The 53,463-nt window shown below is 54.9% G+C and carries 67 protein-coding genes and 10 pseudogenes (1 of these 77 only partly in view); 36 read left to right on the top strand and 41 right to left on the bottom strand.

Features of this window, described 5'->3' with window-relative positions:
* The 10 genes and pseudogenes from JCM15764_RS12360 to JCM15764_RS12330 all read left to right on the top strand — a co-directional run.
* On the top strand, positions 1-205 hold the 3' end of the coding sequence (locus JCM15764_RS12360; RefSeq protein WP_054696099.1) for a chemotaxis protein CheW. It extends 227 nt beyond the left edge of the window; only the last 205 of its 432 coding nucleotides appear in the window; its start codon lies beyond the left edge, outside the window; its stop codon occupies positions 203-205.
* Between the two features lie 40 nt (positions 206-245).
* The gene (locus JCM15764_RS23420; RefSeq protein ID WP_243688886.1) at positions 246-746 is read left to right on the top strand and encodes an Hpt domain-containing protein; all 501 of its coding nucleotides are present in this window, start codon (positions 246-248) and stop codon (positions 744-746) included.
* Positions 713-826: pseudogene (locus tag JCM15764_RS28395) on the top strand (hypothetical protein); the annotation flags it as partial. The gene JCM15764_RS23420 and the pseudogene JCM15764_RS28395, both read left to right, overlap by 34 nt.
* 51 nt (positions 827-877) lie before the next feature.
* Positions 878-1,357, top strand: coding sequence for an ATP-binding protein (locus JCM15764_RS23410; RefSeq protein WP_243688885.1), 480 nt, complete (start codon positions 878-880; stop codon positions 1,355-1,357).
* A complete protein-coding gene (locus JCM15764_RS23405) occupies positions 1,276-1,845 on the top strand; it encodes a chemotaxis protein CheW (protein WP_369412316.1) in 570 nt (189 codons plus the stop codon). Before JCM15764_RS23410 ends, JCM15764_RS23405 begins: the two co-directional genes overlap by 82 nt.
* Positions 1,846-1,986: 141 nt before the next feature.
* Positions 1,987-2,757, top strand: coding sequence for a LolA family protein (locus JCM15764_RS12350; RefSeq protein ID WP_054696096.1), 771 nt, complete (start codon positions 1,987-1,989; stop codon positions 2,755-2,757).
* 119 nt (positions 2,758-2,876) lie between these two features.
* On the top strand, positions 2,877-3,605 hold the full coding sequence (locus JCM15764_RS12345) for a LolA family protein (RefSeq protein ID WP_054696092.1): 729 nt from the start codon (positions 2,877-2,879) through the stop codon (positions 3,603-3,605).
* 25 nt (positions 3,606-3,630) lie between these two features.
* Complete coding sequence (locus tag JCM15764_RS12340; protein ID WP_054696090.1) at positions 3,631-4,116, top strand: YajQ family cyclic di-GMP-binding protein; 486 nt, start codon at positions 3,631-3,633, stop codon at positions 4,114-4,116.
* A 98-nt stretch (positions 4,117-4,214) separates the two neighbouring features.
* Positions 4,215-5,570 (top strand): 30S ribosomal protein S12 methylthiotransferase RimO, encoded by a 1,356-nt coding sequence (gene rimO / locus JCM15764_RS12335; protein WP_054696087.1) that lies wholly within the window; start codon positions 4,215-4,217, stop codon positions 5,568-5,570.
* Positions 5,571-5,671: 101 nt separating this feature from the next.
* A complete protein-coding gene (locus tag JCM15764_RS12330) occupies positions 5,672-6,091 on the top strand; it encodes a TraR/DksA family transcriptional regulator (protein ID WP_012646010.1) in 420 nt (139 codons plus the stop codon).
* A gap of 206 nt (positions 6,092-6,297) precedes the next feature.
* On the opposite strand, the gene JCM15764_RS12325 is transcribed toward JCM15764_RS12330, so the two are convergent.
* From JCM15764_RS12325 to JCM15764_RS28380, 8 genes and pseudogenes are all read right to left on the bottom strand, one after another.
* Positions 6,298-6,945 (bottom strand): 4Fe-4S binding protein, encoded by a 648-nt coding sequence (locus JCM15764_RS12325; RefSeq protein ID WP_369412315.1) that lies wholly within the window; start codon positions 6,943-6,945, stop codon positions 6,298-6,300.
* Entirely contained in the window at positions 6,885-7,274 is a 390-nt protein-coding gene (locus JCM15764_RS28390) for a 4Fe-4S binding protein (RefSeq protein ID WP_369412314.1), read from the bottom strand. The genes JCM15764_RS12325 and JCM15764_RS28390 overlap by 61 nt, the downstream gene beginning before the upstream one ends.
* A 236-nt stretch (positions 7,275-7,510) precedes the next feature.
* On the bottom strand, positions 7,511-8,269 hold the full coding sequence (gene ttcA, locus JCM15764_RS12320; protein WP_054696211.1) for a tRNA 2-thiocytidine(32) synthetase TtcA: 759 nt from the start codon (positions 8,267-8,269) through the stop codon (positions 7,511-7,513).
* A gap of 71 nt (positions 8,270-8,340) precedes the next feature.
* Positions 8,341-9,003, bottom strand: a complete 663-nt coding sequence (locus JCM15764_RS12315; RefSeq protein ID WP_054696083.1) for a ferredoxin-like domain-containing protein — start codon at positions 9,001-9,003, stop codon at positions 8,341-8,343.
* Between the two features lie 26 nt (positions 9,004-9,029).
* Entirely contained in the window at positions 9,030-9,440 is a 411-nt protein-coding gene (locus tag JCM15764_RS12310; RefSeq protein WP_054696080.1) for a hypothetical protein, read from the bottom strand.
* 42 nt (positions 9,441-9,482) lie between these two features.
* Positions 9,483-9,683 carry a hypothetical protein gene (locus JCM15764_RS28385; protein ID WP_369412313.1) on the bottom strand — a complete coding sequence of 67 codons (201 nt, stop codon included), beginning with the start codon at positions 9,681-9,683 and terminating at the stop codon, positions 9,483-9,485.
* A pseudogene (locus tag JCM15764_RS12305) lies at positions 9,680-10,884 on the bottom strand (bifunctional homocysteine S-methyltransferase/methylenetetrahydrofolate reductase). The gene JCM15764_RS28385 and the pseudogene JCM15764_RS12305 overlap by 4 nt, the downstream one beginning before the upstream one ends.
* A 13-nt stretch (positions 10,885-10,897) precedes the next feature.
* Positions 10,898-11,263, bottom strand: a complete 366-nt coding sequence (locus JCM15764_RS28380; RefSeq protein WP_369412312.1) for a homocysteine S-methyltransferase family protein — start codon at positions 11,261-11,263, stop codon at positions 10,898-10,900.
* Between the two features lie 82 nt (positions 11,264-11,345).
* Between JCM15764_RS28380 and JCM15764_RS12300 the strand changes: the two are divergent.
* A pseudogene (locus JCM15764_RS12300) lies at positions 11,346-11,953 on the top strand (DedA family protein).
* A gap of 73 nt (positions 11,954-12,026) precedes the next feature.
* Here the strand turns inward: JCM15764_RS12300 and fsa are convergent.
* The 3 genes and pseudogenes from fsa to folK all read right to left on the bottom strand — a co-directional run bounded on the left by fsa (position 12,027) and on the right by folK (position 13,509).
* Entirely contained in the window at positions 12,027-12,671 is a 645-nt protein-coding gene (gene fsa / locus JCM15764_RS12295; RefSeq protein WP_054696075.1) for a fructose-6-phosphate aldolase, read from the bottom strand.
* Positions 12,668-12,937: a YHS domain-containing protein gene (locus JCM15764_RS12290; RefSeq protein ID WP_243688883.1), complete on the bottom strand. Its 270-nt coding sequence runs from the start codon at positions 12,935-12,937 to the stop codon at positions 12,668-12,670. Before JCM15764_RS12290 ends, fsa begins: the two co-directional genes overlap by 4 nt.
* Before the next feature lie 11 nt (positions 12,938-12,948).
* Positions 12,949-13,509: pseudogene (gene folK, locus JCM15764_RS28375) on the bottom strand (2-amino-4-hydroxy-6-hydroxymethyldihydropteridine diphosphokinase).
* 136 nt (positions 13,510-13,645) lie between these two features.
* Between folK and JCM15764_RS12280 the strand changes: the two are divergent.
* Genes JCM15764_RS12280 through JCM15764_RS12270 form a run of 3 tightly spaced genes read left to right on the top strand, consistent with a single transcriptional unit; the run spans position 13,646 to position 14,989 of the window.
* On the top strand, positions 13,646-14,122 hold the full coding sequence (locus tag JCM15764_RS12280) for a tetratricopeptide repeat protein (protein WP_054696074.1): 477 nt from the start codon (positions 13,646-13,648) through the stop codon (positions 14,120-14,122).
* 41 nt (positions 14,123-14,163) lie between these two features.
* Positions 14,164-14,556 (top strand): hypothetical protein, encoded by a 393-nt coding sequence (locus JCM15764_RS12275; protein WP_054696072.1) that lies wholly within the window; start codon positions 14,164-14,166, stop codon positions 14,554-14,556.
* A gap of 31 nt (positions 14,557-14,587) precedes the next feature.
* A complete protein-coding gene (locus tag JCM15764_RS12270; RefSeq protein WP_054696069.1) occupies positions 14,588-14,989 on the top strand; it encodes a secondary thiamine-phosphate synthase enzyme YjbQ in 402 nt (133 codons plus the stop codon).
* A gap of 9 nt (positions 14,990-14,998) precedes the next feature.
* Here the strand turns inward: JCM15764_RS12270 and JCM15764_RS28370 are convergent, their stop codons facing one another.
* The 5 genes and pseudogenes from JCM15764_RS28370 to JCM15764_RS12255 all read right to left on the bottom strand — a co-directional run bounded on the left by JCM15764_RS28370 (position 14,999) and on the right by JCM15764_RS12255 (position 18,990).
* Positions 14,999-15,349, bottom strand: coding sequence for a thiamine-phosphate kinase (locus tag JCM15764_RS28370; protein WP_369412311.1), 351 nt, complete (start codon positions 15,347-15,349; stop codon positions 14,999-15,001).
* Complete coding sequence (locus tag JCM15764_RS28365) at positions 15,346-15,618, bottom strand: thiamine-phosphate kinase (protein ID WP_369412310.1); 273 nt, start codon at positions 15,616-15,618, stop codon at positions 15,346-15,348. The genes JCM15764_RS28370 and JCM15764_RS28365 overlap by 4 nt, the downstream gene beginning before the upstream one ends.
* On the bottom strand, positions 15,615-15,980 hold the full coding sequence (locus JCM15764_RS28360; protein WP_369412309.1) for a thiamine-phosphate kinase: 366 nt from the start codon (positions 15,978-15,980) through the stop codon (positions 15,615-15,617). The genes JCM15764_RS28365 and JCM15764_RS28360 overlap by 4 nt, the downstream gene beginning before the upstream one ends.
* A pseudogene (lon, locus tag JCM15764_RS12260) lies at positions 15,977-18,428 on the bottom strand (endopeptidase La). Before lon ends, JCM15764_RS28360 begins: the two are co-directional and overlap by 4 nt.
* Positions 18,418-18,990 (bottom strand): Hsp20/alpha crystallin family protein, encoded by a 573-nt coding sequence (locus JCM15764_RS12255; protein ID WP_243688882.1) that lies wholly within the window; start codon positions 18,988-18,990, stop codon positions 18,418-18,420. The pseudogene lon and the gene JCM15764_RS12255 overlap by 11 nt, the downstream one beginning before the upstream one ends.
* A gap of 232 nt (positions 18,991-19,222) precedes the next feature.
* On the opposite strand from JCM15764_RS12255, the gene JCM15764_RS23395 reads away from it, so the two are divergent.
* Genes JCM15764_RS23395 through JCM15764_RS23385 form a run of 3 tightly spaced genes read left to right on the top strand, consistent with a single transcriptional unit; the run spans position 19,223 to position 21,104 of the window.
* Positions 19,223-19,735, top strand: coding sequence for a tetratricopeptide repeat protein (locus tag JCM15764_RS23395; protein WP_243688881.1), 513 nt, complete (start codon positions 19,223-19,225; stop codon positions 19,733-19,735).
* A complete protein-coding gene (locus JCM15764_RS23390; protein WP_243688880.1) occupies positions 19,702-20,010 on the top strand; it encodes a tetratricopeptide repeat protein in 309 nt (102 codons plus the stop codon). Before JCM15764_RS23395 ends, JCM15764_RS23390 begins: the two co-directional genes overlap by 34 nt.
* A gap of 50 nt (positions 20,011-20,060) precedes the next feature.
* Positions 20,061-21,104 carry a tetratricopeptide repeat protein gene (locus tag JCM15764_RS23385; protein ID WP_243688879.1) on the top strand — a complete coding sequence of 348 codons (1,044 nt, stop codon included), beginning with the start codon at positions 20,061-20,063 and terminating at the stop codon, positions 21,102-21,104.
* 66 nt (positions 21,105-21,170) lie between these two features.
* Here JCM15764_RS23385 and JCM15764_RS12245 read toward each other — a convergent pair whose 3' ends face one another.
* The 6 genes and pseudogenes from JCM15764_RS12245 to JCM15764_RS28350 form a co-directional block, all read right to left on the bottom strand.
* Entirely contained in the window at positions 21,171-21,644 is a 474-nt protein-coding gene (locus JCM15764_RS12245) for a septal ring lytic transglycosylase RlpA family protein (protein WP_054696066.1), read from the bottom strand.
* A 130-nt stretch (positions 21,645-21,774) separates the two neighbouring features.
* The gene (locus tag JCM15764_RS12240) at positions 21,775-22,803 is read right to left on the bottom strand and encodes a PAS domain S-box protein (RefSeq protein ID WP_054696063.1); all 1,029 of its coding nucleotides are present in this window, start codon (positions 22,801-22,803) and stop codon (positions 21,775-21,777) included.
* 150 nt (positions 22,804-22,953) lie between these two features.
* Positions 22,954-24,492 carry a PAS domain S-box protein gene (locus JCM15764_RS12235; protein WP_243688920.1) on the bottom strand — a complete coding sequence of 513 codons (1,539 nt, stop codon included), beginning with the start codon at positions 24,490-24,492 and terminating at the stop codon, positions 22,954-22,956.
* Positions 24,493-24,627: 135 nt separating this feature from the next.
* Positions 24,628-25,341, bottom strand: a pseudogene (locus tag JCM15764_RS12230) (1,4-dihydroxy-6-naphtoate synthase).
* 149 nt (positions 25,342-25,490) lie between these two features.
* On the bottom strand, positions 25,491-25,850 hold the full coding sequence (mqnB, locus tag JCM15764_RS28355) for a futalosine hydrolase (protein ID WP_369412308.1): 360 nt from the start codon (positions 25,848-25,850) through the stop codon (positions 25,491-25,493).
* A gap of 19 nt (positions 25,851-25,869) precedes the next feature.
* Entirely contained in the window at positions 25,870-26,208 is a 339-nt protein-coding gene (locus JCM15764_RS28350) for a phosphorylase family protein (RefSeq protein ID WP_369412307.1), read from the bottom strand.
* A 240-nt stretch (positions 26,209-26,448) separates the two neighbouring features.
* Between JCM15764_RS28350 and gspC the strand changes: the two genes are divergently transcribed.
* From gspC to gspN, 14 genes and pseudogenes are all read left to right on the top strand, one after another.
* Positions 26,449-27,327, top strand: a complete 879-nt coding sequence (gene gspC, locus JCM15764_RS12220) for a type II secretion system protein GspC (protein ID WP_054696056.1) — start codon at positions 26,449-26,451, stop codon at positions 27,325-27,327.
* Positions 27,328-27,350: 23 nt separating this feature from the next.
* Positions 27,351-29,317 (top strand): annotated as a pseudogene (gspD, locus tag JCM15764_RS12215) (type II secretion system secretin GspD).
* Positions 29,314-30,874 (top strand): annotated as a pseudogene (gene gspE, locus JCM15764_RS28345) (type II secretion system ATPase GspE). The pseudogenes gspD and gspE overlap by 4 nt, the downstream one beginning before the upstream one ends.
* Positions 30,855-32,063 (top strand): annotated as a pseudogene (gene gspF / locus JCM15764_RS30625) (type II secretion system inner membrane protein GspF). The pseudogenes gspE and gspF overlap by 20 nt, the downstream one beginning before the upstream one ends.
* Before the next feature lie 153 nt (positions 32,064-32,216).
* Positions 32,217-32,657 carry a type II secretion system major pseudopilin GspG gene (gene gspG, locus JCM15764_RS12200; RefSeq protein WP_054696053.1) on the top strand — a complete coding sequence of 147 codons (441 nt, stop codon included), beginning with the start codon at positions 32,217-32,219 and terminating at the stop codon, positions 32,655-32,657.
* Between the two features lie 110 nt (positions 32,658-32,767).
* Positions 32,768-33,307 carry a pilus assembly FimT family protein gene (locus JCM15764_RS12195; protein WP_279384424.1) on the top strand — a complete coding sequence of 180 codons (540 nt, stop codon included), beginning with the start codon at positions 32,768-32,770 and terminating at the stop codon, positions 33,305-33,307.
* Positions 33,304-33,639, top strand: coding sequence for a prepilin-type N-terminal cleavage/methylation domain-containing protein (locus tag JCM15764_RS12190; protein WP_054696047.1), 336 nt, complete (start codon positions 33,304-33,306; stop codon positions 33,637-33,639). The genes JCM15764_RS12195 and JCM15764_RS12190 overlap by 4 nt, the downstream gene beginning before the upstream one ends.
* Complete coding sequence (locus JCM15764_RS12185; RefSeq protein ID WP_054696044.1) at positions 33,626-34,246, top strand: GspJ family type II secretion system protein; 621 nt, start codon at positions 33,626-33,628, stop codon at positions 34,244-34,246. The genes JCM15764_RS12190 and JCM15764_RS12185 overlap by 14 nt, the downstream gene beginning before the upstream one ends.
* Positions 34,243-35,166 carry a type II secretion system minor pseudopilin GspK gene (gspK, locus tag JCM15764_RS12180; RefSeq protein ID WP_054696041.1) on the top strand — a complete coding sequence of 308 codons (924 nt, stop codon included), beginning with the start codon at positions 34,243-34,245 and terminating at the stop codon, positions 35,164-35,166. The genes JCM15764_RS12185 and gspK overlap by 4 nt, the downstream gene beginning before the upstream one ends.
* Positions 35,166-35,777, top strand: coding sequence for a type II secretion system protein GspL (locus JCM15764_RS23370; protein WP_243688876.1), 612 nt, complete (start codon positions 35,166-35,168; stop codon positions 35,775-35,777). Before gspK ends, JCM15764_RS23370 begins: the two co-directional genes overlap by 1 nt.
* On the top strand, positions 35,749-36,216 hold the full coding sequence (locus JCM15764_RS23365) for a type II secretion system protein L (RefSeq protein WP_243688875.1): 468 nt from the start codon (positions 35,749-35,751) through the stop codon (positions 36,214-36,216). Before JCM15764_RS23370 ends, JCM15764_RS23365 begins: the two co-directional genes overlap by 29 nt.
* 107 nt (positions 36,217-36,323) lie before the next feature.
* Positions 36,324-36,485: a PilN family protein gene (locus JCM15764_RS23360; protein WP_243688874.1), complete on the top strand. Its 162-nt coding sequence runs from the start codon at positions 36,324-36,326 to the stop codon at positions 36,483-36,485.
* Positions 36,482-37,030: a hypothetical protein gene (locus JCM15764_RS12170; protein WP_054696038.1), complete on the top strand. Its 549-nt coding sequence runs from the start codon at positions 36,482-36,484 to the stop codon at positions 37,028-37,030. The genes JCM15764_RS23360 and JCM15764_RS12170 overlap by 4 nt, the downstream gene beginning before the upstream one ends.
* Positions 37,027-37,866 (top strand): type II secretion system protein GspN, encoded by an 840-nt coding sequence (gene gspN, locus JCM15764_RS12165; protein ID WP_054696035.1) that lies wholly within the window; start codon positions 37,027-37,029, stop codon positions 37,864-37,866. The genes JCM15764_RS12170 and gspN overlap by 4 nt, the downstream gene beginning before the upstream one ends.
* A 172-nt stretch (positions 37,867-38,038) precedes the next feature.
* On the opposite strand, the gene JCM15764_RS12160 is transcribed toward gspN, so the two are convergent.
* The 10 genes and pseudogenes from JCM15764_RS12160 to JCM15764_RS12125 form a co-directional block, all read right to left on the bottom strand.
* On the bottom strand, positions 38,039-38,974 hold the full coding sequence (locus JCM15764_RS12160) for a M48 family metallopeptidase (RefSeq protein ID WP_279384423.1): 936 nt from the start codon (positions 38,972-38,974) through the stop codon (positions 38,039-38,041).
* A gap of 86 nt (positions 38,975-39,060) precedes the next feature.
* A pseudogene (locus JCM15764_RS29830) lies at positions 39,061-39,270 on the bottom strand (M48 family metallopeptidase); the annotation flags it as partial.
* Between the two features lie 39 nt (positions 39,271-39,309).
* Positions 39,310-40,173, bottom strand: coding sequence for a M48 family metalloprotease (locus tag JCM15764_RS12155; RefSeq protein WP_054696033.1), 864 nt, complete (start codon positions 40,171-40,173; stop codon positions 39,310-39,312).
* Positions 40,170-40,640: a hypothetical protein gene (locus JCM15764_RS12150; protein ID WP_054696030.1), complete on the bottom strand. Its 471-nt coding sequence runs from the start codon at positions 40,638-40,640 to the stop codon at positions 40,170-40,172. The genes JCM15764_RS12155 and JCM15764_RS12150 overlap by 4 nt, the downstream gene beginning before the upstream one ends.
* Entirely contained in the window at positions 40,637-41,137 is a 501-nt protein-coding gene (locus JCM15764_RS26755; protein ID WP_054696027.1) for an adenylate/guanylate cyclase domain-containing protein, read from the bottom strand. The genes JCM15764_RS12150 and JCM15764_RS26755 overlap by 4 nt, the downstream gene beginning before the upstream one ends.
* Positions 41,138-41,148: 11 nt before the next feature.
* The gene (locus tag JCM15764_RS26750; protein ID WP_054696025.1) at positions 41,149-41,562 is read right to left on the bottom strand and encodes an adenylate/guanylate cyclase domain-containing protein; all 414 of its coding nucleotides are present in this window, start codon (positions 41,560-41,562) and stop codon (positions 41,149-41,151) included.
* Positions 41,559-42,740 carry a CHASE2 domain-containing protein gene (locus JCM15764_RS12135; protein WP_054696022.1) on the bottom strand — a complete coding sequence of 394 codons (1,182 nt, stop codon included), beginning with the start codon at positions 42,738-42,740 and terminating at the stop codon, positions 41,559-41,561. The genes JCM15764_RS26750 and JCM15764_RS12135 overlap by 4 nt, the downstream gene beginning before the upstream one ends.
* Positions 42,741-42,823: 83 nt before the next feature.
* Complete coding sequence (locus JCM15764_RS26745) at positions 42,824-42,949, bottom strand: hypothetical protein (RefSeq protein WP_279384422.1); 126 nt, start codon at positions 42,947-42,949, stop codon at positions 42,824-42,826.
* The gene (locus JCM15764_RS12130; RefSeq protein WP_054696018.1) at positions 42,949-43,137 is read right to left on the bottom strand and encodes a hypothetical protein; all 189 of its coding nucleotides are present in this window, start codon (positions 43,135-43,137) and stop codon (positions 42,949-42,951) included. Before JCM15764_RS12130 ends, JCM15764_RS26745 begins: the two co-directional genes overlap by 1 nt.
* A gap of 2 nt (positions 43,138-43,139) precedes the next feature.
* Positions 43,140-43,619, bottom strand: coding sequence for a hypothetical protein (locus JCM15764_RS12125; protein WP_054696015.1), 480 nt, complete (start codon positions 43,617-43,619; stop codon positions 43,140-43,142).
* A 167-nt stretch (positions 43,620-43,786) separates the two neighbouring features.
* On the opposite strand from JCM15764_RS12125, the gene JCM15764_RS12120 reads away from it, so the two are divergent.
* The 5 genes from JCM15764_RS12120 (at position 43,787) to JCM15764_RS29815 (ending at position 47,992) form a co-directional block, all read left to right on the top strand.
* The gene (locus JCM15764_RS12120) at positions 43,787-44,350 is read left to right on the top strand and encodes a sulfite exporter TauE/SafE family protein (protein ID WP_054696011.1); all 564 of its coding nucleotides are present in this window, start codon (positions 43,787-43,789) and stop codon (positions 44,348-44,350) included.
* 538 nt (positions 44,351-44,888) lie between these two features.
* A complete protein-coding gene (locus JCM15764_RS12115; RefSeq protein WP_054696008.1) occupies positions 44,889-46,571 on the top strand; it encodes a heavy metal translocating P-type ATPase in 1,683 nt (560 codons plus the stop codon).
* A 1-nt stretch (position 46,572) separates the two neighbouring features.
* Positions 46,573-47,457, top strand: coding sequence for a phytoene desaturase family protein (locus JCM15764_RS29825; RefSeq protein ID WP_243688873.1), 885 nt, complete (start codon positions 46,573-46,575; stop codon positions 47,455-47,457).
* Positions 47,442-47,690, top strand: coding sequence for a hypothetical protein (locus JCM15764_RS29820; protein ID WP_243688872.1), 249 nt, complete (start codon positions 47,442-47,444; stop codon positions 47,688-47,690). Before JCM15764_RS29825 ends, JCM15764_RS29820 begins: the two co-directional genes overlap by 16 nt.
* On the top strand, positions 47,687-47,992 hold the full coding sequence (locus JCM15764_RS29815; protein WP_243688871.1) for a phytoene desaturase family protein: 306 nt from the start codon (positions 47,687-47,689) through the stop codon (positions 47,990-47,992). The genes JCM15764_RS29820 and JCM15764_RS29815 overlap by 4 nt, the downstream gene beginning before the upstream one ends.
* 158 nt (positions 47,993-48,150) lie before the next feature.
* On the opposite strand, the gene JCM15764_RS12105 is transcribed toward JCM15764_RS29815, so the two are convergent.
* The 9 genes from JCM15764_RS12105 to JCM15764_RS12075 all read right to left on the bottom strand — a co-directional run.
* Positions 48,151-48,642, bottom strand: a complete 492-nt coding sequence (locus tag JCM15764_RS12105; RefSeq protein ID WP_054696203.1) for a thioesterase family protein — start codon at positions 48,640-48,642, stop codon at positions 48,151-48,153.
* Between the two features lie 133 nt (positions 48,643-48,775).
* Positions 48,776-49,612: a sensor histidine kinase gene (locus JCM15764_RS12100; protein WP_054696005.1), complete on the bottom strand. Its 837-nt coding sequence runs from the start codon at positions 49,610-49,612 to the stop codon at positions 48,776-48,778.
* A gap of 126 nt (positions 49,613-49,738) precedes the next feature.
* A complete protein-coding gene (locus JCM15764_RS12095) occupies positions 49,739-50,230 on the bottom strand; it encodes a c-type cytochrome (RefSeq protein ID WP_054696002.1) in 492 nt (163 codons plus the stop codon).
* Positions 50,227-50,481 carry a hypothetical protein gene (locus JCM15764_RS12090; protein ID WP_243688870.1) on the bottom strand — a complete coding sequence of 85 codons (255 nt, stop codon included), beginning with the start codon at positions 50,479-50,481 and terminating at the stop codon, positions 50,227-50,229. The genes JCM15764_RS12095 and JCM15764_RS12090 overlap by 4 nt, the downstream gene beginning before the upstream one ends.
* A gap of 63 nt (positions 50,482-50,544) precedes the next feature.
* Entirely contained in the window at positions 50,545-50,829 is a 285-nt protein-coding gene (locus JCM15764_RS12085; protein WP_054695999.1) for a hypothetical protein, read from the bottom strand.
* Between the two features lie 23 nt (positions 50,830-50,852).
* The gene (locus tag JCM15764_RS23335) at positions 50,853-51,026 is read right to left on the bottom strand and encodes a hypothetical protein (RefSeq protein WP_243688869.1); all 174 of its coding nucleotides are present in this window, start codon (positions 51,024-51,026) and stop codon (positions 50,853-50,855) included.
* Between the two features lie 2 nt (positions 51,027-51,028).
* Positions 51,029-51,397: a c-type cytochrome gene (locus JCM15764_RS23330; RefSeq protein ID WP_243688868.1), complete on the bottom strand. Its 369-nt coding sequence runs from the start codon at positions 51,395-51,397 to the stop codon at positions 51,029-51,031.
* Positions 51,280-52,014 (bottom strand): cbb3-type cytochrome c oxidase subunit II, encoded by a 735-nt coding sequence (locus JCM15764_RS12080; protein WP_243688867.1) that lies wholly within the window; start codon positions 52,012-52,014, stop codon positions 51,280-51,282. Before JCM15764_RS12080 ends, JCM15764_RS23330 begins: the two co-directional genes overlap by 118 nt.
* Positions 52,011-53,463: cbb3-type cytochrome c oxidase subunit I (locus tag JCM15764_RS12075; protein WP_243688866.1), on the bottom strand; the 1,453-nt coding region annotated here is incomplete at its 5' end. The genes JCM15764_RS12075 and JCM15764_RS12080, both read right to left, overlap by 4 nt.

Below are 53,463 nucleotides of genomic sequence, written 5' to 3'. Positions count from 1 at the left end.
ACTGGTATTGGAAGACCGCTTTGCCAGCCTTGCAATCCGGGTGGATGGAGTTCTGGCTATTGCGGCCACAGAGACAATGGAACGTAAGCCGGCAGAGGAAGACGATGAACTGAGCGATTGGATTATTTCCGACGGTACGCAGGTAATCAGGCTTCTGGCCCTGGACAAGCTGTTGCAGAGACTGGAGGCAACCATCAATGGCTGATGGGGTAAATAGCGGCAACCGAAGCGGGGGAGCCTGATTCATGGACATGTCCCACTACAGGGAGCTCTTTGTTACCGAATCGCGAGAACATCTCAGAGCCATCGGCAATCACATACTCTCTCTGGAAGGTGACCCCGGCGATCGCAGCACCCTGGACGCCCTTTTTCGCGCCGCCCACTCCATAAAGGGAATGGCGGCATCCATGGGATACGGTGACATCTCTGAACTGGCCCACAAGTTGGAAGACCTCATGGACCGGTTGCGCAAGGGGGCTCTGGTATTCGATAGCCTGGCCGCAGATCTGTTTCTCGAAGGGGCAGACCTGCTGGAAACAATGATCGGCGATGTTGACCGGAACGTTACCGCCAACCGCAGTAGCAACGACCTGATCCGCCGGATTGTCAACTTTCCCCGCAACGATGCTCCTTCGCCAACCACAAAAACCGGTCCCCCGCGCCTACGGCAAAAGCAAACGACTCTCCCCCAGAGGCAGACGGTTCACCGACCATCCGGGTCAGGACAGAACTTCTCGATTCTCTGATCAACCTTACCGGGGAGCTAATAACCAGTAAATCCAGGATTTTCACCGTCAGCAGCCGCCTCAGACACCCCGACCTGGATGATGCCTGCATTGAGCTGGGGAAACTGCTACGCAGCCTGCATGATCAAGTCATGAAAGCCCGGCTTATTCCTTTTTTCCAGATCGGCGACCGTTTCCCCAGAGTTGTCCGTGATCTGGCAAAAAAAACAGGCAAGGAAATCACTCTTGAGATCAGCGGCAGTGAAGTGGAGCTGGATCGAGGAATCCTCGAATCATTATCTGACCCCCTGATCCATATCCTGCGCAATGGGGTCGATCACGGCATTGAACTTCCGGGAGAACGCCTGGCCGCCGGCAAGCCGGCAAAGGGGAAGATTCGCCTGTCGGTTCGCAGGGAGAAAGACCGGGTCTCGATCATAGTCGAGGATGACGGCAAGGGAATGGAGCCTGCCCAGCTCATTTCATCCGCTCTGGAAAAGGGGCTGATCACCAGGGAAGAGGCAGCGGGTTTGTCGAAGCACAATGCCTTATGCTCACTTGCCTGCCCGGCTTTTCCACAGCCGGGGAAGTCACCGAGGTCTCCGGACGCGGAGTCGGCATGGATGCTGTGAAATCGGCAGTTCATGCACTTGGGGGCACACTGCTGATCGACACGGAGCAGGGTAAGGGAAGCAGGTTTCACCTGAGTGTCCCGGCCGGCATATCCATTATGCAGACCCTGGTTGTCTGCTGCGGACAGATGAAGGTGGCAGTGCCGGTAAACGCCATTACGCAGACCCGTCAGCTGGAAAGGGACCTGATCCTGAAAAAGGGGAAACAGAGCGTCTTCATCCTGGAGGGGGAAACCATTCCCCTTCTCAGCCTTAACCGCATTTTACGCCTCCCCCCCATGCCCACGGCAGGGGGAGACATCTCTCTCATCACCTGCGAAATCAGGGGCAAAAAGCTCGGCCTCGTTGTGGACTCATTTCTGACACAACATGAGCTGTTCATAAAACCGCTGGGCAGGCCGCTGCTGAAGCTGAAAGGGCTGCTTGGCAGCGCCATTCTGGGGGACGGAGAAATCGTTTACATCCTGGATATACCGAACCTGCTTTAACGCATGCCGCCCGTCAGCGTCAAATCTTATGACTTGAATTTCATTTGAAGCAGCTGAAAGTCAGTTGCGGAGGTCAAAGACTTGTGGCAATATTGACAGTCATGTGATATAGCATTTTGCTGTTTTTATGGGAGAGCAATCATGAAAATCACGGGAAGAGCGATCATTGCCCTGTTCCTTGTCCTGACGGCAATTTCAGCCGAAGCCAGTGCGGCAGAGAAGATTACTGTAGGCCTGAAGGACGTCGTCAACACGGTGGAACAGTCCTACCGGGCACTCAGTACCCTGACCGCCGATTTCTTTCAGCGCTCAACCATAGCCAAGGAGAACAGGGAAATGCGCGCCGACGGGCAGATGTTCCTCAAGGCTGCAACGGACGGTGATCCCCTCAAGTTCCGTTTTGATTACTTCCGTCCCACCACCCAGGAGATTGTCAGCAACGGAAGAACCTTGTGGATGTATCTGCCGGAAAGCCGCAAGGTGCTCTTGAGCGATGTGAGCTTCGTCTTCGAGCCCTCCCGGTTCAACCCGGACCGGGACCGCGCCTCCAACTTCCTTCAGGGGCTGGGGCGGATCTCGAAAGATTTCCTTATCACTGCTCCCTCCCAGGCACAGGATATCGAAGGCAATTACATCCTTGAGCTGACGCCGCGTCGTGCTACGGCAACCATAGAGAAACTGTTCATCGCCGTTCGCCGGGATGCGGTTCTGCTCTATGTTCAAAACAACCGCGATATTGCCAGGCTCTTCAACGACCCGCTCCGGCAGGACCTGGCTTTCCCCGTTCTGTCAACAACTGTGGTTGATCATCAGCAAAATACCACTATAATGGAATTCAGCAACATCAGAGCCAACACCATCATGTCCGACCAGCTTTTCGAGTTTATCATTCCGGCCGAGTCGATGTTGTAAGGCCTTCGCCACCGTAGGAATCAGGGTTTCTTCGACCTTTGCCAGGACAAAAGGCGACATGATCAAATGTCGCCTTTGTAAATTTATAGGGAATCGCTATCCCCAAAGAGGTGCTTCAAATGCGTTCATGTTTTTCCATCCTGCTTTTGTCATGCGTGGTTCTGCTGCAATCGGCTCTGCCGCAGCATGGGTTAGCTGCAGAAATGAACGATGTGGTCAAAACTCTCGAACAGGGCTACAGGACATTGAACGACCTGCAGGCCGATTTTTCCCAGCAGACAGAAATCGCATCGATGAAACGCAAAGAGCGTGGCGCCGGAGAACTGTTCCTGAAAAAAGGAGCAAACGGGCAGGCCATGTTCAGCTTCAACTATTCGAAGCCCAGGCAGCAGATTATCTCCAATGGCAAAAAGGTCTGGTATTATCTGCCTGAAAACAAGCAGGTAATGGTTTCGGATGTGGCTTCTCTGTTCGAGGGGGGCAATTCGGTCGCCCTCAACTATCTGAGCGGCATGGGACACGTCTCAAGGGATTTCAACATCAGGTTTGCCGGCGATGGCCGCGACAAAAAAGGAAATTACCTCCTGGAGCTGATACCCAAGAAGCCAAGCCAGGCAATGGCAAAGCTGCATCTTGGCATCGAGGCACAGGCCGTGGCAAGCTTTACCAGGGAAGGACAGGCTGCCGATCCATTCCCCATTGCCTATTCGGTCGTTTTCGACTCTTACGGCAACCGCACGGCCATTGAATTCAGCAACATCAAGGTTAACCGGGGCATACGCAGCGACAGGTTCAATTTCAAGGTACCGAGCGGGGTAGAGGTTGTCAATCCCGGTCAGACTAAATGACATCAGATGTTATTCAGGAGGAGAGATGCCGTCATTCGATATCGTATCAAAAGTTGATATGCAGGAAGTTGACAACGCCGTAAATCAAGCAGTAAAGGAGATAGCCCAGCGTTACGATTTCAAGGGTTCGAAGAGCGAGGTCACCCTTGAAAAGGATGCCATCAAGGTTCTGACCGAAGATGACTTCCGGCTCAAGGCAATCATCGACATCCTGCAGTCCAAGTTCATCAAGAGGGGCATTTCAGCCAAGGCTTTGCAGTACGGCAAGGTGGAAAATGCCTCCGGCAGCATGGTGCGCCAGGTGATCGACATTCAGCAGGGAGTATCCAAGGAAAAGGGCAAGGAGATCAACAATGTCATCAAGGAGACCAAGCTGAAGGTGCAAAGCCAGATCCAGGATGATCAGGTACGTGTAACGGGAAAGAACATCGACGACCTGCAGCAGGTCATCCAACTGCTCAAGGGCAAAGACCTGGGCCTCGATCTGCAGTTCGTCAATTTCAGGCAGTAGCCGAGTGAACCAGGCCGGGGCACCATCAGCAGCCGACTACCGACCGCCGACTGCCGACCGCCGACTGAATACCGCCGATCGCTAAAAAAGGAGTAAATTTGAGTACGAACAGTAAAGAAAAAGTAAGTCTGGTCAGTCTGGGCTGCCCGAAAAACCTGGTGGACGCCGAGGTAATGCTTGGCTACCTGTCAAAGGACAGCTACGAGGTAACCACCGACGAACATGAAGCCGATATCATCATTGTCAACACCTGTTCTTTTATCAAGGAAGCAAAGCAGGAGAGCATCGACACCATTCTGGACCTGGCCGACCGCAAACATGATGCCCGCTGTAAAATGCTGATCGTCACCGGATGCCTTCCCCAGCGGTATCAGGAGGAACTGGTCAAAGAACTACCCGAGGTCGACATTTTTGTCGGCACCGGCGATTACCCCCGTATTGCTGAAATCATTGCCGAAAAACGGGGACTTTCGGAACAGCTCTGCTATACCGGCGATCCCAACTTTCTCTATGATGACGAACTGCCCAGGTTGCAGTCGTCCCCCTACTACACCGCATATCTCAAGATCGCCGAAGGCTGTTCCAACTGCTGTTCATACTGTGTCATCCCTTCCCTGCGGGGCTCTTTCAGGTCCCGTCCCATGGACAAGCTTCTCAGGGAAGCAGAGGGGTTGGTCGCCAAGGGGGTCAGGGAGATCAACCTCATTGCCCAGGATATTACCGGCTATGGCAGGGACCTGAACGAAGGAGCAACCCTTGAGGTGCTGATCAGGTCGCTGGTAAAACTGGAGGGATTGCAATGGATCCGTCTGCTCTATGCCTACCCCGACGGCATCAGCGACAGCCTGATCAAGCTGATCAAGGAAGAGGACAAGGTATGCAAATACCTGGACATACCTCTCCAGCACATCAGCGACCCGATTCTGAAACAGATGAACCGCAGGAGCAGTGAAGCTGAGATCAGGGAACTTATTGCAAAGCTGAGGACGGAAGTACCGGGTATTGCCATCAGGACCTCATTCATTGTCGGTTTTCCCGGTGAAACAGACGACGACTTCAAGAAGCTTGTTCAATTTGTTGAAGAAACCCGCTTCGATCGCATGGGGGTGTTCTGCTACTCCAGGGAAGAGGGCACACCTGCATTCGAGATGGCCGAACAGGTTTCCGAACGGATCAAGAGGGAACGTTACAAGAAGTTGATGCGGACCCAGGCGCGAGTATCATTCAAGCATAACCGCAGCCTGGTCGATAAGGAAGAAATGGTGCTTATCGAAGGATACAGCGAAGAAACCGAACTCCTGCTTAAGGGACGTTCGTCAAGACAGGCCCCGGACATTGACGGACAGGTATACATTACAGCGGGGAATGCACAGGTTGGCGAGATTGTAAGATTAAGGATCACCGATTCCTCCGATTATGATCTCATCGGTGAAATAGTTTCCCAAAGCCCCTAAAGACGCCATTTTAAAGAGGGCTTTTCCCTTGACAAAGAAAACTATTGCTGTATTATTGCGACGCCTTTTACGGCGGTAAACTCAAGGAACGGAGCGCATTTATGGTTGATAAACTGGATGAGATGAAAGCCATCCTCCTTAAGATGAAAGAAGAGACCATCAAGGAAATCAGCAAGTCTCTCAAATCAGGTTCGGATATTCCCACCAACGAACCAAGCGGCGATATTTATGATCAGGCATCCAGCGAACGGGATCGGGAACTGGGGCTTTTGCTCGACGACCGCGAGCGGGAGAAACTGCGCAATATTGATGAGGCTCTGCTGAAGATCGAAGAGGAAGAGTATGGCATTTGCGAAGAATGCGAAGAAGAGATTCCCATTGGCCGGCTGAAGATAGTCCCCTTTGCCCGCTATTGCGTCAAGTGCAAGGCGGATATTGAAAAGCTGCAGGCCCAGACCAAGCGGTTTGAAGAAGACCGAGCATACCGGGAAATCGCACTGGGCGAAGAAGAAGAGGCCTGAAAAGCCAACAAGCAAAAAAGGGCGCCGCGGAAGCAGCGCCCTTTTTTGTTTTTAGGACAATCCCACCCCCCTGCTCACTTACGTTCGCTTCCCCCCTACTCCGTAGGGGGGATTGAGGGGGTAGCTTCTTCGGATTCCTCGCCGCTATGGCTCTGTCACTCTCTCCAGAAGCCTCGGCTGACCTCCCTGAAAGTGCTAAATTCATTTTATCTGCCGAGCAGCCGACCGTATTCCGCTGCTGTGATGGCAGTATGCCAGTGCCCGCCCATCTTGCCGATCATTGTCCCTCCCCAGAAAAACAAAACCACCAGCATGGCAAAAACCACCCCATTCACCGTAACCTTGCGTCCGGTAAGCTTCATGGCCAAAGCCCCCTCTGCGCGACAGTGGCTGACACAGCGCAGGCAGCCGATGCACTCTTCCGAATGAACCCGCTCCCTGGACATGACGGGGATGTACGAAGGGCAAACCTGGTTGCAGACGCCGCAGGATACGCAAGCGCCTTTGTTCCGGGTTGCCTTCACTGGTGAAAAAAGCGATATCAGCCCAAGAAGAGCGCCATAGGGGCAAAGAAAGCGGCAGAAAGGATTGCGTAGCCCCAGTGATAGCAGCACAAGCAGGCCGATTATCACCAGAGGCCGCCCTGACAGGTTGAGGAAAAAGTCCAGGAGTCTCACATCGGCGATCTTGTTGTAATCGGAATAGATGAAAGCGGTGACCTGCTCCGGCAGCATGGCAAAGAAGATTGAATAGAGAAAAAAAGCGAGCAGCAGGAACTTGATACTTCGCAAAATCAGGTCCAGCCAGCGGGGGGGCTGGATGTTGCGCCTGAAGATGCTGAATCCACCTTCCACAGCACCTCTGAAATGGTTCCCACCGGACAGATCCAGGAACAGAATGACCGCTTCAGCAGGAAGGAAACGGCAACGACACTGAGAAAAATGACCAGAGCAGCAGGATGTACCGGATTGATGGAACCGCTGGTCAGCCAATCCTTCAAGCTCAAAAGGGCGGAGATGGGCAGGAAGGCCTCGATCCCTTCCGGCCTGCCAGGGAGCGGGCCCGATGCGCCCAGGCGGAGATGGTAGACAAAACGGAAAAAGAGGATCCCCAGGTAAAGGGAGAAGAGGAGAAAACCCCACTGGATCATGATCCTCAGGGGCTGAATATATCGTTGACTCATATATTGGATCCCTACAGAGCGCCACATACTTTTGCGACTTATTGTGTCCCAAACCCATGCTATGGTTTGACCATAAAGAGTGGGGAGGGGAAAAATGGAACTTATCGTTGTAACGGGAGCGGTAACTGTTATCTACTGCGGCTATCTGGCTGCCCGGGACGAGATCAGGGACTGGAAGCGACTGAAAGCTGTGAAAATCGGGCGCAGCCGCCGCCACAGAAAGGAAGTCAGCCGCATCAGGATTTCAGTCTCTTGTCCAGAAGGTGGCGCGGCTGCACATTGGCGAGAGCCCTTAAGAGACTCTTTTTGATGTATGGATTTTCCTTTTCCAGCTCCTTCAGAAGTTCTTTCATCCTTCTGCGTTGCTGATCGGCGGAACCACAAACCGGGCAGCAGCAACAGACCACAGGGAAACGGTTGTTGCGGGAAAATTGAATGATGTCTTCTTCAGATACATAAACGAGCGGCCTGATCACCGTCGTCAGCCCGTTGTCGGCCAGCATCCCCGGCGCCATCGCCTTGAGTGCGCCGACAAAGAACTGGTTGAGCAGCAGGGTTTCGATGAAATCGTCCATGTGGTGACCCAGCGCCAGCTTGTTGCAATTGTGCTGCTGGGCCAGGGCATAGAGAGCTCCTCTTTTGAGGCGGGCACAGATGGAGCAGTAGGAGGAATCGGGCCGCCGCTTTTCCTTGATGATGCCGTAATGATCTGTTTTCTCCATATGCACGGTAAAGCCGTTCTCATGGAGATGTTCTTCGATGATGTCCGCCCTGAAACCGGGGTATCCCGAGTCGATGTTGATGGCGACGATCTCGTAGCGCACCGGCGCCCGCCGTCTCAGGGTGTCCAGCATGTGCAGCAGGGTATAGGAGTCCTTGCCCCCCGAAACCCCCACGGCAATCCGGTCCCCTTCCTCGATCAGGCCGTACTCTGCAATGGCGCGCCCGACCCGGTTCTTGATCCTTCTGTACAACGCATCTTCAATCAGTGCCACAAAAAACTCCAACAAGCAAAGGCGATCCCATGGGACCGCCCTTCCCTATGCAAACAGTATCGGTCGAGGAACTACCCCAGAACTTCCTGGCGGAAGCGGTCGATCCCCATTTCGTCGACGATGCGGCCAAGGCGGTTCTGGTTGGCGGATTGCTTATACCAGGCGATGATCTTCGCCACTATCTCCAACACCTCTTCTTCCGTCGGCACATTGTCCACCAACATATCGGCAAGACGAGGCCGGGCGCCGGCATTGCCTCCCACCATAACCCGCCACCCCTTGTTGGTGCCCATGATTCCGATGTCCTTTATTGCCGGTTCGGCACAGGAAACCATGCAGCCGGAAACCCCCATCTTCAGCTTGTTGGGCAGCTCCATGGCGTGGTAGATCTTGTCCAGCTTGAGCCCCAGGGATATGGAGTCCTGAATTCCGCGCTTGCAGAAGCTGGTCCCCGGACAGATCTTGACGCTGCGCACGCATAGTCCAATGGCGGCACCGGGTGCTGTGGCCAGGTCGGCCCAGACCCCGTCCAGGTCTTCTTCCTTGATGCCCACCAGGGCAATACGCTGGGCCGAGGTAATCTTCACCGCCTGGACCTTGTATTTATCCGCTACGTCACAGATCTTGCGCAGGGTTGCAGTATCGACAATTCCCCCCGGAATGTGGGGAGCGACTGCATAGGTTTCCCGGTCGCGCTGCAGTATGGCCCCTTTTTCCAGAATATCCTTCTTCATTTTTTCCTCCTGACTTCGGATAAGTTTTACTTAAATTCAGGTAGCAGCGACTCCAACCGCCACCCTTTCTTTTCACCCTCATCGAAATAGCGCCACTTCTGCAGATCGGTAACGGTCCTCACCGTAGTCGATGGACTAATGTTGTAATCAAGCTCCATTACCACCTCCGCCTTCTTGGCTTCAGTGTCGCAATCCTTGCTGAGGATACGCGAATCAAGCACCCTGATACCCCTGGCAGCCTCGACACGTTTCCGATAGTCGTCACGCAGCGGCGCATCCACATAGGCAACACCTGCATCGAATTCCTGCCAGCGCAGCATTGTGGCATAGGATCTGGAAGTCTTGTCAAAATTCTCTTTCACGATGTAGCCGAAGTTGCAACCGGAAAACATGAGCAACGATGCAGCAAGCAGTACCATGCGAAAGCCGAATTTCATGATTATTCTCCTATCCCTTTATGTATCTCACCAGCTCGGCAGCTATCCCGTACCTGCCGAAGGGGGGATCAGATAAAAACCCCCTACCCGGTCACGGGCGGCATCAATGAACTCGCGGGCAATGGCCAGCCCCTCGCGGGCACCTTCCTCTTTTTCCTTCCCCTTCATCCGCCCTCTTATTTCATCGGGAATGACAATGCCGGGTACCTCATTGTGGAGAAACTCGGCATTTCTCTCACTCACCAGGGGCAGCACACCGGCAGGATCGGTATGTTCAGCTGTGCCGTCTGTTCCAGCATATCATCCAGACGTTTCAGGTCATAGATGGGTTGTGTCTGGGCAAACGAGGCTCCGTTGGTCACTTTTTTCAGCAGGCGGCCGGTCTGGACATCCATACGCGCCGTGTTGGGATTGAAGGCGGCGCCGATGGTGAAACCGGTGCCGCAGCCAAGAGGGTTGCCAAGGGCGTTGACCCCCCTGTTCAAGTCATCCAGGAGTTTGATCAGGGTGAATGAATTGAGGTCGAACACCGAGGATGCGCCGGCCTGCTCCCCCAGGCTTGCCGGGTCGCCGGTCACAGCCAGAATGGAGCGGATACCCAGAAGGCTCGCTCCCATCAGATCCGATTGCAAACCGAGCAGGTTCCTGTCCCGGCAGGTGATGTGGACGATGACTTCGATGCCGATCTCCCGCTGGATCAGGTTGGCCAGGGCGATATTGCCCATTCTCACCCGAGCCAGAGGGTTTTCGGCAAGATTGATGGCATCGGCCCCGGCTTCTTTAAGGATGCGGCTGCCGGTGAGCACATTGCTGCAGTCCAGCCCCCGTGGCGGGTCCAGTTCGACGGTTACCACCTTCTCTTTCCCCCAGGACGAAAGGAAACCGGGCGCCGCCACAGTCTGCGTCTCGCCACGTTCGGCCAAGGGCACAGATGTGGATATCTGACGCGGGGCAGGCTTTCGCCCCTTGACTCTGGCGGCAATCTCACGAATATGGTCAGGGGTAGTGCCGCAGCAGCCGCCGATGAGGACAGCGCCGGCGGCAGCCATCTCTTCAGCCATGCCGGCAAAGTATTCGGGAGTGGCACGGTACAGGTAGCGGCCATTGACATACTCGGGAAAGCCGCTGTTGGGATAAACGGCAATGGGCAGAGCAGTGACCTTGCCCAGGCGCTTCACTGTGCGGAGTATTTCAAGCGGCCCTGCGCCACAGTTGGCGCCAATCACATCGGCTCCGGCAGCAGCCAGCCTCTCGGCAACTGATTCCACCGGTACGCCTCCGGCTATGCGGCTGTTTTCGCCAAAAGCCATGCTGCAACGACAGGTAACCCCGTCTTTTTCGCCACAGCCACCCCAATTTGCAGCTGCCTGAGATCGGAAAAGGTTTCCAGAAGAAAAAGATCTACTCCCCCCTCGACCAGTGCATCTACCTGGGCGTCGAACATCCGGCGGATCTGATCATCCCCCAGGTCCTTTTCTTCCCCCCTTGGCGCCAACCAAGGGGCCGATTGAGCCGGCAACATAAACATCGTGTCCGGAAGCCGCCTGCCGGGCAAGCTGAGCCCCCTTGACGTTGATGTCATGGAGCTTGGCACCGATGCCGATAGCATCCAGCTTGGCAAAATTGGCACCGAAGGTGTTGGTTTCTATGACCCTTGCCCCGGCAGAAACGTACTCCCGGTGGAGGTCCAGTACCAGCGAAGGTCTGACCAGGTTCAGATGCTCAAAGTTGGCGTCCGGGCTCACACCTTTGGCATAGAGCATGGTGCCGATGGCGCCGTCGCCTATCAATACTTCATGCTGGAGTGCTTGGAGAAAATTCATCTATTACCCATGTTTTGCTGGCATTTTTACGGCCTGATCGCTAAAATACCGATCAAATTTATTTCTGCGAGGTCTCAGCATGCTGCATGCGGCAATCAACTGGCTTCTGGCCACCATACTCAAGTTGGGCTATCCCGGCATATTCCTGCTTATGGCCATGGAAAGCTCTGTCATCCCCATACCCAGCGAACTGGTAATGCCACCGGCCGGCTACTGGGCCGTCGAAGGCAAAATGAATCTGTGGCTGGCAATTCTCTGCGGCACTGCCGGCAGCCTGGTGGGCGCCTACGCAAACTATTATGCCGCTCATTATCTGGGCAGGCCTCTCATTCTCAAGTACGGGAAATATGTGGGCATTACCGAAGAGAAGTTCGCCAAGGTCGAGACATTCTTCCACAAACATGGTGAAATATCAACCTTCATCGGCCGTTTGTTGCCGGTGGTGCGCCATCTGATCTCTCTCCCCGCCGGCCTGGCCGGCATGAACCATGCAAGTTCGCCACCTATACCCTGCTCGGTGCCGGCATCTGGTGCACCGTCCTTGCCTATATAGGCTACATAATCGGGGAGAACCAGGAGCTGATCATGGAATACTCCCACCAGGCGGTAATCGGCGTCATAGTCTTCAGTGCCGGACTCATTGCCGTTTATGTCTGGCGCCACAAGCGAAAAAGCGCGACCAGCCCCTAAGACGCCACACCACCAAAATAAAGCCCCGGCAGATCCAGGTCTGCCGGGGCTTTTATTTTGGTGATTCAACCTGCTACTTGGGAACTTTTTCCCAGTCTTCGAGGAATTTCTTGATCCCGGCATCGGTCAGTGGATGTTTTGCCAGCTGCATGATCACCGAGAAAGGGATGGTCGCCACATCGGCGCCGATCAGGGCCGAATTGAGCACATGAATCGGGTTCCTGATGCTGGCAACGATGATTTCCGCCGTATAGCCGTAGTTATCGAAGATAGTACGGATTTCCTCGATGATGCCCATGCCGTCCTGGGAGATATCATCCAGACGGCCGACAAATGGAGAGACATAGGTAGCACCCGCCTTTGCCGCCAAAAGCGCCTGCATGGGGGTAAATATGAGAGTGACGTTGGTCTTGATCCCCTTTGCAGAAAGTGTCTTGGTCGCCTTGAGCCCTTCCGGAGTCATGGGAAGCTTGATGACGATGTTGGGGTGAATCTTTACCAGTTCCTCCGCCTCACTGATCATGCCATCGTGTTCGAGGGAAACCACTTCTGCCGAAATGGGACCGTCGACGATGCCGGTTATTTCCTTGATGACATCCGCAAACTTGCGGCCCGATTTGGCAATGAGCGACGGATTGGTGGTCACGCCATCCACCACTCCCAGCTCATGGGCCTCACGTATCTCCTTCACATCTGCAGTGTCGATAAAAAACTTCATTTTTCTCCTCCGATACCGTTTTTTTCTGAGTTTTCCAATTGTTCGCGGAACTTTTCCAGGCAGGACATGGAGCAGAAGTACAATTTCCGCCCCTCCAGGTTGCCGATGACAGCATCACCCCTTGCCACATAGGTGCCGCAGACGGGATCCCTGAATGTCTCTTCCTCCTGATCCGCATCCCTGCGGACTTCCTTGGCCGCAGAACGGCCTTTAAACATTTTGTAGAGCATGTAGCCGACAAGGATCAGCACCAGCAACTTTGCCAAAGCTTATCCTCCTAGAGTTTTTCGACCCGCTCCGGCGCCTTCAGGCCAGCCAGCAGGTCAGCGATTGTTTTATGCAACAGTGGATGCACCAGGTCGGGAGCTATCTCGGCAAGAGGCTGAAGAACGAACCGTCGCTCATGAAGTCGTGGATGGGGAATGGTCAGTCTTTCACCTGTGATTACTTCATCATTGTAGAAAAGAATATCCAGATCAATCGGCCGGGGCCCCAGTGCACTTCTTTCTTTCTCCTGAAAATGCCTGATTCGATGCGCTGAAGCTCGTCAAGAAGTTCAAGGGGGGATACTCGGTGTTTATCCTGGCGACCGCATTATAAAAGTCAGCTGGGGTACTCCTCCGACAGGCTCGGTTTGGTAAAAGCCGGAAAGGGCCGTGACCTGGGTCCGGGAAAGTTTTCCCAGCTCGGCCACCCCACGCAGCAGGTTAAGCTCCCGATCTCCCTGGTTTGATCCGAGAGCTATGTAAGCCGTCGCTTTCACCTGGCGATTAGAACACAATTCTTCCGTTTTTTCAACCCCGCGAGCAGTTGTTGGAAAAGCTCCGCCACCCTGCATCAGATATGGAAGTTGCTTCTCATCGGGCAATGGTTGAGCTTTATTATTTTTTTGACATTGTAATGGCAGGTGTTTTTGAGTATATTTTAAACATTTGCCAAAGCACTTTATTCAGCCCATCCCACAGGAAGGCACGATGAAAAACAACTCGGCAAACGGCACAGCAAAAAGCAACGAGCAGGAAGCCAAAGACCATTACGAAAGCGGAGTAGAAGCTTTCAATTCCGGAAGATTTCTGTCCGCCCTGAAATATTTTGAAAAGGCGGTTGCACTGGAGCGGAATCCGGCTTCTCTTTCACGTCTTGGACTCTGCCTGGCAAAGGAAAAGAGGAATTTTGCCAAGGCAATCTCACTGTGCAAGGAAGCCATTAAGCATGAGCCTCGCAATTCGGAACATTTCCTGTACCTTGGGAGGATACATCTCCTGGCCGGGCAGAAAAAGGAAGCAATAAGGATATTCCGCATGGGGCTGAGAAATGGCAGGAACCCTGACATATCCAAAGAACTGGAACGTCTGGGCAGCAGGAAAGATCCGCTGCTCCCCTTCCTCGGGCGCGATAACCCCATCAATAAATTTCTGGGCATTGTTCTGAAAAAAACCGGCTTGCGCTGAGCCTTTTGATCATTTCCATTTCCATTTCCAAAGGAGTTGCCATGGCAGACAAGATAGGCGTTGCTCTTATCGGCGGAGGGCGTACCGGTACACCAATGCTGAAAGAGTTGCTCAAGTACCCATATATCAGCATTATCGGGGTTGCCGATTTGAATCCGACTGCGGAAGGAATCAAGATAGCTGCAGAGAAAGGCATCTACACCACATCCGACCCAATGGCCCTTGTGGGTAAAGGGGATGACATCGACATCCTCATCGAAGTCAGTGGCGACACTGCGTTAAAAAAGGCGGTCAAGGCCGCCTTCGCAAAAAGCGGCAACAAAAAAACCATCATCATGCACGACCTCATCGCCCGCCTCTTTATCAGCGTCTGTACCCATCAGAGTGAGTTAATCCCGACCGTCCACCCGGATGACATTGGCATCGGAAACTGAGGACTCCCCACGACGGCCTGGCGGAGGCGCCATGATCAGATATATTACCGTTAAAAGCCACAGCAGAACCGAGCTGATCAATATTACCGACCAGGTACAGGACACGGTAAGGGTTTCGAAGGTGAATTACGGCCTCTGCCACCTTTGCGTACTTCACACCACGGCCGGGATCACCATCAACGAGGGAGCAGACCCTGCCGTGCAACGGGACATGGTAAACTTCTTCAACAAACTGGTGCCCAATGACCCCTATTTTACCCATGCCGAAGGGAACTCGGATGCCCACATCAAAGCATCCATCATCGGCGTAGCAAAAACGCTCTTCATCGACAATTCGAAGCTGGTTCTCGGCACCTGGCAGGCGATCTATTTTTGCGAGTTTGACGGACCGCGGGAGCGAAGAGTTGCGGTCAAGATAACAGGCGATGCCTGAACAGGCATCTCAGGCGAAATGGTTATATCCCTGCCGCCGGGGTTGGTATAACGAACCATCGGCTGCTGTAATGGCGAGTCGATTCTCTGCAGTAATTTCACCGATTATGGAAACATTGACACCACAGGCTTCCATGCATGAAAAGACCCGGTCCTTGAGCAGAACCGGCGCCGTAAAGACCAGTTCATAATCCTCCCCACCGCCAAGGGCAAGCGAGAAACAATCCTCCGAAAATCTTGTGATTTCTTTCCTGTATTGATCGGAGATTGGCAGGCCCGTCAAGTCCATCCTGGCGCCTACAGCCGATTTTTCCAGAATATGCCCCAGATCGGCGAGAAGCCCGTCGCTTATATCGATCATGGCAGTTGCCAGACCCGCCTCTGCCAGGCAATGCCGGCCGACAGCCGTGGTTCCGGATCAAGATGCCTGGATATCAAAGGTCCGATTTTCTCCCCATGCCGCAAAAGTTCCAACCCAAGAGCCGAGTCACCTATTGTTCCCGTCACGAAAATCAAATCCCCCGGCCGGGCGCCGCTACGCTGCACCACCAACTGGGGTAGCTGCTCGCCGATGGCGGTCACAGAAATGGCCAGGCCCCCTTTCGACGAGCAGGTGTCACCGCCAATCAATGTAACACCGAACTGGTCGCACGCTGCATCATGCCGGAAACAAATTTGTCGAGGAATTCAAGATCTAGCCTCTGGGGAATGGCCAACGAAAGCAGGTAATAACGTGGTTTGGCTCCCATGGCTGCCAGGTCGGAAAGATTGACTGCCAGGGATTTCCTGCCAAGAGTGAGGGGGTCGCTCAGGTTCAGATCGAAATGGACCCCTTCGATAAGCATGTCTGAAGTCATCAGCGTCAAGTGGCCTGGTGTCGGTTCAACGGCTGCGGCATCGTCACCGATACCGATTTTTACGGTCGTTTTTTCGGCAATGGCGGCGGCAATTCGGTCAATGAAGCCGAATTCGCCCAGGTCGTGCAGTTTCACACCTTTGCCCCCGCCACTATGCCTTTACGGGATGAAACCAGAACCCGCGTCGTATGCGCCTTGGTCTTGGGGGGCATGTTTTTCACCGTCCCCGGCGGGGTCGGTGGGTATTTTTCCAGGGCCACCTTCAGTACGTCGTCGATGGTGCTGGCATAGACAATCTTCACCTTCTTCAGGATATGCCGGGGAACATCTTCAATATCCTTGCGATTCTGTTCGGGAATGATAATGGTAACGATCCCAAGCCGGATAGCGGCAAGAATCTTCTCCTTGAGACCGCCGATTGGGAGAACTTTTCCCCGCAGTGTAATCTCACCGGTCATGGCAACATCCTTTTTAACCGGTGTTTTGGTCAGTGCCGAGACCAGTGCAGTCGCCATGGTGACGCCGGCCGACGGGCCATCCTTGGGTATGGCTCCGGCCGGGACATGGACGTGAATATCCATGTTGCTGTAAAAATCCTCCGACAGGTGCAGCTCAACAGCACGGGTGCGGATGTAGGACAGGGCCGCGTGAACCGACTCCTTCATCACATCCCCCAGCTGCCCGGTCAGGGATAGTCCCCCTTTGCCTTTCATAATGGTCGCTTCTATGAAAAGGACTTCGCCGCCGACAGGAGTCCAGGCAAGGCCGGTGACAACCCCGATCTCGTTCTGCTTCATCTCTTCTTCCCGTATGAAACGCGGCGGGCCTAGATACTTGGTGACGGTGGCAGCATTGATCGGGAACTGCCGCTTCTCCCCTTCCGCGACCCGGCGGGCCACCTTCCGGCAGACGGATCCGATTTCACGCTCCAGGTTCCTGAGCCTGCCTCGCGGGTATATTTGGAGATAATGGTTTTCAGTGCCTCATCGGAGAAGGTGATGATTTTCTCGGTGATACCGTTCTCCTTGGTCTGCCTGGGAACCAGATAACGCTTGGCGATCTGGAGTTTTTCCTCTTCCGTGTAGCCGGAAAGGCTGATTACCTCCATCCGGTCGCGTAGCGGTCCGGGAATGGTGTCCATCTGATTGGCCGTGGCAATAAACATGACATCTGAAAGACTGAAGGGCAGATTTATGTAATGGTCGGAGAAAGAGTGATTCTGCTCCGGATCGAGCACCTCCAGAAGAGCAGAAGACGGGTCGCCACGGAAATCTGCCCCCAATTTGTCAAGTTCGTCGAGCATGAAAACAGGGTTGTTCGAGCCGGCCTGCTTCAATCCCTGAATAATACGGCCTGGAAGCGCCCCCACATAGGTCCGGCGATGTCCTCTGATCTCGGCCTCGTCCCGCACGCCGCCAAGGGAGATACGGACAAATTTCCGTCCCATGGCCCGGGCAATGGATTTGCCGAGGGAAGTCTTGCCTACGCCCGGAGGGCCGACAAAGCAAAGGATCGGGCCTTTCATCTTCTTCTTCAGCTTGCGCACGGCAAGAAACTCCAGGATCCGCTCCTTGATCTTCTCCAGGAAGTAATGGTCCTCATCGAGGATTTCCTTGGCCTTTTTGATTTCCAGAGAGTCCTTGGTGGATTTGCTCCATGGCAGCTCGACCATCCAGTCGAGGAAGGTACGCAGCATCCCTGATTCCGCTGCGTCAGGATGCATCTGCTCCAGGCGTCCCAGCTGCTTCAAGGCCTCTTTTTCGATATTTTGAGGCATTCTCGCATTGGCAATGGCTTTACGCAGTTCGGCGATCTCTTCACTGCGGGCATCGGTCTCTCCCAGTTCCTGCTGAATCGCCCGCAACTGCTCCCGAAGGTAGTATTCCCGTTGGCTTTTACCCATTTCCTCCTTGGCCGCTGACTGGATACGGGCCTGCATGCTGAGAAGTTCGAACTCCTTGTTGAGGAAATCGTTGACCCGCTTGAGCCGCTCGATGGGGTCGATTATCTCCAGGAGACCCTGGGCTTCCTCTACCTTGAGACCGATATTGCTGGCAATGAGATCAGCCAGGCTTCCGGCCTCCTGCATGTTCTCCACGATCACCATGACTTCGGGAGATACCACCTTACCCAGTGAAACAATCTTCGCCAGCTGCTCCTTGACGGTACGCATGAAGCTTCCGTCTCAAGCGTGTTTTCAGGCAACAGTGGTTCAACGATCCGCTCGATACGCACGGAATAGAACGGCTTCTGTTCCATGTATTCGGTTATGCGCCCTTTGGTCAAACCCTGGACAAGGATCTTCACCCTGCCGTCCGGCAACTTCAGCATGCGCATGATCATGGCTACGGTCCCGACGCCGTAAATCATGTCAGGAGAAGGATCTTCCTCGCTCACATCCTTCTGGGTCGCGAGAAAGATCAGCCTGTCTTTGGACAGTGCCGAATCGACAGCGTTTATGGATATCTCCCGCCCGACAAATAAGGGGAGGATCATGTAAGGGTAGACGACAACATCCCTTACAGGCAGAAGCGGCAGGACGTCCGGTATGTTCAGCTCTTCGTTTTCCTGCTTATTTTCCATGTTGAATCTCCTCAATCCGGATGTCGCGGATCAGCGTATTTTTGTCCTGCAATTTGGGAAAAACGACAGAAAGAACCCCTTTTTCATAATTGGCTTTTGCCCTGTCCATATCAACAGCAGGGGGAATTTCCACTGTCCGGCAGAAATGACCGAACTGCCGCTCCATGCATATATAGCTCGCCCCGACAGCACCGTCATCTTCCCTTTTCACACCTTCCAAAACCATTGTATTGCAACATGTGGTCAGTGACAAATCCTCTCCGGCAAATCCCGGCAGCTCAAATTCGACCACATAACAGTCCGGCGTCTCGAAAACGTCCACACTGGGCGAGAATTCACATTCCCTGCCATCCTTTCCCTCCAAAGTCGAGAGGTAGGAAAATATCTCATCCATCTGCTGCCGGAAAAAATTCAGCCATTCCAATGGATATCGTGGGATCACCGCCATAACTACCCCAGATGTGCCGGATTGCAAAACCAGGAGCTTGTCCTGCCCCTTTTCAAATGCCATAGATACAATGGTTGATTTTGTTGATTTAACCATCTTTACCGCGAAAGTCAAGCCAATCCGCCTTGTGGCGCTGTTGGCGGAAACTCTATGGGCGTAAAAAGCGTCATTAAGCCTTTCTCCACTCTTAGGAATTGAATTATGGAATACCGGCGTGTATAATCACCCCGGTTGGCGGGCAGGAGTCCTTTTGACTAAAGACTTTTTCACGCATTAAGCAGGCTTGCGGGTTACTGAGAATCGGTTCCTGCCGGTAATGGTAATGATAATGACTTTGAGAGGGCCTATGAAAAAACGTACAACTTTAATTATGTTGGGGTTCACTCCCCTTATTCTCTGCGGTTTCGACTGGGGATTCAACTTCAAGGACAAATGCTCCGAAGCGAAAAAGTTGGCCACAGACCTGAGTGAGATCAAAGATGAAGCTGCACGCAGTGAAGCAGAAGCTAAAATCATCGAGCTCTGCCCGGAAGGTGCAGCCGTCCATTTCGCCAAGGCGCTGAATTTTGAACGGAGCGGCGCTCTGGACAAGGCAATCGCCGAGTATCAGGAGTCTATCAAGGAGGACCCGGATTTCGGCGCTGCCAACGGCAATCTTGGTCTTGTATATCTGCAGAAGAAACAGGAGGATGATGCGGTCGTCGAGTTGACCAAGGCGACAAGAACCGATTCCAGTGGCGTTTACCATAAAGCCTCGGCAAAATCTTTTCCGACAAAAAACTCAATTCCCTCGCTCTTTACCATTACAATGAAGCTCTTTCCCAAATGCCCACCGACACAAATCTGCATGCAGATATAGCGGATGTCTATCTCAAGTCGGGGTTGCCGAACAGCGCTGAAGAGGAGTTCAATAAGGTTTTTGCCTCAGATCCGGGAAATGTGCGGGCGAGAATCGGTGTGGCTGCCATTTCCTTCGGCAGAAACGAGTTTGACAAGGCCATTGACGAATTGAAAAAAGCCCAGTCGGCCGATCCTGGCAACAAGGAAATTCATAGGCTTTTGGCCGAAGCCTATGAAAAAAAGGAGACAGGAAGAGCGCTGAATACGAGTCCCTTCTGGCAGGAGTGCAGTTAAAGTCGGAAACCTCGTCGCTCCCGGATCATCTGCGCCAGGGCGATTCCTTCATGTCAACCAAGGAATTCGAAAAGGCCATTGCCGAATATAAGGCGGCTCTCAAGGAAAAACCCGACTGGCCAGAAGCCCTGCAAAAACTGGGGGAAGCCTGCATGGCAGTCAACAATGACGATGACGCCATAACATACTTCAAAGAAGCAGTGAGGCTTAAGGCAGGGGATGACATTATTCATTACAAACTGGGCGTTCTCTATGAGCGTCAGGCACTTCTCGACGAGGCTGTGGTCGAGTACCGTCAATATCTTTCCACTGCTGCCGACAATCTGGACGCAAGACGCAGGCTGGCTGACATCTATACCCAACGTGGCAGTTATCCCCAGGCCATTGAACAGTACCGTGCATTGCTAAAGTTTAAAAACGATGATGCCGCGGCCCATCTGAAACTGGCTCGGGTATATGTCAGCAGCAAGGATTACACAACGGCCATATCGGAATACCTGGCAACGACAAAGCTTGAACCGGACAACATTGAGGCACATCGGGAACTTGCACAGCTTTACAGGAAGAAAAACCAGAACGAGGAAGCGGCAAAGGAGTATCAGGCAGTACTGAAGGTGAAAAAAGATGACAATGACGCCCGCACTGCCCTTACCTCCATTTATGTGAAGAACAAGAAATACGAAGAACTGATCGGCCTGCTCAAGGAAGGTGTGGAACAAAATCCCAAGGACCCCAACAGCCACTATAAACTCGGTCTTATGTACGAGTTCAAGAAAGACTACACTGCGGCAACAGATCACTACAAGGAAGCGACGGCACTGAAGGCCGATCATGCAAAAGCGCTCAATGCACTGGGAAGAGCCTACATGAAAAGCGGTCACATAACCGAGGCCAAGGAAGCTTTGGAAGCCGCGAAAAAAGCCGACCCGGAACTGGAAGAAACAACGGTGCTTCTCAGCAATATAAAGGACGAAATGTCTCCGGAACCAAAGAAATACAAAAAGAAGAGTCACAAGTCGAAGAAAAGCAAAGCGGGCAGGAAAAGCGGGAAAAACAAGTCAGGAAAATCAAAGGCAAAAAAATCAAAGAGGTAGTAGCAATATCTTGCATTAGAAAAAAAGGCCCGTGGCATATATGCCGCGGCCTTTTTCGCCCAAAAGTTATTTTAATGATGCCTCTTCTGCAAGCGGGACTATCTTCACCTTGGCTATTCCCTTGCCAAGAAATCCCAACTCTCTTGCCGCCGCCCGTGACAGGTCGATAAAAGGCTTCTTCCTTTTACGGCAACGGTCATTGACCGTTACAACTACTTCTTTGTCATTGGCCAGATTCGTTACTTTTACCTTGGTCCCGAACGGCAACGCCTGATGAGCAGCTGTCATTTTCTCCGGATTATAGCGAGCACCGGAGGTTGTCCTTCTGCCGTCGTACCGCCTGGCATAGTAGGAAGCGATGCCGACTGCTTCAGCATCCTTTGCTTCCTTCGGTTTTACTTCTGCCGTAACTGGTGTTTCTTTTGGCCTGCTTTCCGATCTCGTTTCTTCAGCCAGCAGGGGAAGCGTGTGGATCGGAAGGAGCATCAGACAGATTGCGGCAATCAAAGCCGGCCTGCCCCTACGCTCTAGTGATGCCATGCGCACCTCCTTTGTTGGGCGAGGGGTTCATATAGCACGGCAATGTAAATGGAGTCAAGAAAAAAGAGAAAATCCTAATCTGGTTTTCTAATGAAGTCAATAATACCGCACAGTTTCCAGTCGAGAAAAATCAGTGGGAGTGATCCAAATTCGTTCCCCGCTGAGTGGCAGCCGTTTTTATCGCGGTCACGTCATTGATGGTCACAACCCCACCCACATCACCGGAAACAGCCCCGTCATCGTAGCGACGAAAAGTCAGTACCAGCCATTTCCCTGCAGCCTCGTCATATATCTCCACCCCCGGCTGCAACACATTCTGCTGCAATCCATGGGAAGCCAGGAATTCTCTCCAGTCCCTGCCGACAATCTCGCGATGGGAGACGGACGTGTAGTTCTCGACCGCCCGATTGAACCTCTTGATCCGGCCCATGTTGTCAACGAGAATGAACATGTCGGTGATAAAATCAAGGGTCTGCTCCCATTCCCTCCGAATGTTTTCCATCTGGAGAAACAGATTTTTCAATTCCTCATGCTTCATGAACAACTGGGACTGGCTCTTGCGCAGTTCTTTCTCCAGGTACCTCTGTTCGGTCACGTCCCTGGCAACAGCAATCAGGCAAGCCTCTTCGCCATACTCGATTACCTCGGCTGACCAGAGCATGGTTCGCAGCTCTCCTGACTTGATGCGGAAAGAAACTTCAAGATTGCGAACCAGGTCATTTTTATTCAAAAGTTTCAGCATCAGCATCCGGTCGCGGTGATCGAACCAGATGCCGAGCTCTGTGGAGGTCTTTCCGACAACTTCATCCCGTGAATAGCCGGTAATCTCCAGGAAGGCTTCGTTAACCTCTATATACTTGCCATCCCCGGCTCGGGTGATGACGATCCAGTCAGGACTGGCATGAAACGCCTTGGCAAATTTTTCCTCCGATTTCCGCAGGGCGTCTTCCGTCTCCTTCCGCCAGGTAATATCCTGGGTAGTGCCAACCATTCTTATGGGTTTTCCCCCTTCATTGAAGACGACCTCTCCCTGGCCGGCCACTGTTCGCACCCTGCCATCGGTTAGTATAAGACGAAAATCCATATTGAACAGCTTATGGGCATAAAGTGCTTCGTTGATGGCCCGGTTCAGCCCTTCCCTGTCTTCGGGGTGCACCATGCGAGAATCGCCTCGTAAGATACGGAAAACAACTCCCGGTTAACTCCCCAGATCCTGTACATCTCATCTGACCACCGGAAGTTATTGGATTCGATGTCCCAATCCCAGCTTCCCAGATGGGAGATTTTCTGTGCCAGAGCAAGAAGTGATTCACTGGAGCGGAGCGCTTCTTCGATGCGTTTTTGCCCGGTAATATCGAGAAAAGAAACGACCCTCTTTCCCGTACCGGGTATCCCCCCACCTTGCCACCACATCCCTGACCGAGTCGGCTGCCCCGGTAAATCTGAATTCGTAACTATCCGGACAGGCATTTACCTCAACCGGCAGGCCCTGTTTTGCCGATACCTTTTCACGATCTTCCTCAGCAACAAACTCTTTCCAGGATCGTTTGCCTTCAAGTTCTTCCCTGAAATAGCCGCTCAGCTGTTCAAACTCCTTATTGGCCATGGAGATGGTCCCATCTTCCTCGACAATAATGGTCGCAGCACCGGTGCTTTCGAAGATGGCACGATACTTCTCCTGTGATTGCCTCAGGGATTCTTCCGCCATTTTACGTTCGGTAATATCCCTGGCCACATGGAGAACCCTTGTTATACTGCCATGCTCATCCAAGATCGGATAGGCAGTGACCTCCTCATACAGCATTTCCCCCTGTTTGCCCGAATGGAGGTGTTCTACCGTATGACTTTCACCGGTCGCCAGCGTTATTTGGATCGGGCACTTCGCTTCAGGCGTTCCGCAAGGTTGGCAAAGGCTGTGTGTTATCGCATGGCAGGTTTGTCCGAAAACCTGTTCATCGGTGCAATCGATCTTGCGTAGAAAGGCGCGATTGGCACGTTGAACCGTATAATCAGAAACATTGACGATGCAAATGGCATCATGGGTTGCCTCCAGAACAATTCCTGACAGTTCCAGAGAGTGTTTCAAATCTTCCTCAGCTTTAATGCGCCGGTTTTCGATTCGCCTGAACCGGCAGGCCCCGAAAAGGATTCCGGCCATGCCCGTACCCCAAAGGAGAAAATGGCCGGCAGCGCCCCGTCGAAGGTGGGTTGCGGTTATTTCTGCAAATGGGGCAAACGGCACGGAGATGCTGATGCCGCCGTACGTATCTCCCTTATGGAGCCCCTGCCTTGTGTGGCAATTGAGGCAGGCTTCCTCCATAACTAGCGGCTTCATCAGGCGCAGGAACTTTTTGCCTTCGATGTAACTTTCCGAACTGATCTCTTTTGCACCCTGTTTAAAGGCTTCAAGAGCCGCTTTTTCCCAGTTGTCCGGGGCATTCTCTGGTCGCAGGGGATTGATAGCGGTAAGATGGGAACGAATGCCCTGCCCCTGTTTTTCGATCTCGTGGACCTGGCGCACCATGTAAGCAGGATTCATCAGCGTCAGTACCCGTCCGGACGGAGATGTTACCTCACGCTCGGGAATTTCCTTTAGATAAGGGTTTGGCTGGGTCAAGGGGGTCACCGGGACGTAGATTCCCCCGGATTGTGCATTCCAGCGACGGTAAATGAGGTCCTTGCTGAAAAGACTCCGGGCCTGAAACTGTGCGGCAAACACCTCCGCATGTTTTTCCCAATACACGTTCCAAGAATAAGAGCCGCCTATGGACAATGTCCACACCAGAGCTACCATCAGGACATATTTTTCCCATTGAGGGATATTTGAGAACTTCCAGAACCGGGTCATGCTGATCACGTTCCTCCCAATGCTATTCAACAGGGTGGTTTGAACCTTATCGGGCAGAGAAGAAGTTTTCTTGAACAGCAAAAACAGCGGCGGGCAAGGGAAGGATGATTAAGAACTCTGATACTGGGATGGCAATCACGGGAGAAAGATATCTTTGGCTGAAGGTGGGATAAGTCCCTTGGCCTCGGCACGGCCCATAAGCGTATTGACGGCTGCTTTTCCCTCGTGTCCCAGGTCCTTTGAAAAGTCGTTGACATAAAGGTCGATATGGGCAGCACATACTTCGTCGCTCATTTCCTGGGAATTGGCCCGGATATATGCATTCGCTTTACCGGGGTCGGCAAAGGCAAGCTCAACACTCTGGCGGAGAAGGCTGTTGATGTCGGCAATGACTTCAGAACCCAGTGAACGTTTTGCCACTATCCCCCCAGCGGAATGGGATGCCCTGTCTCCCGCTCCCACCAATCCCCCAGATCAAGAAGCTTTACGAGTCCAAGACCGGCGTAGGTGAACCGCGATTCATGAATAATGACCCCGGCATCGACACTGCCATCAGCAATTGCACCTATAATCCGGTCAAAGCAGATGGATAATATCTGTAAGGTCAGGGTCAAAAAGCCTGAGCAGCAGAGCTGCCGTGGTATATCTTCCCGGCAGTGCGATCCGCTTGCCCTTCAACTGCTCCATGCTTTCATACTTTTTCGAGACAACCAGGGGACCGCAGCCCCGGCCCAAGGCTCCCCCGGCCGAGAGCAGACAGTAATCCTCCCGGACATATCCAAGGAGATGATAGGATATCTTGCTTACGTCCAAAGCTTTTTCCAGGACCAGGCGATTCAGGGTCTCCACATCCTCCAGCCGCTCATTGAAGATGAGCCCGGCTTCGATACCAGGCCATGGGTAAGGGCATGAAAAATGAAGGTGTCATTGGGGCAGGGGGAATAACCGAGGGAAAGAGATTGCATCTGAAACCTCATGGTAAAGACATTAAGCTTGTATTAAAACTCTTCTATGTATTTCAGGAGAAAACGCTGCACAGCCTCAACTGCTCCGGGAATATTCCAGGAAGACATATCCCGGTTCTCAACCATGTTGCTGACCCCTCGAATCTCAAGACAGTCAACGCCGTAGCGAAGTGCCACCTGAGCAACTGCGGCGCCTTCCATATTCTCACATATGCCGCCAAAACGGGAAAAAAGTTCATCTCCACGGGCAGAAGTCCCGCTGCATGTGGAGACGGTGAGGAATTTGCCTCGAATTGTGGAAAGGCCCAATGCAGCGGCCAGGCTTGCCGCCTTGCCGGCTGCCTGCATGGACAGGGGAAACTCGTTGAAATAAGCCTTGCCGCTTCTCTTCACCAGCGGAATCCCGATCAGATCAAGGGTTGCCAGCCTCGGGTGTCAGAACCCCATCATCGGCTAGGATCTCGGAAGTGGCGACAGCCAGCCCGCCTACGGTCAGTCCACCCCCTTGGTAGGCACCGGCGCAACCGGTATTGACAAGCAGGTCCGGAGTTCTCCCCTGCAGCAGAACAGTGGTGGCAGAGGCCGCATTTATCTTGCCGATGCCGGTAACAGCCAGGGTTATGTCCTTATCGCCAATGCGCCCCCGGTAGATATCCGGAAACATGTCTGGCTTGGTTTGGACAGCGCCAATGGAACGGATCAGCAGGGAAAGTTCCTGCATGACCGAAGCTGTCACAAAAATCGACTTCATGGTCCCTCCGTACTTATTATCGCTGCATGGGAAAAGCCGGCCGGCAGTTATACGCCGAGGGCAGATATTACCACAGCCGCAAAGGCCAGTTCAACAACTTATAGAAATTTCAAATTTAGGAAACCCGCTGGGGGCTGAGCAGCCCCGTTTCGCTCTGCCTGGCCCCCTCTTTTCCCCTTGCATAAGGCAACCAGTTTTACTATATTCAATTGGTTTTATCGATGCGTAAAAAGGCCTGACATGCTGAAATGGATAGCCCCACTTAATTTTTTTCTCACCTTTTTGATCATAGCGTCGCTGGCGCTGATAGCCTCTGACGTGATTTCCTTCAGACTTACCAGACTTTATCCCAAAGCAACCCCGAAAAGCGCTGCGTCCGTCCCATCCACCATGGTGGCAGAAGACCTGATGTCTTTCGCTCCCATCCTGGAAAAGGGATTATTCGGCAAGGCTACACAGGGAAAGCTATCCCCAGTCGTCCAGCAGACCACCGCCACAGCGGCTGCCCCTGCACCCTCACTGGGAGATCTCATCCTGCTTGGAACTGCAGTCGGTTCCTATCGTGAAACCTTTGCCCTTGTGCAGAAAGCAGGCAAGGAAGAACGTGTTTTCCGTCTTGGCGATACGGTCTTTGAGACGGGGCCGCTGGTTTCGGTGGGCAAAGAGTCCGCTGAAATTCTCGTCAACGGCAAACGGGTAAAGATATTTTCGCCCACCGCGGCCGGCGCTGACTCGGCAACAAAACAGCCCCAGTCCACCGCTCCGGCAGGTAGTACGGGGCTTGCCGCCCAGGTGGGCGCCGGGAATTATGTCATTGACCAGCGGGCACTGAATGCATCCCTGGACAATATCGGCCAGGCCATGACCGATGCCCGCCTCCTGCCCAGCATCAAGGACGGTAAGGTCGAAGGATTCAGGGCCTCGGAAGTGAAGCCCCAGGGCATTTTCGGTACCATCGGCATCAAAAATGGCGATATCCTGCGCGCCATCAACGATTTCCCCATCGACTCGCCGGAAAAGGCCATACAGTCCTTTGCTTCACTCAAAGGACAGAGCCGCATAAAACTGGACCTGGTAAGGGACGGTCAGCCGACCACATTCAACTATGACATTAGATAGGCAGCGAACAGTACTTCTTTCCCATGATTGCCCAAACACCGTTCCCTGCAACATGTATCCGGAGGCGCCCATTGCGTAAAATCATAACCATCCTTTCACTGCTCTCCCTGCTGGCACTGCCGCTTCCGGCGCTGGCCAAGGGGGTAGTCCTCAATTTCAGCGACGTGGACATATCCACCATGGTAAAGTTCATCAGCGACCTGACCGGCAAGAACTTCGTCATGGACGACCGGGTGAAAGGCAAGATCTCTGTCTTTTCCCCAGCCAAGCTCTCCACGGAAGAGGCGTTCAACGTCTTCACCTCAGTGCTGGAACTGAAAGGCTTTACCGTTGTCCCGGCAGGGAAGGTGCTGAAAATCGTTCCCACCGGCGCAGCCAAGCAATCGGGAATGAAGATTCTCAGCGACAAGGATCGTGGCCCGGTCAACGAAGCTACGTGGCACGCATCATCAACCTGGAGCACATCTCCAGCCAGGAGGCGATGACCTTTCTCCAGCCGATGATCTCCAAGGACGGCTACATCTCCGCCTTCGGCCCAGGCAATATGCTGCTCCTGGTGGACTCATCCCTCAATGTACAAAAGATCCTCAACATCCTGCAACTGGTGGATACTGACCAGAAGAGAGAAGGAGCGGAACTGGTCTTCCTGAAGAATGCATCGGCTGAAAGCATCAGCTCAGTCATCAAAGAATGGCTGGGGGGCAAGGATAAGGGTGCCCGCCCCGCCGGGCAACAGGCAGCAGCACCAACCGGCACTGGTTTGGTCCTGGCCGACCCCCGGCTCAATGCCCTGATCCTGTTCGGCAGCGCCAAGGACAAGGAAGATATCAAGAAGTTCATTGCCCAGTTGGATATCGTTCCCCCGACCACCAGCAGCAAGGTGAACGTCTATTACCTTGAAAATGCCGATGCCACCGAAGTTGCCAAGGTTCTTGACGGCGTCGTCAAGGGCTCTTCTGCTGCAGCAGCACCGGGCCAGCCGGGAGCCGCCGCACCCCAGCAATCGGTCTTCGAAGGAGGCAAAATCTCCATCACCCCTGACAAGGCCACTAATTCCCTGGTCATCATGGCCTCCCCCACCGATTACCAGAACCTGCTCCAGGTGATCCAGAAGCTGGACCGGCGCAATCGCCAAGTCTTCGTCCAGGCCACAATCGCTGAAGTATCCCTGGACAAGGCACGGGAGCTGGGAGTGCAGTGGGGAATATTTGGTGGTGCAGTTACCTCTGATGGAAGTGTTGCAACGGCTGGAGTTTACGATCCAATGGGCACTTTTTCGACAATTGCAGGGGCAGTGTCGCCCATAGCATCTCTCGCCGATATCAGCGGGCTTAAATTGTCCGGAGCTGCCAATTTCCCGGCAGTGCTCAGAGCACTCCAGTCCAACGGCGCCCTAAACGTCCTTTCAACACCTAACATACTGACCTCCGATAATAAGGAAGCGGAGATTTTTGTAGGAGAGAATGTTCCATTCCGGGGAAGCATAACCTACGGCGCAAGCAATCAGATCAACCCGCAGCAGTCTATTGAACGGAAAGACACCGGTATCACCCTGAAGATCAAGCCCATGGTCAGCGAAGGGGAATATGTCAAGATGGATATCTATCAGGAGATCTCCGCGGTCAAGGATGCCACCAGCACCGGTGCTGCAGCCGACATCACCACCACCAAGCGTTCCGCCAAGACCTCGGTGGTGGTGAAGAATACTGATACGGTAGTCATAGGCGGGCTGATCCAGGACCAGGACCAGGAAACCATTTCAAAGATCCCGTTCCTGGGGGACATCCCGGTGCTCGGCTGGCTGTTCAAGACCAAGAGCCTCAAACGGACCAAGACCAACCTCCTGATTGTTCTGACCCCATACATCATCAAGGACTCGGTGGATATGGGGAAAGTGTCGGAGATGCAGAAAAACCGTTTCAGCGAGCAATTGAAATCGGACAAGCCCATCGATTTCGATAAGGAACTGAAGGTGAAGGCAAACCAATGACCCCGGCCAGCGAGACCGAAGATATTGCCAGAAGGCTGGGGCTCCCGTTCCAGCCGGAAATAGACGACAGCACCGTGGAAACGACCCTGCTCATGCGTCTGCCGCTGGCCTTCGCCCGCAACAACCTGCTCCTGCCCCTCCGGGAGGAAGACGGCACACTGATCGCCGCTGCCGGCGATCCGGCCAATCTCCTGGCCCTGGACGAGCTGCAAGGTGTTTTCTCCATGCCGGTGCAGGCTGTTGCCGTGCCGCGCCAGACCGTTATGGACGCCATCAACCGCCTCTACGGCAGGATGTCCGGTTCGGCCCAGGAAGTGGTGGAAGAACTGGAAGGGGTGGAGCTGTCGGCCATCGCCACCGAGTTCAACGAGCCCAAGGACCTGCTGGATCTCACCGACGAGGCACCGGTGATCCGCCTCCTGAACTCCATCCTCTTCCAGGCGGTTAAGGAGCGGGCCAGCGACATCCATATCGAGCCCTTCGAGCGGGAACTGGAGGTGCGCTTCAGGATCGACGGCATCCTCTATAAGATGCTGGAGCCTCCCAAGGTGGTCCAGGAAGCTCTCATTTCCCGGGTCAAGATCATGTCCGGCCTGAACATTGCCGAAAAAAGGCTTCCCCAGGATGGCCGACTCCGGGTCATCGTTGCCGGCCGCGACGTGGATATCCGCGTCTCCATCATTCCCACCTTTTTCGGCGAAAGGATAGTGCTGAGGCTTTTGGACAAACAGCGGGGGGTCATCTCCCTGACCAACATCGGCCTTTCCGAAAATAATGTCAAAACCATGGAGCGGCTCCTCTCCAGAAGCAACGGCATCATCCTGGTTACGGGACCTACCGGCAGCGGCAAGACAACCACCCTCTATGCGGCGTTGAACCGGGTCAACTCCCCTGAAAAGAACATCATTACCATCGAAGACCGGTGGAATACCAGCTGAAAGGGGTGGGACAGATCCAGGTAAATCCCAAGATCGACCTCACCTTTGCCCATGGGCTGCGCTCCATACTGCGTCAAGACCCGGATATCATCATGGTCGGCGAGATCCGCGACGTGGAAACGGCGGAAATAGCCATGCAGGCCAGCCTCACCGGCCACCTGGTACTGTCCACCCTCCATACAAACGATGCCGCCACCGCCGTTACCCGCCTCATCGATATGGCATCGAGCCGTTCATGGTTGCCTCTTCCCTGTCGGCGGTCATGGCCCAGCGTCTGGTGCGAGTCATCTGCCCCCACTGCCGCGAAGAATACGAGCCTGAGCGCGAATATGCAGGCATCACCCTGCCCCCCGTCCTCTATCGGGGCCGGGGCTGCGAAAAGTGCTTCAACCTGGGCTCCATGGGGCGGATCGGCATCTATGAATTCCTTCCCATCGATTCGGAGCTCTGCTCCATGATCATCAAGCAGGCCCCGGCCGGCGCCATCAAGGAATATGCCATTTCCAGGGGTATGAAGACCCTGCGGGAAGACGGCCTGACCAAGGCTGCTGCAGGCATCACCACCATCGAAGAGGTTCTGCGGGTAACGCAGGAGGATTATGCCGACCTTCCGCTATAGTGCCTTCAAGGCCGGTGGCAACGAAGTCGCCGGCACCATCGAGGCGGCCAATGTCAACGAGGCCAGGCAGCGTCTGAAGAAAGACGGCCTCTATGCCAGACAGATAGCCCCGGCAGATGAGGTGGCCGGCGGACGCGGACGCATGTCCTTCAGGAAAAAAGTCGGACTGCCCGAACTGTCGCTGATGACGCGGCGACTGGCAACCCTGCTCGGCTCATCGGTACCGGTCTATGAAGCCATCGCAACACTTCACGACCAGGAGCGGCCCGGGGAACTGCGCACAATGCTGGGCCGGGTGCGCGACCGCCTTGCGGAAGGAACCAGCCTGGCCAAGGCTCTTGCCGCCGAACCGCAGATATTCAGCGACAGCTATATCGGCATGGTTTCAGCCGGGGAAGCCAGCGGCGCCCTGGAAGTGGTGCTGGAGAGATTGGCCGAGTTTCTGGAAGACCAGAATGCCATACGCAGCAAAATCGTCACCTCGCTGGCTTACCCGATCCTCATGGTTGTGGTCGGCACCGGTGTCATGCTCTTCCTCCTCGCCTTTGTCGTGCCGAAGATCGTCACCGTTTTCGAGCAGAGCAAGGCCGCTCTCCCCCTGATAACCGTCATCCTCATCAAGGTTAGCAGTCTGTTGCGCCAGGGATGGTGGTTGCTGATCATCATGCCGTTGCCGCCGCATTCACACTGAAACGGGCCAAAGGCAACGAAGCGTTTCGGCGGAAAAGAGACCGGCTGATGCTCAAACTTCCCCTGGCCGGCCCCCTCTGGCAGCGCTGATTCTTTCCCGCTTCGCAAGGTGCTCGGCCTTCTGCTGGCCAGCGGCGTACCGGTTATCAAAGCCATCGAAATCACCGGCGAGGCCATCGTCAACCGGGAATACCGCCTCTTCCTTGCCGAAGCAAGCGAGGAACTGATCCAGGGGGGAAGCCTATCGGTGGCGCTGCGGAAAAGCTCGCTCTTTCCGCCGCTCATGGTACACATGATTGCCGTCGGCGAAAAAGGGGGAGAGCTGGAAGCCATGCTGATCAAGGCCGGCAATGCCTTCGAGAAGGAATTCGAGGCCTCCATCACCCGGTCAATGGCCCTGCTGGAGCCGCTGCTGATACTGGGCATGGGGCTCTGCGTCGGCACGGTGGTGCTGGCGGTGCTTTTGCCCATATTCCAGCTCAACCAGCTCATAAAGTGAGGAACGCTGAAAAGTGACCATCTGCTGCGTTGCCCTTCGTCCTGCGTCGCTGCAACGTAGCGCGGCTACGTTTCACTCCTTGGACTCGGGCGCCTTGCACCTGGCCCCTTTTGAGCGTTCCAAGGGAAATTAAAGAATGAAAAGGAGTCATACATGAATAGTATTCGAAACAACCGCGGCTTTACCCTGATCGAGATCATGGTGGTGGTCATGATCCTGGCAGCGCTGGCGGCGCTGGTGGCGCCCAAGATCATGGGACGGTCCGACGATGCCAAAATCGCCGATGCCAAGGTGCAGATCAGGAACATTGAAAGCGCCCTCAAGCTCTACAAGCTGGACAATGGTGTCTATCCATCCACCGAGCAGGGGCTGGCAGCGCTGATCACCAAGCCGGCCACCGGCCAGATTCCGAAAAATTACAAGGCGGAAGGTTATCTGGATAGCAAGAATCTACCCAAGGACCCTTGGGAGAATGATTATGTCTATCTGTCACCGGGCGAGCACAGCGATTATGATCTCTCATCCCTTGGCGCCGACGGAACACGGGGGGGCGAAGGCAAAAGTGCCGACATCAACAGCTGGGATATACGCTGAGGACCGTTCGAAGTTCGGCGTTCGAAGTTCGATGTTACAAGCACAGGCAAAACATGAAATTCTTTAGAGTCTTACAACCTCGAACCCCGAACCTCGAACCTCGAACATTGGTGGTTGAACCTCGAACCTCGAACCTCAAACCTCGAACTGGTTTTCAAGGCGGTTTCACCCTCATGGAACTGATGGTGGTCATCGCCATTCTCTCCCTGATCGCGGGGATAGTGCTGCCCAGACTGCCATCCACCGAGTCGGCTAAGCTTAGAGACTCTGCCCGCTCACTGGCCTCGGCCATAAGATTCATCGGCGATCGGGCTGCGACGACAAAAACCGGTTACCGCCTGCACCTGAATATCACCGACAGTACCACCCGGGTAAGACAGTTGTCCCCGTCAGGGGAAGAAACAGCTGCCGACGATCCTTTTCTCAGCCGGCGGCCCATAGCCGAAGGAATCACCATCGAGGATGTGACCATCCCCCAGTCGGGAAAGATCAGCGAAGGGGAGGTCATCATCGGTTTCGGCCCCGGCGGTCTGCAGGATTTCATGATCATCCATCTGAAGGACGGCAAGAATGGGCATTTTACCGTGACCGCCTACCCAAGCAGCGGTAAGGTCAAGGTGGAAAAAGGATACCAGGAGGCAGCGCAGTGAAGGGCTTCACCCTGCTGGAAATCATGATCGCCTTGGCCATCATGGCAGGAGTGATCCTCACCGTCATCACTTCCTTCAACTACCACCTGTCTGTGGTCGGCAGGGACAAAGAAGAGACGTCTGCCATGCTCCTGGCGCGGGCAAAGCTGGAAGAACCTGGATTTATGGACCTTCAGGAAAAAAAGGGAACTTTCGGCCCCGACCATCCCGAAATAGCATGGGAGGCGGAAATGATGCCGACTGAAATCCCGCTCTTGCAGAAACTGATCCTGACCGTAAGCTGGGGTGAAAAACAGTCCCTCTCCCTGGTGCAATATTATGCAAAGAAGTAAGGGCTTCACCCTGCTGGAATTGTTAGTCGCCATGGCGCTCCTGGTCATTATCTGCGGAGCCCTGTACGGCACCTACTTCTCACTGATGAATGGCCGCGAGGCTGCAGTATCGGGCATGGAAACGAGAAGAGAAATCCGCACCACCCTGGACATGCTGCGCCGGGAAATCAGCTCGACCTATTTCCGAAAGCCAAGTCAGCCCAATGTGGAAAACAAGTTCAGGTTCGTTGTTGAGGACCGTGATTTCTTCGGTAAACCGGCTTCAACCATCAGATTCACTTCAATCGTCGCGCCGAATTTCGGTACGGCACCCGTTTCCGACCTGATGGAAATTGCCTACGAACCCGTTGAAAAGGACAACCGGATTTTCCTTGTCCGCCGGGCGAAGGATTCTCATTTTGATTTCAAGCCGGATCCGTATCCGCAGATGGAGGAGCTGGAAGGCTTTCTCGTGGAATGTTTCGACGGCGGCAAGTGGGTAAGAAGCTGGGATACGACCTTGAACAATGTCCTGCCCAAATCGGTGAGGATCACCCTGCGGATCAAGGAAGGGAACAAACCGGTGGAATATACCGCCATCGCCACCCCCAGGATTGCCGGCCCGTGAAAGACCAGCGCGGCTTTGCCCTGGTCATAACGTTGCTCATTACCGCCCTGCTGGTGGCATTATCAGTCCAGTTCGTCGATGAAGTCTATGTGGACACCTCAGTCAGCCATAACTACGTTGCGGCCCAACAGGCGAGCATTCTGGCTGCGTCGGGAGTGGAAGGCGGAAACAGGCTGCTCCAGTACACACAGTCGCTGCAGACCTACTCCTCTCTCCTTGATCCATGGGCCCAGCCCCTGATTTTTGAAGAAGAGCAGGGAAAACTGGTGATCTCCATCGCCGAGGAAAGCGGCAAGCTGAATCTTAACTACCTTGTCGGGACTAACGGAACAGTTGACCAGCGCCAGTATAACATGGCGGTACGCCTCTTCAAGAAATTGGGCCTTTCCCAGGATCTGCTCGACGCCCTTGTGGACTGGCTGGATGTCAATGAAGAGCCACGCCCGGCAGGGGCTGAATCAGCCTACTACAACAGGCTGAAGCCTCCTTACCCGGCAAAAAACGGCAAACTGGACACCACGGAGGAACTGAGACTGATCAAGGGATTCGACAGCAGTGTTGTTGCCAAACTGAGACCGTTTGTTACGGTTTATGCTGACCCTGCATCAGTGGCGGCTATGATCAATATTAATACCGCCCCCAAAGAGGTTCTGACTGCATTATCGGACAACATAACCGACGACTTGGCGACGCGGATTCTCGACCGGCGCAAGACAACCCCTTTTAAAAATGCCTCCGAGCTGGCGCAAGTTGCAGGTTTTGAAACCATTGCCCAGGAGCTGATGCTGCTTATCACCGCCAAGGGAGCCGTCTATCGTATCCAGTCCGAGGCCTTCGTCAAAGAGACCAGCCGGCTGGTGGAAGCGGTGGTTCGCCCATCCGGCATGACACCCACTGTTTTATACTGGAGAGAATACTGATGAATCTGCTCATCATCCAACTGAAGAGAAATGAGCTGGTCTTTGCCAATTTCCGCAGCAAGCGGGGAGAGCTTAGTTTTATAGAAGCTGCACGGCACCCCTTAAGCCAGGAAGACTCGCTGCCAGTGCTCTTGCAGGAATTTGCCGCGAAAAAGGCCGAGGAACGAAGGGTGATCCTGGCTATTCCATCAAATCACCTGTTCATGCGGGAAATGGAGCTGCCCATTGCCGACCGGCGCAAGGTGAGGGAACTGCTGCCGCTGGAGCTGAAGGGTGAGACCGCTGTGGATACGGACCAACTGGTGTTCGATGCACTGCCCCTTACCGAGGGAAAGGTCCTGGCGGTCTGGGCCAAACACCACTGGCTGCAGGAGACAATTGCCCTTCTGGTCGAAAAGGGGCTGGAGCCGGAAATAGTTACCGCTTCACTTTTCAACTGGCAGAGCCTTATCCCGCAGAAGCCGGCACCGGCACGGTCGCCCTTACCGACGGCGAGTCGTTGGTTGTCTACCAGGATAAAAAGCCGATCTTTTTCCGGGTATTGGCAGGGGGCGAAAGTGAGACGGCAAGAACCTGGCTGCCGTGGAAATCGCCAAAGGGACTGCCGTTGAGCGAGCTTTTGCCCATGGCGGGCATTCGAGGCAGGATGCACCGGGCACTTCCCCGGCGGCTGCATCCATTTCCCCCCTGGCCATCGATGGGGAATTTGCCGAAACCTTTGCCGGAGATGCCGACGCGGCCAGGGATCTTGCCGGCGCATATGCGGTGGCCCGGGCTGTCATTGCCGGAGATGCCATAAACCTACGTAGCGGCGATCTTGCTTATACGGCCGGGACGGCAAAAACGCGGAAAAAGCTGCGCCTGTCAATGATCCTTGCAGGCTGCGTGGTTGCACTGCTTTTTGCCGAAGCCGGTCTCCGCTGGTATCTGGTGAAAAAGGACCTGGATTCACTGAACAGCTCTATCAACAAGATATATCGGGAGGTCTTTCCCACCCGCAAAAAGCTGTCGATGAGGTTGCCGAACTCCGCTCGGAGATCAAGCGGCTGAACAGCGGCAAGGCCTCCAGCAATACCCTCATTGTTCTGAAAACCCTGGCGGAAGCAAAGGGGGACGACATTTTCGGCGTCTTCGAAGCGGAGATTGACGGAAACCAGGTGCGGTTAAAGGGTGATGCAAAATCATTCCAGGCGGTAAATGATTTTAAAACCAAATCGGCATCGCTGTTGTCCGGTGCCGAGGTTAGCGAAACCAAATCGAAACCGGATGGCAGCGTCACCTTCGTTCTCCGTGGCACGCTCAAGGAGGGAACCATATGAAATACATGCACCTCCTCATGGAAACCATGCAAAGCATGGATGAAAAAACCCGCCTGCGATGGGGAATGGCCCTGGCCGCGGTCCTCATCCTGGCCGTGATCCTGTCGACCATCAACGGCAGAATTACCCGCCTGGAGAAAAAAAGAGCTGCACGGGAAGCGGATATAACAGAGATGCTCACTCTGAAGGCACGCTTCATGGAAGCGAATATCGGCGCCCAGAAGCTTTCCAACCGCCTCGCCGCCACGCGTCCCGACGATTCGCCGGCAAAGATCGTCGAGGAAATCGGTATCAAGGGCAAAAACACCCAGATCAAGCCGGTCAAGGGCGAAGACCGACCAGGTTTTGTGGAGGACGCGGCGGAGGTCAAGATGGAGGGACTTTCTGCCAATGATGCGGTGAATCTCATCTACAAACTGGAAAAAGGGGCGAAACCGGTGGTGGTGAAGAAAGCCCTCCTAAAAACCCGCTTCGACGACCCGTCCAGGCTTGACCTTACCCTGACCGTCGCGCTGATCAAAGCTTCACAGCAAGGAACTCGATGAAACGTCCTCTTATCCTGTTCGGTGCAGGCATCCCGGCTGCCATAATCTGTTTCATCGCCCTCACCATCCTGTTCGTTCCGGGGAAAGAACTGCAGGAGGTTTTTGCCCGGGCACTGGCCAGGGAAGGCTATACCCTCCATACCAGGAGCTTCGGCCTGGCCTTTCCCTTGGGCATACGGGGCAGCGGTGTGGAGATCGGTACGGAAAAGGGGGCAGTGATCCGGCTGGACAAGGCTTCAGTCAAACTGCGGGTCCTGCCGCTCTTTCTTGGCAGAATTGTCTTCGGCTACCATGGCAGCATCGGCAAAGGGGTCATTGACGGCGAGTTCAGTCCCCTGAAAAAAGGGAGCCTGAAGTTCGAGATGGCCGGCGTACGACTGGAAGACATTCCCTTTTTCCAGACGGTAACCGGCGCCCAGGTCAAGGGAGAGCTGAGAGGAAAAGGAACGATCAGGGGAAAACAGGCAGCTGCAACCGGCCAGCTGCAGCTGGCAGTGAAGGATGCTCAGCTGCAAGGAGTAAAGATAGGCGCCATGCCACTACCCGATGCCACCTATAAAACCGTGCAAGGAATGCTGAAGATCGGCGGCGGCAGGGCAAATCTTGAAAGCCTGACCTTTGATGGCGAAGGACTTTACACACGTCTCAAGGGAGACATGCCCCTGATCAATCCCATGAGCGTGGCCCCCCTGAACCTGACCCTGGAACTGATGCCCAGGCCTGAGTTCCTGGAAAAACAGAAGTTCGTCTTCCTGCTGCTTCTCAAATACCAGACATCCCCCGGACATTACCAGCTGCCGGTGCGGGGAACCCTCGGCAAGCCCTCGATCATGTAAAGAACCAATCCGCCTGCAAAGCAAGAAGCCCGGCAGGAAATCCCGCCGGGCCTTTTGCAATTCAACCATCACCGTTATTTTCTCCGGCTTCTCATACCCAAGGCTTTGAAGTTACACTGCAACCGCCATAATATTAACCGAAACCCATGCACAGTGAGTACCACTGCCAAGCCTATGGCTGCCGCAACCGCGCAACCCTTTCAACAACCGGGGGGTGCGAATAGTAAAATTTGGCATAAACCGGATGGGGGTGGAGATTGCCAAGGTTTTCCCTGTTCAGTTTGACAAGGGCCGTTGCCAAAGCAGCAGGGTTCCCTGTCAGCTCCCTGGAGAATTGATCGGCCTCCCACTCGTGGCGGCGCGAGAACCAGCTTGAGACAGCGGTGAAGGGAAACATGATGACGGAACTGATGAAGCCGAGGACCACCAGTTGCCCTGCAAAGGAGAGCTGTGTCAGGCCAAGCACCGACGGCAGCCCTCCCCATTCAAGAAGCAGGTAAGAAAGGTAAAGTGCCGCCAGGGCAGAAATTTCGGTGATCACCAGGCGCTTCCACACATGCCCTTTCTTCCAGTGTCCAACCTCGTGGGCCAGGATGGCCAGGATCTCGTGCCTGTCCATCTGCTCCAGAAGAGTATCGTAGAGAACGATCCGCTTGACCCGGCCAATGCCGGTAAAATAGGCATTGGAATGGCGGCTGCGCCGGGAGGCATCCATCTGCATGACCCGACTCACGTGAAGTCCGGCCTTTTCCATAAGATCGCGAATGTCTCCTTCCAACTCCGCGTCCTTGACCGGTTCGAACTTGTGGAAGAGGGGCTCGATGATATAGGGGGAGACATACATGAAAAAGATGGAGACGGCGGCAAAAAAAGCCCATACCCACAGCCACCACAGTTGCTGGCTCCATCGCACCAAAGCAAGGGCGCCGGAGGTCAGCATGACGAGAATCACCGTCGATAACGCCGTGGATTTGAAGAGGTCGGAAACCCACACCTGAGGAGTAGTGGTATTGAAGCCGAAGCGCTTTTCCAGGCGAAAGGTGCCGTAAAGGCTGAAGGGAAGATCGAGCACCGTTTGGATGAGGGTGAGAATAAGGAAAAAGAGCACCCCGTTCCAGATGAAAGAACTGCTGAGGGAGCAATGAATCCGTCATAGACGGTAATCAGGCCGCCAAAGAGAAAAAAGAGCAGCAGAATGTTGTCGAAAATTGATTCGACCAGACCGAGCCTGCTCTGCTCCACTGTATATGCGGAGGTTTTTGCCAGGGTGCCGGCGTCAATGGCCTCTTCAAAGCCGGGAGGGATTTCCGAGCCATGTTTCTTCAGGTGCTGCAGATTGAGAAAACGAAGAAAGTAGCCGGCAGCGGCAACGAGCAAGTAACAGATAAGCGCGGTGAGAGTCATGAAATTCCATCGTCGGCAGGAGATGTGTGCAGAAACTGCTTATTTACCCATCACCGAGGCAAACCGGCGGCTCCGCTCCTTGAAATGGGCGGTGTCAGTCTGCTGTTGCGGCATGTTGGCGGCAACATTGTCTACCCGGTCCCTGGTTGCAGGGTGGGTTTTCATGATGCCCCCCTCCGAGCCCTCGTTCCGGGAAACTAGCCTGTCCAGAAAAGCCTTCAGGGCATGGGGATCGTAACCGGTAGCGGTAAGGTAATTGAGCGATGCCTGATCAGCGGCATATTCCTGGCTGCGCCCATAACCGTTGACAACCAGGGTCTTGAAGACATCATCGATGGAGCCTTCAAACAGCCCGACCAGCTTTGCCACATCCTTGGAACCGTAGGTCTTTGCCGCTTCGCTGCCGATGGTGGTCAGCGCCTCGGTCCAGCGGGACTGGGATATGGCGCCAATGCCGTCACGGTGATTGATGTGGCCGACCTCATGGGCCAGCACTGCCGCCAGTTCATCCTCATTCTTAACAGCATCCACCATGCCGCGGGTGATGAAGATAATGCCCCCAGGACAGGCGAAGGCATTCATTTCGCTGCTGTCCAGAACGGCAAAATGGTAGCCGCCGAAGGTGAATGGCTTCTCCGAGTGAATAGCCACTGCCTGGCCGACCAGATTCACATAGTCGGTCAGCTTCCTGTTATTGACCAGCCGGTACGAGGTGAGAATTTTGGCGGCCACGGCACGCCCCACGTAATATTCTTCTTCCTCGCTGATGGGCCGGGCAGCCTTGAACGTAGAGGAAACGGAGCTGGTGATCAGGTTGATCTGGTCTGCAGAAAGATTGTCAAGCCGGCAGCCGGTCAGGAGCAGCGAGCCGGCCAGGGCCATATAAAGCAGTTTCCTGGTCATTGCTCGTTCAATCCCCCGTTTTTCAGGAACTCGCCCAAATTCTCGCTGCTCACCTTGAACCCCTCGATGGTGTCGACGGTGCGAAAATCCGCTTCGGGATGACTTCCCTTATATGATGCCTCCACCTGGGGATTGAAACCCTTCCCGGCAAGGGAGACCTCGTCTTTGGATGCAGTCCTTCCCTTGGAGCCGGCAAGGCTTCCCAACTTGAAAGACTTCTGCTCGATGGCGCTTTTGTGAACGCACCCGTTGATCCCTTTGAAGGTGGCCTTGTACCAGTCACCGCTTTTGCCGGTGATGGTCAAAAGATCATTGAGCCGGATCTTGGCCTTCACCGGTGAAAAGAAGCGGCACTGCTCCCGGATGGCGTTCTCCTTGACAATGACCCGCGCCGAATCGGCAGCCAGGGAGATGCCGCAAAGTTGCAGGAAGACGACTCCCGTTATGATGGTTTTAATGGTTTTCATTTCTCGGTCATTTTTATCACATTCCAGTCATTAGTCAATGGTGGATTTGCCTGCAGATCGGCGCACCATTTCAAATAATAGGCGGCAGGCCCGTCACCGGGATAAGTTTTGAGAAAAGAAGCAAAGAGATCGGCAGCCTCCTGCCAGTTGCCGCCGGTGAACATCCGGTACGCCTCCCCATAGGCTTCTGCAAAAGCTTTGACCTCCAGTTCCGAGCGGTCCACCGCCACCAGCAGTTCATAGATCCTGATCGGCTGAGACTTGCCTTTCACCTCGATCAGCCCCAGTTCCCTTGAAATAAAGGCATCTCCCGTGCGGCTGAACGTATCCTCGCTGACCATGATCCTGGTCTTGAAATATTTGTTGGCCGATTCCAGGCGGGAAGCAAGGTTGACCGTATCGCCGATGGCGGTGAAATCGAAGAGCCGGTCGCTTCCCAGGTTGCCGACGATGGCATCCCCGGAGTTTATGCCGATGCGGATGGCTATTTCCGTCAATCCATCTGCTATCAGCCACGATTGATCTCCACCAGGGCCTCCTGGCACTCTACTGCGGCGCGGCAGGCATTCAACTCGTCATTTTCACTGGCGATGGGTGCCCCCCAGAAGGCCATTATGCAGTCGCCGATATACTTGTCGATGACGCCATGGTTGCGGATGATGACCTCGCTGAAGGTGTTGAGGGCCGTGTGGAGTATCTTCGCTGTGGCCTCAGCCGGCAATCTCTCGGCTATGGTGGTGAAGCCGGCAATATCGGCAAAAAAGACCGAGACCCGCCGCCGCTGGCCCCCCGGCTTGATCAGGTCGGGATTCTGCAGCAGGTAATCGACCAGTGTTTCATCCATGTACTGGGCAAAAGCACGGCGGACAAAGCGCCGCTCTTTCCCTTCCGTGGCATAGCTAAAGGCAACGGAAGCAATCATGCAACTACCAGGGCTGTCGCAGAAGGAACCACCTGCAGGTAGATGCCGTTCTTGAAAAGCATGCCGGACAGGCCAAGGACAAAAGCCGCTGCTGCAGCAAAGAATGCCAGGTTGGTGCTGAATTTATGATGGGTGAGGACAAAGAGGCAAATGGCCGCCGACAGAAGGAACATGAGGACAACGGATGCGAAAGACGGCAGCTGCCTGATGTAGTGCCTGTGCAGCAGGTTGTCCATCGCCGTGGCATGGACCATGACCCCCGTTGAAACGGCGGTTATGGGAGTAGGCTTCAGATCATAGAGCCCAGCTGCAGTGAGGCCGATAAAAACCTTTTTCCCCTTGAAAAAATCCCTGGCAATAACCGGCGTCCTGCCTGCTTCGCTGTCAATGGACGACTTGAAAATATCGGCGGCGGAAATTATGGTAAAGGGTTCCGGGGCCGAATAAAAACGAAGCAGCAGCGAATCCCCCAAAAGCGGCAGCGGCTTGTTTGCGGCAGACAGCTTCCCCCCCTGCACAGTTATCTTTTTATCCTTCAGCAGGCTTGCCAGAACGAAATTGGGGATTGTTTCAGTGCGAAACCGGAAGGAGAGCGGCACCCGACGATAGGTGCCGTCGGCATCGGGTTTCATGACCACGTTTCCTGCACCGAGGGCGGCGGTTCGGATATTTTCGATATTGGTTATAGCAGACTGGTAGATAAGACGGGTGGAGAGGACATGGGGCATGGCGCTTTTCTTCATGAACGCCAGTTCTTCCGCTCCCATCTGCCGGTTGTCGTTGGTCAGAAAGATGGGAAGGAAAACATTGCCCGCCTTCTTCAGCGCCTCAGCCAGGAGGAGGTCGTCTTCTTCGCCGTAGGAGGAGGGCTCGGTAAAGATGATATCGACCAGCACCCCATCCGCCTGGGACAGGTAATCCAGGAGGGGGGCATACATCTGCCGGGGCCATGGCCAGTTGATGTTCTCGCTGCTCAGGGCATCAAGGCTCTGTTGGTCGATTTTCACAATGACAATATCACCTGGGCCCTTGGCTGGATTCAGGTTGCGTGACATCAGGTCATAGACTTTGTATTCAAAGGTGGTGAAAAGGCCGGAAAGAAACAGTGCCAGGGATAGACCAAAAGCGGCTAAGGCGAGAAGGGCCATTCTGACAAGGCGGGATCCAACGAGGTTCATATTTACCTCCTGAATGCAGTAAGGAGAAAAATTAAAAAGCCCCCTTCGTGGAGGGGGCTTTTTTCGCTATCAGGGGGTGAGAATTATTTGATGGCAGCCTCTTCCACGATGACGGCGTATTTATAGCCACCACCGAAATCCTTGTCGGCTCTCAGTGTCCCGTTGACGGTGACTATCTCGCCGACCTTAGGAACATCCTGGGAGGTCACTACCAGGTTGTTGGTCCTTTTATTGGCATCACCGCTGCGTCCTGCACATGGATCCAGTTTTTGCCCATAATTCCTGCAGAAACCTTAACCACCTTTCCCTTTACAGCTACCGCTTTATTATCCAGAGACTCCTTATTGGAATAGAGCTCCTCAACGGTATAGGCATTGGTGCCAATCGCCTTTTCCACCCTTATCTTCTCGCAGGAGACGCTACGGCGCCGGCGCTGCCGGCAGAAGCTTTTCCGGCCATCTTGCCATCGTCTGTACCGCCGACCGTTTTCTCCGGCGCATTACAGAAATAGATTCGTTCGAAAGTCCGCTCCAAGGACCTGCTCTTGAAATTCCACATCTCGTTGTTGCAATTGAAGATCAATTCCTGCCCTACTGCCACCTTCATCTGGGGCATGGCAACCCAGGTCTTTTTCTCCCCGTTGGCCAGCAGCACGTAGGTATAGCTGCCGCTGTCCATGGTTTCCTCGATCTTGCCTGAAATCTTGGGATTTGCTTCGCGATTCAGCTTCTCATCCAGTTCCTGCTCCTTCCGTGCTATTTCCTTTTCTTTTTCGGAAAGGGTAAGTGCAGCCTGGGGATTGGCGAAAGCGGCATTGCCACCGGCAAATACGGCGGCAAGGGAAATGAAAAGGAATATTTTTTTTGCATCTGGCGTCATGAAAGATCCTCACTGTTTGGACTTGATTGGTTAATTAGTCAAAAGCTTAAAAAGAATACATCTTCTGGATAAAATGTTCAAGAAATTAGCTGTGCCATTGAAGTCTCGGACCAAATTGATAATATTTAATCTTGCACGACAAGTATAGGGGGAAAGGATATGATGCCATGAATCATGCACTGATTGGATTTATGGGAGGATTACTTGCTTTTCCGCACTGTATGGGCATGTGCGGCGGGTTTATTGTCCATCTGTCACGATCCGGCGAAAAAAATGCAGCCATCGCCGTCCAGTTTGCATGGCTGGCAGGAAAAATTTTCACCTACGCCTTCGCCGGAGCTGTTGCCGGTTACGCCGGAGCCAAAGCAGCGGGTATCCTGCAGCACACCTATCTACAGAATGGCATCAGTTACTTTGCCGGAGGTATGATATTTCTGGCAGGCTTGGCGCTGCTGGGTTTATTACCCGGCAAGGGTGCCAATGGCCCAGACAGCGGACTGCTCGCAACTTTATGCCGACCGCTGCTGCGATCACCTTCCCCAGCCGGGGCACTGACACTCGGCATTATAACAGGGCTGCTCCCCTGCCCTATTGTTATCGGCTTTCTCGCCTATGCCATACAATCGGGCTCGGTGACAATCGGCATGACCACCATGGCAGCCATGGGGATGGGTACTGCGCTGCCTCTGCTGATATTGGGGGGGCAAGTCTGGCGGCAGGAGCTCGCCTGAAAAAATGGGGCGCAGCTGCCGGCGGAATCATTCTCCTTCTTCTGGGAATGGCGACGGTGCTGCGCGGCACAGAGGTTTTTCATCGACTCCTCGGCTGCCCTTCCCAGCCGGTTTTCCAGCAAGCTTCCAAAGCCGACAGCAGCAAGGGCTGCTGCTCGGAAAAATCTCATGTCAGCAACAACGGCAACTGAAATATCTCCCCAAGTATGTGCCCACTGTGGGCTGCCGATTCGTCAATCGCCGGTTCAAACCGGCGGCGCCATCTTCTGCTGCTACGCCTGTCGGCTCATTGCCGGCGTTATCGGCAGCCGGGATGAAGGTGATCATGCCTGGAACCTGCTGCGACTCGGCTTCGGCGCCCTGCTGGCCATGAACATCATGATGCTTTCCCTGCTCCTCTATTCGGGATCGGTCGAGACAGAGGTAATACCCCTCTTCCGCTGGGTCATGCTGGCATTGGCAATGCCGGCCATGGCCATTCTGCTCTACCCCCTGGTCATGGCGCCTCCAGGGAAGGCCGGGCCTCGACCTGCTCATTGTGGCAGGATCGGTTACCGCCTTTACCGTCAGCACAATCAATACCGTGCGTGCTGCCGGGCAGGTATATTTCGATACGGCAACCATGCTGCCGGTGCTGGTCACCTTCGGCAAGATCATGGAAGCGACGGCAAAAAGAAAGGCCGCCGATCTGCTCCATGCCATGGAATCCTTGCTGCCGGCATCGGCACTGAAGATTGAAACGGGAACTGCCGTGGAAGTTGCCATAGAGCAGTTGCACACCGGCGACCTGGTGCTCATCCGCCCCGGCGAGCGGATTGCCGTCGATGGTCTGATCCACGAGGGCAATTCAACCGTCGAGGAAGCCGCTTTCACCGGCGAGCCGCTACCGGTCTGCAGAGGCCCCGGAGAACGGGTGCTGGCCGGGACGGTCAACGGCCAGGGAAGCCTGCTGGTGAAAACCGAACAGGCAGGTAAAGAGGTTCTGCTCCAGCGGATCGTTACCATGATCCAAGGGGCCTGGCAGAATCCTTCCCCGGCAGAGCGCATTGCCGAACGGGCAGCAGGCATGTTCATTGTCTTAGTAGGGCTGGTGGCCCTTGCTTCCCTCATTCTCTGGACTTTGGCCGACAACCCGCTGCAGGGCTTTCTGAGTGCTCTCTCCGTTCTCGTGGTCGCCTGTCCGTGCACCATGGGAATCGCCACCCCCCTGGCAACATCCCTGGCCATTGCCAGAGCCGCAACAGCGGGTATTGTCGTCCGAGGCGGCGAAACCATGGAACAGCTTGGCAGGACCGATCTCATCTTTTTCGACAAGACCGGAACCCTGACCACCAATCAGCCGGTTCTCAGGGAGATAATCGTCTTTGATCCCCAGCTGACCGAAGATCGGCTGCTGGCGTTACTTGCCACCCTTGAGTCTGCCAGCAAACACCCTTTAGCCAGAACCATATCAGCTGAAGCTGCAAGAAGAGGCCTGGAGCTGGGGTCACCGGCCGGCATCAATATATATCCGGGGCAGGGAATCGATGGTCTGGTAAAATTGAATGGTGAAAGCAGGATGATAACCGCAGGAGCATCGGCATCATTCCGGCAGACTGTCGATTCGGCAGGCGGAGAGGGTCTTATGGCAATGGATGTGGCTTGGGACGGACATATCCGGGGTCGCCTTGTTTTTGAGGACGGCATACGTAGCGACGCCGTTGCGACGGTGCAGAAACTGGATACCCTGGGAATCCCATCGGTTATACTTTCGGGGGATCGCCTGCAGGTAGCCTCAGCCATAGCCGCACAGGCGGGGATAAGGACCATCGAGGCGCCGCGAAATCCGGTTGAAAAGCTGGCCGTAGTGGAACAAGCCCTTGACGCAGGAAGGAAGGTCGCCGTGGTCGGGGATGGGGTCAACGACGCCGCACCCCTTGCCGCCGCCCAGGTGGGAATAGCTCTCGGCAGCGGCCTGGATCTGGCACGCCAGGCGGGCAATGTGGTTATTCTATCGGACCGCCTCACGCAGATCCCCTGGCTGATCGGACTCAGCAGGCAAACAAGGAGGATTATCGGCCAGAATTTCGCCTGGAGCTTCGGCTACAATGCAATCGCCTTGGGGGCGGCCGCGGCCGGTCTGCTGCATCCGCTTTTGGCGGCAATCGCCATGGTCGTTTCCAGCCTGACGGTGCTTGCCAACTCCTTGCGCATCAGCAGTTTTCCAGGGGAGGAAATGTAACATGCCCGAAAACGGAGTTTTTGTCGTCGGCTCAGGACCAAACGGATTGGCTGCAGCCATTGTCATGGCCCAGGCAGGTTTGCCGGTCACCATTGGGGAAGCGGCATCAAGCGTCGGCGGCGGCACCCGCAGCGCCGAGCTCACCCTGCCCGGCTTTGTCCATGATGTCTGTGCAGCCATACATCCCCTGGCCGCCTTTTCTCCCTTCTTCAATTCGCTCCCCCTTGCCGATCATGGCCTGAAATGGATCTATCCACCGGCTGCCCTGGCACATCCACTGGATGACGGGACAGCTGCCGTCCTGGAAAGAGAGATATTTCAAACGGTGGACAGCCTGGATTTCCCCGACCGGCGCCCGTACCTGGAGTTGATGACGCCGCTCAGGGAACATTGGCAGGAAATCTCCCCCCAGGTGCTGGCACCACTCACCTTCCCCACCCACCCCCTCCTCATGGCCCGCTTCGGCATCCATGGGTTGAGATCGGCAGTCGGCCTCGCCCACAGCACTTTTCAAGGACCGCTGGCCCGAGCCCTTTTCGCGGGCATGGCTGCCCACTCCTTTCTCCCCCTGGACAAGCCGGGTTCTGCAGCATTTGGCCTGGTCCTGGGCACCCTCGGCCATGTTAACGGCTGGCCGGTGGCTGCAGGAGGAACAGGAAAAATCAGCCAGGCATTGGCCGGGCACTTCCTTTCACTGGGGGGAGAGATTGTAACCGGAAGAAGGATAGGCACTGTGATGAACTGCCCGCCGATGCCACGGTTTTTCTCGATGTCTCACCCCGGCAGGTGCTGCAGCTGGCACGGCAACGTTTTGACAGCGATTACCGGAAGCAGCTGGAAAAATACCGGTTCGGACCCGGCATTTTCAAAGTGGACTGGGCTCTGAACGGGCCGATACCGTGGCGGGCAGAGGAATGCCGGCGAGCTGCCACCCTGCATCTGGGTGGAACCATGGAGGAGATCGCAGCTGCAGAGAAAGAGGTCCACCTGGGCCGGCATCCGGAAAAGCCGTTTGTACTGGTGGCCCAGCAGAGCCTTTTCGATCCCGAGCGTGCCCCGGCGGGCAAGCAGGTGGGGTGGGCATACTGCCATGTGCCCAATGCTCAAGAGTCGACATGACGGAAAGGATTGAAAATCAGATCGAGCGGTTCGCCCCCGGCTTCAAGGACCTGATCATCGGGCGGCGAACCAGGGATACGGCAGCAATGCAGGCCTACAACGAAAACTTCGTCGGCGGGGATATCAACGGCGGCATGCAGAACCTGCGTCAGATGGTTGTCCGTCCTGTCGCCGGGCCTCACCCATACGCCACCCCTGACAAAAACATCTTCATCTGTTCCGCCTCCACCCCTCCCGGCGGCGGAGTTCACGGCCTGTGCGGTTACCTGGCGGCCAAGCTGGCCCTGGAGAGAATGAAGTAGGTGAGATCCGGTTTCCCGGAAATATGCGGCTACAACAGCCTGCCGATGGTTCAGGAAGGAGTCAACCTGGTAACGGCAAAGAAAAACGGGAAGAGGGTATCATAAGTGATCGAGGGGCTCAATCCATGATTGCAGATGCTTCAACGGGAATCCCGCCGTCAGCTGACAGCATAGGCAGCGGAGCCGATGGCAACCAGAACACCGGCATCGTTATGGAGTTCCATGCGAACCGAGGCGATCTTTCCCCCCAGGCGCATTACGGTAGCGGTGGCGCTAAAACGCTTCCCCACCCCCGGATTCAGGTAGTCCACACGTAAATCGATGGTACCGCAGCGGGTGAACCGTTGGGCGAGCTGTTCGACCGTTTCGTCGGCATGTTTTTCCGCCACCGCCAGGGTAACAGCGAGACCACCCACGGTATCAAGGGCCGTGGCGATAGCACCGCCGTGGAGCCGGCTGTGCATATAACTCCCCACCAGTTCCTGGCGCATCCCAAAGGAGATCTTCGGCTGCCGCGGATCGAGGGTCTCGACCTTGATGCCCATGAGGCGGTTGAAGGGAAAACATTCCTCGAAAACCTCCCGGAGCCTGACCTCAAGGCGGGCCTGCTCCTCGGGGGGGCGACGGGTGCGTGGTGCTGTATTTGACATTACTATCTCACTGATTATGTTCATGGATTCGGTGGTGTTATGTCACCGGTATGGCTGTCATGGAAAGATTAACTCCGGCATCAGCCGAAGACGTTGTGACGGGCGAGGCTGAAAAGCACCAGCAGGCTGCATGTTATACCTCAATGGCAAATTCCGCACCATCACCGGTGTTTCGCGCAGTCAGTCTGCCATGCATGCCTCTTTCAATGATGTTCTTGGCCAGGAACAGGCCTATGCCGGTTCCATGGGGTCCCTTGGTGGTGAAATAGGGGTCGAATACCTTCTCCAGTATATCTGCGGGAATCCCTCCTGCATTGTCGCAGATAGTTATTACCGATTTGGCCTTTCTCAGGCAGGTAGTAATAAGAACCCGCCGGTTATGGTGGCTGCACCTTTCGAATGCATCCCTGGCATTCATCAATATATTGAGGAGAACCTGGGAGTATTCGTTCTGATAGCCATAGATGATCGGATCGTCCACGCACTCCAGATCGATTGTGATCTGGTTGTGGTTGAAGCTGCCGGTTATGAGAGCTATGACATTGGCAACAACGACACTGGCCTTGAAGCTCAACTTTTCCTTGTCCGGCTTGAAAAAATTCCTGAAATCGTCAATGGTCTGCGACATGTGCTGTATGAGCTTCATTGAGACGTCCACTGACTGGTCGAGGACTTCCTTGCTTAATTTTCCATGGTCGTGATAAAGGCTCAGTCGCTGAATGTTCAGGCCCAGTGAATTGAGCGGCTGACGCCACTGGTGGGCAATGTTGCTTATCATCTCTCCCATGGCAGCAAGACGGCTTTGCTGCAATAGCATGTGTTCCTTTTCATGCAGGTCTTTCAGAACCTTTACCAGTTCGGCCGTCCGTTCCATAACGCGCTGTTCCAGCTCTTCATGGGCCTGCCGCAACTCCTTTTCGGTCCCACCCGGCACTGCCTTTTCCGGATTTTCCTGAATTCCACTTTTCATCCGCTTTTCCTTGCCTAAATGCTGTTTCGACACAGCTCGAACGACAGGCATGATGCCGAAGACACAACTATGCGGAAAAATAGCAGAATCAGGCAGGAAAAGTAAGCAAATATTAAACCCTGAAATTTACCTCCCCAACGACCGCACATAAGTCACCAGGTACCAGCGATGCCTGGGGGGCACTACCCCTTCCAGCACCGGTTCATGACCGATGCCCAGCAGCATGTTTCGCAGGAGATCGCCATCACCGTATCGGGTGACCCGCTTCGAGCGCAGGTCGGCCGGCACCGGCATGTAGCTCTCACCGACCGGCCCGTTGCCGGCGCCTTCGTTTCCATGGCAGAAGATACAGTAGTAATGATAATAAACGCGTCCCCGCTGCCGGTTTTCCGCCGTATCCGGCAGTGGATTTCTCACCGCCGGAGCAGCTTCCATGGAAGGCAGCTGCTCCGGCAGGGTAACCGGCACCACCCCATCCACCGGCGGCGGCTGGACCCACTGGTAGGCGCGCAGGTGCTGCTGGATCTGCATGCGAGGGCCATTGTACAGCACCAGGCCGAAGAGGCCTGCCACGATTAGGGTTGCAAAAATGACCAGGGCTGCCGCTATCTTTTTCATCGGTTCGGGCTCCGCTCTCTCAGCTGCTGGTTAGGCGGCTTTGGCGGGTTCTCCGGCTGTGCCTCCGGCAGTTTCGGGAGCTGTCGAGGCAATTTCCCATCACGGGGGGGCGGCTCTTCGGTGGAATAAATGGATTCCGCCGGCGTATCGGGCAGCTGGCCGAAATCCCATTGCCTTGGACCATCAAGGACAAAGCGATAGGCAAGGAGGCCGTAGGCGATGATGACCAGGCTCAAAAGGGTGATTATCACCCATTCCCATGGCTGGGGAGTTCCCGCTGCTCGTCGTATTTTTTCTTTTCCGCCATGGCAGCCTCACCAGTTGGGGAGCTGGGTCATGGCCAGCACCGTGTGCCCGATGCCATAAATAAACGTGCCGAAAATGATAAGCACCAGGGGCCAGGGCATGAAGCTCAAGACCCACTGGAAGAAACTCAGCGGCCCCTGAATCCGGATCTCCCTGTCCCGCCGGGCCTCCTCTTCCCGGGGACGCCACATGGCCAGATAAGTGAGGCAGACAAGGATCATCAGGGCGGCTCCCGCAAGGAGAGTCACCATAATCCACTGGTTCTGCTGCACATAAAGGTTGAAGGTCATCATTGTGCTTTCCCCTTGTGTCGTTTCTATTTCTCCTTAGTGGGTATGCCGCTTTCCAGCGGCAGGTAGCGGGCCCGGTCCTGGTCTGAGAATTGCCTCGACCGGACCGCCCAGACAAGCGCCAAGGTGATGGCCGTAATCATCACCGCCAGAAAGCCGAGCCACATGGCAAGAAAGGCATTGAATCCCAGGCTGCACATGATCACTCTCCCGTTTTGCTCGGCGGACGGTATTGATTGCGCCACAACTCTTCAAAGGAGGCATCGATCCCCCGCGGCCCGATGTTGGCATCCGTATAGCCGAGAAAGCTCACCCCCAGGTAATTGGCCAGGTCCCAGATCTTTTCCGACTCCAGGTGCTTCTTGAAGTAGGGCATGGCGGTGCCGGTGATGCCGTTCATGATCTGGTAGTAGAAGATGCCGCCGATGTAGCGGTTGGCCTCCAAGTGCCTCCTCAATGTCGTAAAATCCAGCGGCGGCGGGTAGAGGTGGGAGGCGGCAGGCCCCTTACCGTCGCCGATGGGGCCATGGCAGTTGATGCAGAACTCCTGGTAGATCCGTTTACCCCGCAACAGGGACGCCGGCGAAGCTGGGTAGGGTTGGGCATCGGTCGCCAGACGGCGGGAATCTGGCCGTGCAGCCACTTGATGTTAGCATCGGCGCCAGATTCATAAGCGGCAACTGCCTGCTGCTTCCACTGCTGCTGGCGGGCAACCCGCACGTCGGCCATCTTCCACCCCAGTGCCTGAACGTAGGCCGTCAGTTTGCGGATCTTCTCCTCGCCAAGAAACTCCCATGACGGCATCAAAGAGATGGGGCTGGTGTAACGGGGATTGATGAAGTGGGCCTTGTGCCAATCATCGGAATGTTCCCCCCCCTCTTGTGAAAGATCGGGGCCGGTGCGCTCACTGCCGAGGATGGCCGGCTCCTGGGCCACGTAGTCGCCGCTCTCGGCAATCCGTTCAGCGCCAATGTCCCAGTCGTTGATGCGGATAAAGAGAGAATGGCAGTAACTGCAGCCATTCTGCACATAGAGGCGGTGCCCTTCCCGCTCTGCCGAAGTCATCGGCCGCCAGATCTCTGAAGGCTTATCGCTCATGGTCATGACCGGCAGGCCGACGATGACGAAGGTGGAGGCCCAGAAGACCATCAGCGCCCCAACGATGAGCAAGGCCGGGGTCATCTTCATGCCGCTTCCTCCGCCCGCTGCAGCTCACCGACTGAAAGCTCCCGACCGGCTCGAATGCTCATCACCACGTTGTAAAAGCCGACGCTGGCGCCGGTCAGGATGAACACACCCAGTGCGGCCCGTGAGATGAAGTATGGGGCCAATTGGGGCAGCACCCGATAGACGGTCTCGCCGTTGTTCCAGGCGTTGCCCTGGATCAGGCCGGCGATGGTGAGGACGATGAAAAAGCCGGTCAGGCCGAAGGTGATGAGGCCGAACTGGAGGTTTACCAGCCTGTTCGAGTAGATACAGCGGCCCGTCACCAGTGGCAGGATGTGGTACATGGCGCCGAGGGCGATATAGCCGCCGAAGCCGAGCATGGCAATATGGGCATGGCCGACGGTCCAGTTATTGAAGTGGGTGACCCGCTGCAGATAGGGAAGCGACTGCACCGGCCCCTGGATGCAGGTGATGAGATACCAGGCGATACCCGCCATGACCAGCCGGGCTGCAGGGTCTCCCCAGATGAGCCTTCCCCGCTGGCGGGCGGTCAGCCACAGATTGAGAACCACTATGGAGACCGGCACCACCATGGCCACCGAATCGACAATCGAGACCGCCTTCAGCCAGTTAGGAATGGGGGACTGCAGCACATGATGACCGCCGATATGGCTATAGAGGGCGATGAGCAGCCAGAAGCCCAGCAGGGAGAGGGTGTGGGAATTGAGCGGCGTCCTGGCCATGCGCGGGATGACGAAATAGGCTGCTCCGGTGGCAAGGGGCGTGATGAGGAGCCCCGGCAGATTGTGCCCCCAGAACCAGAGAAAAAGTGAATCGATCAACCCCGGCATGGCGCCTGTAGCCGGACGCCACATGACGTTGCCCAGGGGATAATTGCCGGCCGTCCAGAGAAAGGTGGCCATGAAATACCAGACCGAAACATAGAGCTGCTCTTCGGTGCGGTTGGCGATGGTCATCACCACATTGCAGATGAGAAGCAGCACCGCCACCATCAGGATCAGGTCGGCGCTCCAGATATATTCGTTGTACTCCCGCCCCTGGGTGTGGCCGAAGGAAAAGCCAATCGGGCCACTCAGGATGGTGATGTTCCAGAGGAAGAAGCTGGCCCAGGCCAGCCGCTCCGACCACAGCCTGGTGCGCAAAAGAGCAGGGGTGTAATAGAGGCCGCAGCCGATGAGCATGGTGCCGACAAAACCATAGAGCATGGTGTTCACATGCACCGGCCGCTCACGGCCAAAAACCAGCCAGGAAACGTTGGGGAAGAACTCAGGCGAGACCAGGTGTATGGCCGACACCATGCCGTATAGCGCCCCCACCACGAACCAGAAGGCGCCGGCAACCATAAATGCCAGAGAAGCGCTCTGGGGTTTGTCGAAGAATTTTTGCATAATAAAACCTTTGTATTTTCTCTCCCCCTCCCTTTGCCCTCTCTCTATCTCTCTCCCAAGG

The sequence above is a fragment of the Geotalea toluenoxydans JCM 15764 genome, from assembly GCF_001311985.1.
GTDB classification, from domain to species: Bacteria; Desulfobacterota; Desulfuromonadia; order Geobacterales; family Geobacteraceae; genus Geotalea; species Geotalea toluenoxydans.
The sequence above is the reverse complement of the archived record's forward strand: the minus strand, read 5'-3'. Positions and strand labels throughout refer to the sequence as shown.

What these genes read in the sequence shown, in the direction of transcription:
- JCM15764_RS26750 (WP_054696025.1), bottom strand. Translation starts at nt 41,562, where the DNA reads ATGATTGCTTCCGTTGCCTTTAGCTATGCCACGGAAGGGAAAGAGCGG.
- JCM15764_RS12080 (WP_243688867.1), bottom strand. Translation starts at nt 52,014, where the DNA reads ATGAAGATGACCCCGGCCTTGCTCATCGTTGGGGCGCTGATGGTCTTC.
- JCM15764_RS23335 (WP_243688869.1), bottom strand. Translation starts at nt 51,026, where the DNA reads ATGTGCAGCCTGGGATTCAATGCCTTTCTTGCCATGTGGCTCGGCTTT.
- JCM15764_RS29815 (WP_243688871.1), top strand. Translation starts at nt 47,687, where the DNA reads ATGACGGAAAGGATTGAAAATCAGATCGAGCGGTTCGCCCCCGGCTTC.
- JCM15764_RS12280 (WP_054696074.1), top strand. Translation starts at nt 13,646, where the DNA reads ATGAAAAACAACTCGGCAAACGGCACAGCAAAAAGCAACGAGCAGGAA.
- JCM15764_RS29825 (WP_243688873.1), top strand. Translation starts at nt 46,573, where the DNA reads ATGCCCGAAAACGGAGTTTTTGTCGTCGGCTCAGGACCAAACGGATTG.
- JCM15764_RS12330 (WP_012646010.1), top strand. Translation starts at nt 5,672, where the DNA reads ATGGTTGATAAACTGGATGAGATGAAAGCCATCCTCCTTAAGATGAAA.
- JCM15764_RS12345 (WP_054696092.1), top strand. Translation starts at nt 2,877, where the DNA reads ATGCGTTCATGTTTTTCCATCCTGCTTTTGTCATGCGTGGTTCTGCTG.
- JCM15764_RS12310 (WP_054696080.1), bottom strand. Translation starts at nt 9,440, where the DNA reads ATGAAATTCGGCTTTCGCATGGTACTGCTTGCTGCATCGTTGCTCATG.
- JCM15764_RS12340 (WP_054696090.1), top strand. Translation starts at nt 3,631, where the DNA reads ATGCCGTCATTCGATATCGTATCAAAAGTTGATATGCAGGAAGTTGAC.
- JCM15764_RS12350 (WP_054696096.1), top strand. Translation starts at nt 1,987, where the DNA reads ATGAAAATCACGGGAAGAGCGATCATTGCCCTGTTCCTTGTCCTGACG.
- JCM15764_RS12155 (WP_054696033.1), bottom strand. Translation starts at nt 40,173, where the DNA reads ATGACCAGGAAACTGCTTTATATGGCCCTGGCCGGCTCGCTGCTCCTG.
- JCM15764_RS12120 (WP_054696011.1), top strand. Translation starts at nt 43,787, where the DNA reads ATGAATCATGCACTGATTGGATTTATGGGAGGATTACTTGCTTTTCCG.
- JCM15764_RS12135 (WP_054696022.1), bottom strand. Translation starts at nt 42,740, where the DNA reads ATGAACCTCGTTGGATCCCGCCTTGTCAGAATGGCCCTTCTCGCCTTA.
- JCM15764_RS12125 (WP_054696015.1), bottom strand. Translation starts at nt 43,619, where the DNA reads ATGACGCCAGATGCAAAAAAAATATTCCTTTTCATTTCCCTTGCCGCC.
- JCM15764_RS23410 (WP_243688885.1), top strand. Translation starts at nt 878, where the DNA reads ATGAAAGCCCGGCTTATTCCTTTTTTCCAGATCGGCGACCGTTTCCCC.
- JCM15764_RS23420 (WP_243688886.1), top strand. Translation starts at nt 246, where the DNA reads ATGGACATGTCCCACTACAGGGAGCTCTTTGTTACCGAATCGCGAGAA.
- gspG (WP_054696053.1), top strand. Translation starts at nt 32,217, where the DNA reads ATGAATAGTATTCGAAACAACCGCGGCTTTACCCTGATCGAGATCATG.
- JCM15764_RS12085 (WP_054695999.1), bottom strand. Translation starts at nt 50,829, where the DNA reads ATGATGACCTTCAACCTTTATGTGCAGCAGAACCAGTGGATTATGGTG.
- JCM15764_RS28380 (WP_369412312.1), bottom strand. Translation starts at nt 11,263, where the DNA reads ATGAATTTTCTCCAAGCACTCCAGCATGAAGTATTGATAGGCGACGGC.
- JCM15764_RS12100 (WP_054696005.1), bottom strand. Translation starts at nt 49,612, where the DNA reads ATGAAAAGTGGAATTCAGGAAAATCCGGAAAAGGCAGTGCCGGGTGGG.
- JCM15764_RS23395 (WP_243688881.1), top strand. Translation starts at nt 19,223, where the DNA reads ATGAAAAAACGTACAACTTTAATTATGTTGGGGTTCACTCCCCTTATT.
- gspC (WP_054696056.1), top strand. Translation starts at nt 26,449, where the DNA reads ATGCTGAAATGGATAGCCCCACTTAATTTTTTTCTCACCTTTTTGATC.
- JCM15764_RS28350 (WP_369412307.1), bottom strand. Translation starts at nt 26,208, where the DNA reads ATGAAGTCGATTTTTGTGACAGCTTCGGTCATGCAGGAACTTTCCCTG.
- JCM15764_RS12315 (WP_054696083.1), bottom strand. Translation starts at nt 9,003, where the DNA reads ATGAAGAAGGATATTCTGGAAAAAGGGGCCATACTGCAGCGCGACCGG.
- JCM15764_RS12150 (WP_054696030.1), bottom strand. Translation starts at nt 40,640, where the DNA reads ATGAAAACCATTAAAACCATCATAACGGGAGTCGTCTTCCTGCAACTT.
- JCM15764_RS23390 (WP_243688880.1), top strand. Translation starts at nt 19,702, where the DNA reads ATGCCCACCGACACAAATCTGCATGCAGATATAGCGGATGTCTATCTC.
- JCM15764_RS12270 (WP_054696069.1), top strand. Translation starts at nt 14,588, where the DNA reads ATGATCAGATATATTACCGTTAAAAGCCACAGCAGAACCGAGCTGATC.
- fsa (WP_054696075.1), bottom strand. Translation starts at nt 12,671, where the DNA reads ATGAAGTTTTTTATCGACACTGCAGATGTGAAGGAGATACGTGAGGCC.
- JCM15764_RS28390 (WP_369412314.1), bottom strand. Translation starts at nt 7,274, where the DNA reads ATGAGTCAACGATATATTCAGCCCCTGAGGATCATGATCCAGTGGGGT.
- JCM15764_RS12245 (WP_054696066.1), bottom strand. Translation starts at nt 21,644, where the DNA reads ATGGCATCACTAGAGCGTAGGGGCAGGCCGGCTTTGATTGCCGCAATC.
- JCM15764_RS23370 (WP_243688876.1), top strand. Translation starts at nt 35,166, where the DNA reads ATGAATCTGCTCATCATCCAACTGAAGAGAAATGAGCTGGTCTTTGCC.
- JCM15764_RS12235 (WP_243688920.1), bottom strand. Translation starts at nt 24,492, where the DNA reads ATGACCCGGTTCTGGAAGTTCTCAAATATCCCTCAATGGGAAAAATAT.
- gspN (WP_054696035.1), top strand. Translation starts at nt 37,027, where the DNA reads ATGAAACGTCCTCTTATCCTGTTCGGTGCAGGCATCCCGGCTGCCATA.
- JCM15764_RS12170 (WP_054696038.1), top strand. Translation starts at nt 36,482, where the DNA reads ATGAAATACATGCACCTCCTCATGGAAACCATGCAAAGCATGGATGAA.
- JCM15764_RS23405 (WP_369412316.1), top strand. Translation starts at nt 1,276, where the DNA reads ATGCTCACTTGCCTGCCCGGCTTTTCCACAGCCGGGGAAGTCACCGAG.
- JCM15764_RS12095 (WP_054696002.1), bottom strand. Translation starts at nt 50,230, where the DNA reads ATGAAAAAGATAGCGGCAGCCCTGGTCATTTTTGCAACCCTAATCGTG.
- JCM15764_RS12275 (WP_054696072.1), top strand. Translation starts at nt 14,164, where the DNA reads ATGGCAGACAAGATAGGCGTTGCTCTTATCGGCGGAGGGCGTACCGGT.
- JCM15764_RS23385 (WP_243688879.1), top strand. Translation starts at nt 20,061, where the DNA reads ATGTCAACCAAGGAATTCGAAAAGGCCATTGCCGAATATAAGGCGGCT.
- JCM15764_RS12105 (WP_054696203.1), bottom strand. Translation starts at nt 48,642, where the DNA reads ATGTCAAATACAGCACCACGCACCCGTCGCCCCCCCGAGGAGCAGGCC.
- JCM15764_RS12185 (WP_054696044.1), top strand. Translation starts at nt 33,626, where the DNA reads ATGCAAAGAAGTAAGGGCTTCACCCTGCTGGAATTGTTAGTCGCCATG.
- JCM15764_RS12240 (WP_054696063.1), bottom strand. Translation starts at nt 22,803, where the DNA reads ATGGTGCACCCCGAAGACAGGGAAGGGCTGAACCGGGCCATCAACGAA.
- JCM15764_RS28370 (WP_369412311.1), bottom strand. Translation starts at nt 15,349, where the DNA reads ATGATCGATATAAGCGACGGGCTTCTCGCCGATCTGGGGCATATTCTG.